The 52,595-nt window shown below is 61.8% G+C and carries 64 protein-coding genes and 1 tRNA gene (1 of these 65 running past the window's edge); 28 read left to right on the forward strand and 37 right to left on the reverse strand.

The features are described 5' to 3' along the window. Positions 1-150: 150 nt before the first annotated feature. Positions 151-858, reverse strand: coding sequence for an IS6 family transposase (locus tag ACX2DJ_RS00005; RefSeq protein WP_462570271.1), 708 nt, complete (start codon positions 856-858; stop codon positions 151-153). Between the two features lie 61 nt (positions 859-919). Here ACX2DJ_RS00005 and ACX2DJ_RS00010 point away from each other — a divergent pair, with 61 nt between their 5' ends. From ACX2DJ_RS00010 to terL, 3 genes are read left to right on the forward strand one after another with little or no spacing between them, the layout of a single operon-like run. After that, positions 920-1,378: a DNA-methyltransferase gene (locus ACX2DJ_RS00010; protein ID WP_462570272.1), complete on the forward strand. Its 459-nt coding sequence runs from the start codon at positions 920-922 to the stop codon at positions 1,376-1,378. Next, a complete protein-coding gene (locus ACX2DJ_RS00015; protein ID WP_462570273.1) occupies positions 1,371-1,793 on the forward strand; it encodes a DUF5681 domain-containing protein in 423 nt (140 codons plus the stop codon). Before ACX2DJ_RS00010 ends, ACX2DJ_RS00015 begins: the two co-directional genes overlap by 8 nt. Beyond that, positions 1,783-3,201 carry a phage terminase large subunit gene (terL, locus tag ACX2DJ_RS00020; RefSeq protein ID WP_462570274.1) on the forward strand — a complete coding sequence of 473 codons (1,419 nt, stop codon included), beginning with the start codon at positions 1,783-1,785 and terminating at the stop codon, positions 3,199-3,201. Before ACX2DJ_RS00015 ends, terL begins: the two co-directional genes overlap by 11 nt. A 579-nt stretch (positions 3,202-3,780) precedes the next feature. Here the strand turns inward: terL and ACX2DJ_RS00025 are convergent. Next, positions 3,781-3,871: transfer RNA gene (locus ACX2DJ_RS00025), tRNA-Ser, on the reverse strand. Between the two features lie 217 nt (positions 3,872-4,088). On the opposite strand from ACX2DJ_RS00025, the gene ACX2DJ_RS00030 reads away from it, so the two are divergent. Then, complete coding sequence (locus ACX2DJ_RS00030) at positions 4,089-5,078, forward strand: peptidylprolyl isomerase (RefSeq protein ID WP_462570276.1); 990 nt, start codon at positions 4,089-4,091, stop codon at positions 5,076-5,078. A 101-nt stretch (positions 5,079-5,179) separates the two neighbouring features. Further along, complete coding sequence (locus tag ACX2DJ_RS00035; protein WP_462570277.1) at positions 5,180-5,533, forward strand: DUF1905 domain-containing protein; 354 nt, start codon at positions 5,180-5,182, stop codon at positions 5,531-5,533. Here the strand turns inward: ACX2DJ_RS00035 and ACX2DJ_RS00040 are convergent. Both ACX2DJ_RS00040 and ACX2DJ_RS00045 read right to left on the reverse strand, forming a co-directional pair. Continuing rightward, positions 5,530-5,889, reverse strand: coding sequence for a VOC family protein (locus tag ACX2DJ_RS00040; RefSeq protein ID WP_462570278.1), 360 nt, complete (start codon positions 5,887-5,889; stop codon positions 5,530-5,532). The genes ACX2DJ_RS00035 and ACX2DJ_RS00040 overlap by 4 nt on opposite strands. Before the next feature lie 14 nt (positions 5,890-5,903). After that, the gene (locus tag ACX2DJ_RS00045; RefSeq protein WP_462570279.1) at positions 5,904-7,994 is read right to left on the reverse strand and encodes a RelA/SpoT family protein; all 2,091 of its coding nucleotides are present in this window, start codon (positions 7,992-7,994) and stop codon (positions 5,904-5,906) included. A gap of 141 nt (positions 7,995-8,135) precedes the next feature. Here ACX2DJ_RS00045 and ACX2DJ_RS00050 point away from each other — a divergent pair, with 141 nt between their 5' ends. Then, a complete protein-coding gene (locus ACX2DJ_RS00050; protein WP_462570280.1) occupies positions 8,136-9,029 on the forward strand; it encodes a glycoside hydrolase family 16 protein in 894 nt (297 codons plus the stop codon). A 31-nt stretch (positions 9,030-9,060) separates the two neighbouring features. Here the strand turns inward: ACX2DJ_RS00050 and ACX2DJ_RS00055 are convergent, their stop codons facing one another. Together ACX2DJ_RS00055 and hemF are read right to left on the reverse strand one after the other, a co-directional pair. Continuing rightward, a complete protein-coding gene (locus ACX2DJ_RS00055; RefSeq protein WP_462570281.1) occupies positions 9,061-10,959 on the reverse strand; it encodes a M1 family metallopeptidase in 1,899 nt (632 codons plus the stop codon). A gap of 32 nt (positions 10,960-10,991) precedes the next feature. Beyond that, entirely contained in the window at positions 10,992-11,849 is an 858-nt protein-coding gene (gene hemF, locus ACX2DJ_RS00060) for an oxygen-dependent coproporphyrinogen oxidase (protein WP_462570282.1), read from the reverse strand. Positions 11,850-11,893: 44 nt separating this feature from the next. On the opposite strand from hemF, the gene pdeM reads away from it, so the two are divergent. The 5 genes from pdeM to ACX2DJ_RS00085 all read left to right on the forward strand — a co-directional run bounded on the left by pdeM (position 11,894) and on the right by ACX2DJ_RS00085 (position 17,458). Continuing rightward, the gene (gene pdeM, locus ACX2DJ_RS00065) at positions 11,894-12,601 is read left to right on the forward strand and encodes a ligase-associated DNA damage response endonuclease PdeM (protein ID WP_462570283.1); all 708 of its coding nucleotides are present in this window, start codon (positions 11,894-11,896) and stop codon (positions 12,599-12,601) included. A 363-nt stretch (positions 12,602-12,964) separates the two neighbouring features. Continuing rightward, on the forward strand, positions 12,965-13,483 hold the full coding sequence (gene infC, locus ACX2DJ_RS00070; protein WP_462570284.1) for a translation initiation factor IF-3: 519 nt from the start codon (positions 12,965-12,967) through the stop codon (positions 13,481-13,483). Between the two features lie 35 nt (positions 13,484-13,518). Beyond that, positions 13,519-14,928 (forward strand): SLC13 family permease, encoded by a 1,410-nt coding sequence (locus tag ACX2DJ_RS00075; protein ID WP_462570285.1) that lies wholly within the window; start codon positions 13,519-13,521, stop codon positions 14,926-14,928. A gap of 344 nt (positions 14,929-15,272) precedes the next feature. Then, complete coding sequence (locus ACX2DJ_RS00080) at positions 15,273-16,592, forward strand: cystathionine gamma-synthase family protein (RefSeq protein WP_462570286.1); 1,320 nt, start codon at positions 15,273-15,275, stop codon at positions 16,590-16,592. A 44-nt stretch (positions 16,593-16,636) separates the two neighbouring features. After that, the gene (locus tag ACX2DJ_RS00085; RefSeq protein ID WP_462570288.1) at positions 16,637-17,458 is read left to right on the forward strand and encodes an SDR family NAD(P)-dependent oxidoreductase; all 822 of its coding nucleotides are present in this window, start codon (positions 16,637-16,639) and stop codon (positions 17,456-17,458) included. A gap of 66 nt (positions 17,459-17,524) precedes the next feature. Here ACX2DJ_RS00085 and ACX2DJ_RS00090 read toward each other — a convergent pair whose 3' ends face one another. Beyond that, positions 17,525-18,058 carry a J domain-containing protein gene (locus tag ACX2DJ_RS00090; protein WP_462570289.1) on the reverse strand — a complete coding sequence of 178 codons (534 nt, stop codon included), beginning with the start codon at positions 18,056-18,058 and terminating at the stop codon, positions 17,525-17,527. 160 nt (positions 18,059-18,218) lie between these two features. On the opposite strand from ACX2DJ_RS00090, the gene ACX2DJ_RS00095 reads away from it, so the two are divergent. After that, positions 18,219-18,389, forward strand: coding sequence for a hypothetical protein (locus tag ACX2DJ_RS00095; protein WP_462570290.1), 171 nt, complete (start codon positions 18,219-18,221; stop codon positions 18,387-18,389). On the opposite strand, the gene pal is transcribed toward ACX2DJ_RS00095, so the two are convergent. The 12 genes from pal to hisB form a co-directional block, all read right to left on the reverse strand. Next, positions 18,386-18,904, reverse strand: coding sequence for a peptidoglycan-associated lipoprotein Pal (gene pal / locus ACX2DJ_RS00100; protein ID WP_462570291.1), 519 nt, complete (start codon positions 18,902-18,904; stop codon positions 18,386-18,388). The two genes, ACX2DJ_RS00095 and pal, sit on opposite strands and share 4 nt — an antisense overlap. Positions 18,905-18,967: 63 nt before the next feature. After that, complete coding sequence (gene tolB, locus ACX2DJ_RS00105; protein ID WP_462570292.1) at positions 18,968-20,377, reverse strand: Tol-Pal system beta propeller repeat protein TolB; 1,410 nt, start codon at positions 20,375-20,377, stop codon at positions 18,968-18,970. After that, positions 20,374-21,141, reverse strand: coding sequence for a cell envelope integrity protein TolA (locus ACX2DJ_RS00110; protein ID WP_462570293.1), 768 nt, complete (start codon positions 21,139-21,141; stop codon positions 20,374-20,376). The genes tolB and ACX2DJ_RS00110 overlap by 4 nt, the downstream gene beginning before the upstream one ends. Before the next feature lie 14 nt (positions 21,142-21,155). Continuing rightward, positions 21,156-21,602 carry an ExbD/TolR family protein gene (locus tag ACX2DJ_RS00115; RefSeq protein WP_462570294.1) on the reverse strand — a complete coding sequence of 149 codons (447 nt, stop codon included), beginning with the start codon at positions 21,600-21,602 and terminating at the stop codon, positions 21,156-21,158. Then, a complete protein-coding gene (tolQ, locus tag ACX2DJ_RS00120) occupies positions 21,602-22,303 on the reverse strand; it encodes a protein TolQ (protein WP_462570295.1) in 702 nt (233 codons plus the stop codon). Before tolQ ends, ACX2DJ_RS00115 begins: the two co-directional genes overlap by 1 nt. Continuing rightward, positions 22,300-22,752, reverse strand: coding sequence for a YbgC/FadM family acyl-CoA thioesterase (locus ACX2DJ_RS00125; protein ID WP_462570296.1), 453 nt, complete (start codon positions 22,750-22,752; stop codon positions 22,300-22,302). The genes tolQ and ACX2DJ_RS00125 overlap by 4 nt, the downstream gene beginning before the upstream one ends. 74 nt (positions 22,753-22,826) lie before the next feature. Continuing rightward, complete coding sequence (locus ACX2DJ_RS00130; RefSeq protein WP_462570297.1) at positions 22,827-23,210, reverse strand: histidine triad nucleotide-binding protein; 384 nt, start codon at positions 23,208-23,210, stop codon at positions 22,827-22,829. 2 nt (positions 23,211-23,212) lie between these two features. Continuing rightward, entirely contained in the window at positions 23,213-23,530 is a 318-nt protein-coding gene (locus tag ACX2DJ_RS00135; RefSeq protein WP_462570298.1) for a phosphoribosyl-ATP diphosphatase, read from the reverse strand. A 108-nt stretch (positions 23,531-23,638) separates the two neighbouring features. Next, the gene (gene hisF / locus ACX2DJ_RS00140) at positions 23,639-24,403 is read right to left on the reverse strand and encodes an imidazole glycerol phosphate synthase subunit HisF (RefSeq protein WP_462570299.1); all 765 of its coding nucleotides are present in this window, start codon (positions 24,401-24,403) and stop codon (positions 23,639-23,641) included. Beyond that, positions 24,400-25,131, reverse strand: coding sequence for a 1-(5-phosphoribosyl)-5-[(5-phosphoribosylamino)methylideneamino]imidazole-4-carboxamide isomerase (hisA, locus tag ACX2DJ_RS00145; protein WP_462570300.1), 732 nt, complete (start codon positions 25,129-25,131; stop codon positions 24,400-24,402). Before hisA ends, hisF begins: the two co-directional genes overlap by 4 nt. A 112-nt stretch (positions 25,132-25,243) precedes the next feature. Beyond that, entirely contained in the window at positions 25,244-25,873 is a 630-nt protein-coding gene (gene hisH / locus ACX2DJ_RS00150; RefSeq protein WP_462570302.1) for an imidazole glycerol phosphate synthase subunit HisH, read from the reverse strand. 1 nt (position 25,874) lies between these two features. Next, positions 25,875-26,468, reverse strand: coding sequence for an imidazoleglycerol-phosphate dehydratase HisB (gene hisB, locus ACX2DJ_RS00155; protein WP_462570303.1), 594 nt, complete (start codon positions 26,466-26,468; stop codon positions 25,875-25,877). Between the two features lie 108 nt (positions 26,469-26,576). Between hisB and ACX2DJ_RS00160 the strand changes: the two genes are divergently transcribed. Then, entirely contained in the window at positions 26,577-27,080 is a 504-nt protein-coding gene (locus ACX2DJ_RS00160; protein WP_462570304.1) for an SspB family protein, read from the forward strand. Between the two features lie 58 nt (positions 27,081-27,138). Continuing rightward, a complete protein-coding gene (gene gmk / locus ACX2DJ_RS00165) occupies positions 27,139-27,774 on the forward strand; it encodes a guanylate kinase (protein WP_462570305.1) in 636 nt (211 codons plus the stop codon). 31 nt (positions 27,775-27,805) lie between these two features. Here gmk and ACX2DJ_RS00170 read toward each other — a convergent pair whose 3' ends face one another. Next, positions 27,806-28,114 carry an alkylphosphonate utilization protein gene (locus tag ACX2DJ_RS00170; protein WP_462570306.1) on the reverse strand — a complete coding sequence of 103 codons (309 nt, stop codon included), beginning with the start codon at positions 28,112-28,114 and terminating at the stop codon, positions 27,806-27,808. Positions 28,115-28,305: 191 nt separating this feature from the next. Between ACX2DJ_RS00170 and ACX2DJ_RS00175 the strand changes: the two genes are divergently transcribed. Together ACX2DJ_RS00175 and ACX2DJ_RS00180 are read left to right on the forward strand one after the other, a co-directional pair. Beyond that, positions 28,306-28,734: a COG3650 family protein gene (locus tag ACX2DJ_RS00175; protein WP_462570307.1), complete on the forward strand. Its 429-nt coding sequence runs from the start codon at positions 28,306-28,308 to the stop codon at positions 28,732-28,734. A 2-nt stretch (positions 28,735-28,736) separates the two neighbouring features. Beyond that, positions 28,737-29,102: a hypothetical protein gene (locus ACX2DJ_RS00180; RefSeq protein ID WP_462570308.1), complete on the forward strand. Its 366-nt coding sequence runs from the start codon at positions 28,737-28,739 to the stop codon at positions 29,100-29,102. 2 nt (positions 29,103-29,104) lie between these two features. On the opposite strand, the gene ACX2DJ_RS00185 is transcribed toward ACX2DJ_RS00180, so the two are convergent. After that, positions 29,105-30,538 carry a S41 family peptidase gene (locus ACX2DJ_RS00185; RefSeq protein WP_462570309.1) on the reverse strand — a complete coding sequence of 478 codons (1,434 nt, stop codon included), beginning with the start codon at positions 30,536-30,538 and terminating at the stop codon, positions 29,105-29,107. A gap of 245 nt (positions 30,539-30,783) precedes the next feature. Between ACX2DJ_RS00185 and ACX2DJ_RS00190 the strand changes: the two genes are divergently transcribed. The 3 genes from ACX2DJ_RS00190 (at position 30,784) to ACX2DJ_RS00200 (ending at position 33,138) form a co-directional block, all read left to right on the forward strand. Beyond that, positions 30,784-31,377, forward strand: coding sequence for a YbhB/YbcL family Raf kinase inhibitor-like protein (locus ACX2DJ_RS00190; protein WP_462570310.1), 594 nt, complete (start codon positions 30,784-30,786; stop codon positions 31,375-31,377). 27 nt (positions 31,378-31,404) lie between these two features. Beyond that, positions 31,405-31,650, forward strand: a complete 246-nt coding sequence (locus tag ACX2DJ_RS00195; RefSeq protein ID WP_462570311.1) for an SWIB/MDM2 domain-containing protein — start codon at positions 31,405-31,407, stop codon at positions 31,648-31,650. A gap of 225 nt (positions 31,651-31,875) precedes the next feature. Next, positions 31,876-33,138 carry a dipeptidase gene (locus tag ACX2DJ_RS00200; RefSeq protein WP_462570312.1) on the forward strand — a complete coding sequence of 421 codons (1,263 nt, stop codon included), beginning with the start codon at positions 31,876-31,878 and terminating at the stop codon, positions 33,136-33,138. Positions 33,139-33,141: 3 nt separating this feature from the next. On the opposite strand, the gene ACX2DJ_RS00205 is transcribed toward ACX2DJ_RS00200, so the two are convergent. Both ACX2DJ_RS00205 and dapD read right to left on the reverse strand, forming a co-directional pair. Then, positions 33,142-33,294 (reverse strand): hypothetical protein, encoded by a 153-nt coding sequence (locus ACX2DJ_RS00205; protein WP_462570313.1) that lies wholly within the window; start codon positions 33,292-33,294, stop codon positions 33,142-33,144. An 88-nt stretch (positions 33,295-33,382) separates the two neighbouring features. After that, positions 33,383-34,222 (reverse strand): 2,3,4,5-tetrahydropyridine-2,6-dicarboxylate N-succinyltransferase, encoded by an 840-nt coding sequence (gene dapD, locus ACX2DJ_RS00210; RefSeq protein ID WP_462570314.1) that lies wholly within the window; start codon positions 34,220-34,222, stop codon positions 33,383-33,385. A 155-nt stretch (positions 34,223-34,377) separates the two neighbouring features. On the opposite strand from dapD, the gene ACX2DJ_RS00215 reads away from it, so the two are divergent. Then, entirely contained in the window at positions 34,378-36,768 is a 2,391-nt protein-coding gene (locus ACX2DJ_RS00215) for a S8 family serine peptidase (RefSeq protein WP_462570315.1), read from the forward strand. A 16-nt stretch (positions 36,769-36,784) separates the two neighbouring features. On the opposite strand, the gene ACX2DJ_RS00220 is transcribed toward ACX2DJ_RS00215, so the two are convergent. The 5 genes from ACX2DJ_RS00220 to ACX2DJ_RS00240 form a co-directional block, all read right to left on the reverse strand. Continuing rightward, a complete protein-coding gene (locus ACX2DJ_RS00220; RefSeq protein WP_462570316.1) occupies positions 36,785-37,867 on the reverse strand; it encodes a phosphotransferase family protein in 1,083 nt (360 codons plus the stop codon). Next, complete coding sequence (locus tag ACX2DJ_RS00225) at positions 37,867-38,955, reverse strand: Zn-dependent alcohol dehydrogenase (protein ID WP_462570317.1); 1,089 nt, start codon at positions 38,953-38,955, stop codon at positions 37,867-37,869. The genes ACX2DJ_RS00220 and ACX2DJ_RS00225 overlap by 1 nt, the downstream gene beginning before the upstream one ends. Before the next feature lie 21 nt (positions 38,956-38,976). Further along, positions 38,977-40,314: an acyl-CoA dehydrogenase family protein gene (locus ACX2DJ_RS00230; RefSeq protein ID WP_462570319.1), complete on the reverse strand. Its 1,338-nt coding sequence runs from the start codon at positions 40,312-40,314 to the stop codon at positions 38,977-38,979. 98 nt (positions 40,315-40,412) lie between these two features. Continuing rightward, positions 40,413-41,843: an MFS transporter gene (locus ACX2DJ_RS00235; protein WP_462570321.1), complete on the reverse strand. Its 1,431-nt coding sequence runs from the start codon at positions 41,841-41,843 to the stop codon at positions 40,413-40,415. Further along, positions 41,840-42,697 (reverse strand): SDR family NAD(P)-dependent oxidoreductase, encoded by an 858-nt coding sequence (locus ACX2DJ_RS00240; RefSeq protein ID WP_462570322.1) that lies wholly within the window; start codon positions 42,695-42,697, stop codon positions 41,840-41,842. Before ACX2DJ_RS00240 ends, ACX2DJ_RS00235 begins: the two co-directional genes overlap by 4 nt. Positions 42,698-42,870: 173 nt before the next feature. On the opposite strand from ACX2DJ_RS00240, the gene ACX2DJ_RS00245 reads away from it, so the two are divergent. The 4 genes from ACX2DJ_RS00245 to ACX2DJ_RS00260 all read left to right on the forward strand — a co-directional run bounded on the left by ACX2DJ_RS00245 (position 42,871) and on the right by ACX2DJ_RS00260 (position 46,760). Then, positions 42,871-44,061 carry an acyl-CoA dehydrogenase family protein gene (locus tag ACX2DJ_RS00245; RefSeq protein WP_462570323.1) on the forward strand — a complete coding sequence of 397 codons (1,191 nt, stop codon included), beginning with the start codon at positions 42,871-42,873 and terminating at the stop codon, positions 44,059-44,061. Between the two features lie 3 nt (positions 44,062-44,064). Next, positions 44,065-45,204, forward strand: coding sequence for an acyl-CoA dehydrogenase family protein (locus ACX2DJ_RS00250; protein WP_462570325.1), 1,140 nt, complete (start codon positions 44,065-44,067; stop codon positions 45,202-45,204). A 14-nt stretch (positions 45,205-45,218) separates the two neighbouring features. Beyond that, on the forward strand, positions 45,219-46,025 hold the full coding sequence (locus ACX2DJ_RS00255) for an SDR family NAD(P)-dependent oxidoreductase (RefSeq protein ID WP_462570326.1): 807 nt from the start codon (positions 45,219-45,221) through the stop codon (positions 46,023-46,025). Between the two features lie 90 nt (positions 46,026-46,115). Then, positions 46,116-46,760: a hypothetical protein gene (locus ACX2DJ_RS00260; RefSeq protein ID WP_462570327.1), complete on the forward strand. Its 645-nt coding sequence runs from the start codon at positions 46,116-46,118 to the stop codon at positions 46,758-46,760. Between the two features lie 14 nt (positions 46,761-46,774). On the opposite strand, the gene ACX2DJ_RS00265 is transcribed toward ACX2DJ_RS00260, so the two are convergent. Then, positions 46,775-47,119 carry an HPF/RaiA family ribosome-associated protein gene (locus ACX2DJ_RS00265; RefSeq protein WP_462570328.1) on the reverse strand — a complete coding sequence of 115 codons (345 nt, stop codon included), beginning with the start codon at positions 47,117-47,119 and terminating at the stop codon, positions 46,775-46,777. Between the two features lie 278 nt (positions 47,120-47,397). Here ACX2DJ_RS00265 and ACX2DJ_RS00270 point away from each other — a divergent pair, with 278 nt between their 5' ends. Beyond that, on the forward strand, positions 47,398-47,856 hold the full coding sequence (locus ACX2DJ_RS00270; RefSeq protein WP_462570329.1) for a YaiI/YqxD family protein: 459 nt from the start codon (positions 47,398-47,400) through the stop codon (positions 47,854-47,856). A gap of 24 nt (positions 47,857-47,880) precedes the next feature. On the opposite strand, the gene ACX2DJ_RS00275 is transcribed toward ACX2DJ_RS00270, so the two are convergent. The 3 genes from ACX2DJ_RS00275 to ACX2DJ_RS00285 form a co-directional block, all read right to left on the reverse strand. Further along, positions 47,881-48,072 carry a hypothetical protein gene (locus ACX2DJ_RS00275; protein WP_462570330.1) on the reverse strand — a complete coding sequence of 64 codons (192 nt, stop codon included), beginning with the start codon at positions 48,070-48,072 and terminating at the stop codon, positions 47,881-47,883. Continuing rightward, entirely contained in the window at positions 48,069-48,275 is a 207-nt protein-coding gene (locus ACX2DJ_RS00280; protein WP_462570331.1) for a hypothetical protein, read from the reverse strand. Before ACX2DJ_RS00280 ends, ACX2DJ_RS00275 begins: the two co-directional genes overlap by 4 nt. An 88-nt stretch (positions 48,276-48,363) precedes the next feature. Beyond that, positions 48,364-48,606 (reverse strand): cold-shock protein, encoded by a 243-nt coding sequence (locus ACX2DJ_RS00285; protein WP_462570332.1) that lies wholly within the window; start codon positions 48,604-48,606, stop codon positions 48,364-48,366. Between the two features lie 262 nt (positions 48,607-48,868). Here ACX2DJ_RS00285 and ACX2DJ_RS00290 point away from each other — a divergent pair, with 262 nt between their 5' ends. Continuing rightward, positions 48,869-49,003, forward strand: coding sequence for a hypothetical protein (locus ACX2DJ_RS00290; protein WP_462570333.1), 135 nt, complete (start codon positions 48,869-48,871; stop codon positions 49,001-49,003). A gap of 99 nt (positions 49,004-49,102) precedes the next feature. After that, complete coding sequence (locus ACX2DJ_RS00295) at positions 49,103-49,528, forward strand: hypothetical protein (RefSeq protein WP_462570334.1); 426 nt, start codon at positions 49,103-49,105, stop codon at positions 49,526-49,528. Between the two features lie 90 nt (positions 49,529-49,618). Here ACX2DJ_RS00295 and ACX2DJ_RS00300 read toward each other — a convergent pair whose 3' ends face one another. Then, complete coding sequence (locus ACX2DJ_RS00300) at positions 49,619-49,984, reverse strand: hypothetical protein (protein ID WP_462570335.1); 366 nt, start codon at positions 49,982-49,984, stop codon at positions 49,619-49,621. 393 nt (positions 49,985-50,377) lie between these two features. Here ACX2DJ_RS00300 and ACX2DJ_RS00305 point away from each other — a divergent pair, with 393 nt between their 5' ends. Further along, complete coding sequence (locus ACX2DJ_RS00305) at positions 50,378-50,935, forward strand: DUF2726 domain-containing protein (protein WP_462572511.1); 558 nt, start codon at positions 50,378-50,380, stop codon at positions 50,933-50,935. Here the strand turns inward: ACX2DJ_RS00305 and ACX2DJ_RS00310 are convergent. The 4 genes from ACX2DJ_RS00310 to thiC all read right to left on the reverse strand — a co-directional run. Further along, the gene (locus tag ACX2DJ_RS00310) at positions 50,932-51,321 is read right to left on the reverse strand and encodes a type II toxin-antitoxin system death-on-curing family toxin (protein ID WP_462570336.1); all 390 of its coding nucleotides are present in this window, start codon (positions 51,319-51,321) and stop codon (positions 50,932-50,934) included. The genes ACX2DJ_RS00305 and ACX2DJ_RS00310 overlap by 4 nt on opposite strands. Positions 51,322-51,323: 2 nt before the next feature. Further along, entirely contained in the window at positions 51,324-51,551 is a 228-nt protein-coding gene (locus ACX2DJ_RS00315; protein ID WP_462572512.1) for an AbrB/MazE/SpoVT family DNA-binding domain-containing protein, read from the reverse strand. Positions 51,552-51,735: 184 nt separating this feature from the next. Continuing rightward, entirely contained in the window at positions 51,736-52,254 is a 519-nt protein-coding gene (locus tag ACX2DJ_RS00320; RefSeq protein WP_462570337.1) for a hypothetical protein, read from the reverse strand. Between the two features lie 48 nt (positions 52,255-52,302). Continuing rightward, positions 52,303-52,595 carry the final stretch of a phosphomethylpyrimidine synthase ThiC gene (gene thiC / locus ACX2DJ_RS00325; RefSeq protein WP_462570338.1) on the reverse strand. The gene runs 1,621 nt beyond the window's last position, so only the last 293 of its 1,914 coding nucleotides appear in the window; the start codon falls outside the window, past its right edge — the gene reads right to left on this strand; it ends in the stop codon at positions 52,303-52,305.

Genomic DNA, 52,595 nt, shown 5'->3' on the forward strand with positions numbered 1-52,595 from the left:
AATCTCCATTGTGGATGGTCCTTTCCGTGGGGTGCTTCGACAACAGCCCACAATACGACTCACCTATGTCGGGTACAGGGGCCATCCACATCATCAGTCCGACGCTGACTGCTCTCCACTTGGCAGAGCTTGCCCTTCTCCAGCACCTACTCAGGCCATAAGAGTTTGCCACTCAGCCAATGCGGCAGAGCGGCGGGTCTTGTAGGTTTGTCTATCGATAAGATGACGTTCTGCGTTGAAGTGGTTGTACACATTCGCGTGGACCGACGCGAACTTCTGGAGCGTTTTCATTTGTCGAAACCTCAGCATCACCCGCTCTCGTCGGCGCAGGGGCAGGTGTGAATTTTCAGCCCGATTATTCAGCCAGCGTCCCATTTCGCGTCGTTCAAGATTGCCAAGCTCTCGCATCGCCGCTGGGTAGGATCTCAAGCCATCGGTGACGATCGCTTCCGGCTTTCCGTACCGCTTCAGCGTCTTCTTGAAGAAGCGAAGTGCGGCCTTTTTATCCCGCTTTTTCGTGACATAGCTCTCCAGGATCTCACCTTCATGATCAACGGCTCGCCACAAGTAGTGGGTCTCGCCATTGATCTTCACGAAGACCTCGTCGACATGCCAGCGCCACTGGGTGAAGCCCTTCAATCGGTTGATCCGCTGCCGTTTGATGTCCGCTGCGAACATCGGACCGAACCTATTCCACCACAGCCGCACGGTTTCATGGCAAATGTCGATCCCGTGCTCGAAGAGCAGGTCTTCCACATTCCGCAGCGACAGCGGATACCTCACATAGAGCATCACAACCATGCGGATCACTTCGGGAGACGAATGGAAGTAGGCGAACGGACTCTTGGGCTTGCTCATCCGCTAGGATTAGCAAGCCGGCCGTTAGGTCGCCATCCCTTTGACAGCACCATCAGGAGGCATGGGTGGGCTCTACCGCAATGCACATGAACTGATTGCGGTGTTCTGTAATGGCCAGACGCCTGCCACCAACAACATCCAGCTAGGCAAACACGGGCGCGATCGCTGCAACATCTGGCACTATCCCGGCGCCAACAGACCAGGCTCCTCGTCAGCCAAGGCGCTGGCTGATCATCCCACGCCGAAGCCCGTACCGCTGGTCGAGGATGCCTTGCTCGACGTTACCAATCGCGGCGAAATCGTGCTCGATCCCTTCCTTGGGTCAGGAACGACCCTGATTGCTGCCGAGAACACCGGCCGCATCTGCTGCGGGATTGAGCTCGACCCCAAATATGTCGACCGGGCCATCCGCCGCTGGGAGCGCGAGACGGGTATACCAGCCATTCACATCGAGACCGGGCTGACCTTCGACGAGCTGGCAAGGGTTCGTCTCTTGGAAGGGGAGACAAGCCATGGCTAAGGATCCCAACAAGAAGCCCTCCAAATGGGCCAAGGGCAAGACCGACCCTGACACCTGGTGGAAGAAGGGGGAGCCATCCCCCAATCCCAAGGGACGCCCCAAGGGCTCGAAGAACCAGAAGACACTCTGGAAGGAAGCGGTCCAGAAAAAGATCACCGTCAATTTCGACGGCGAGACCCAGAAGATGACCAAGCAGGAGCTGACCTATCACCAGCTCGCACAGAAAGCCGCATCAGGCGACCTCAAGGCCATCGCCATGCTCTTGGGGCTTGATGAGAAGTTCGATCCCGGTGAGACCATCCCGCCAACCAAGCAGGAGTCCGCAGCCGACTTCGATACGCTCGAGGAATGGCTCAAGCTGAAAGAGACATTCAAGGTTTTCAAACAATCTGACGAGGAGGAGAATGATGGCTGATCCCTTCGAGCTACGCCACATCGTCGATGACATTTGCCGCAGGGACTTCTTTGCCTTTGCCATCCGTGCTTTCCCGATCCTTGAGCCGGGCAAGCTTATCATGGCGCCCCATATAGCGATCATCTGCTTCCTCTTGATGAAGGTTTTCAAGGGCGACGTCAGGCAAGCGCTCGTCTGCATCCCGCCGCGCTATCTCAAGACCTACCTGATCTCGATTGCCTATCCGGCCTGGCTGCTTGGCCAAGACCCCAAGATGCGGATCATCTGTGCTTCCTACGGTACCGACCTTGCTGAAAAGTTCAGTGGCTACTGCCTCAAACTGATGAAGTCACCATGGTACAGGCGCGTATTTCCAAACACCCATCTTGATCCCAAACAACAGAACAAGACCGAGATCGGCACGACCATCGGCGGCTACCGCTTTGCTACCTCAACGGGCGCGACGCTCACTGGGCTCGGTGCGGACGTGATCATCATCGATGACCCGCTCAAGGCGAATGAAGGACACTCGCCCACCGCTCGTGCCAAGAGCGTCGAGTGGTTCCGGTCAACCATCCACACACGGTTCAATCACCCCAAGAAGGGCCGGTTGGTCGTCGTTGCGCAAAGGCTGCACCAGGATGATCTTCCCGGCCACATCATTGAGACGGGCGGCTGGGAGGAGCTGATCCTCCCGGCGATCCAACCAACGACCAAGGAATTCGATATCGTCGAGGGCGGCCTCAAGGCGCAGTTCAAGGCCGGTCGCATTCTTCAGCCGGAACGCCATAATCTGAGCGATCTTGAGGAGCAGAAGAAGAAGATGGGCGAGTTCGATTTCGAAGCCCAGTTCAACCAGAGCCCGCTTCCGCCTGGCGGTGCGATTATCAAGGAACAATGGGTCAGGCGCTACGAGACGCCTCCCAAGCCATCCCGGATCAAGGCAATCGTCCAGAGCTGGGATACGGCGTACGAAGGCGATGAAGACAATGCCTGGACTGCCTGCTCAACCTGGGCGATGTGTACCGACGGGTTCTACCTGCTCGATGTCTGGCGCAAGCGCCCCAGCTTTCCTGACCTCGTCAAGGCGGTCTACAAACTCAAGGCAACACGCAAGGCGAAGCTGGTCATCGTCGAAAAGAAGGCCAGCGGCATCAGCCTGATCGAGACAATCCGCGAGCTCGATGGGCAACAATGGCTGGTCAGTCTCACGCCCTCTAAAGGCAAGGTCGAACGCACCGAACAGCAGGCCGTGAAGTTCGAGCAAGGCAAGGTCTGGCTACCTGAGGAGGCTCCCTGGCTACCAGCCTATGAAGCCGAACTGTTCAGCTTTCCATACTGCGAGTTCAAGGACCAGGTTGACTCAACCGTCCAGTTCCTTGCCGCGACCGATTATCACAAGTTCAAGATGCTGCTGAAGCACCTCTGACCATCGTCTGAACGACGATTACTCGCTAGCCCGGTCCGCACATGCAGGCTGGGCTTTTGCGTGTTCTGGCGCAAGCTGGCGCAAACCAACCTCCCGCCAACTAGTTGATCTCTCATGCGAACAGGATCCGCCGGCGCTCGTCTTCCGTATTGTTTTTGTGATTTTCCGTGTTTTTTGGCCCATAACACGGAAAACAGGCAATCCGGTACCACGCCAAAGGGCCACAGAGAAAACCGGCCGTTCGGGCCCGAATTTTCTCCTGATGTCGCTCTCCGTGGTACCGGATGACAGCCAGAAAGGCGCAGAACTGCGGGGTTCTACGCGCCAAACTCTCACATGTCAGAATTGGCCGAGACTAGGTGGCGGAGCGTCTAGTCTTTCGAACTCGAGATACGGGATTGGCGTAAGCGCCCATTATCTCGCCTCAAATTTCCCGATCCCGTACCAGGAGAATTCTAGGATCCCCATTCTGGCGAAAATCGCGAAAACGGTACCCGGAGAAAACACGGAACACCGAAACCGTAGTTCGAGTTCGCAACTTAGTCCGGACCGACTTTTCAATGAAAACAGGAGACTAGGTGGCGGAGCGGGTGGGATTCGAACCCACGATAGGGGGTTGCCCTATACACACTTTCCAGGCGTGCGCCTTCGACCACTCGGCCACCGCTCCGCATGCCTGATCGTACAAGCCCCGATCAGACAAGGCAGCGCCCCTAGCGGCTCGGGAAGTACTGCGCAAGGCGGGTTGATGTGGTATATGCCGACTCGCTGCGGTGCTGCGCGGATCGGCATTCCCTGCGAACACCGCTCGCGTAGCCCCTTTCCGCCCCCGAAAACGCGTGGAAAGGGGCTTTCGCTTGTCCGCGCCCGGTGGCAGGTTGCGCGCCATGAAAACCATTCTCACCGGCCTTGCCGCACTCGCCCTTGCTATTCCTGCCCATGCGCAGGAGCAGGCCGCCACCGCCCCCTCGCCGAACGAGATCGTTGCGCAGGCCGCAGCCGATGAATGGATCCGCATCCCGGCGGAAGACCTGCTGGTGATGACGCTTGCCCCAGATAGCGAAGGCAATGCACGGCAGGTGGTGATCCAGCTGATGCCCGCGCCGTTCAGCCAAGGCTGGGTGGACAACATCCGGCTGCTCGCGCGTAGTGGGTGGTATGACAATATCAGCGTCAACCGGGTGCAGGACAATTACGTCGTCCAATGGGGCGATCCGAACTACGACAATCCCGAAGCGACGGGTAAGCCGAAGCCCTTGCCTGAGGGGCTGAAGGTGATGGGGGAGTCGGATTATTCCAACGACTTAGACCTGACACCACCAAGTCGCGGTGAGATCTCACTTTGGCATCCCCGACCAACTGTCGATGATCTTTACTCAGACGGAGCGAAATTTTTTGATGGCTGGCCAACAGCATTTGAGTTGAACAAAGATGGTGCTGGGAATGAATGGCCCGTCCACTGTTACGGCATGGTCGGCGTGGGGCGAAACTATTCGCCGGACACCGGCAGCGGCGCGGAGCTTTACACCGTAATCGGCCATGCGCCGCGCCATCTTGACCGCAACATCGCGCTGGTCGGGCGGGTGATCGAGGGGATGGAGCACCTCTCCTCCCTGCCGCGCGGCAAAGGCGATCTGGGCTTCTACGCAGATTTCGAGGCGGACAAGCGCACGCCGATCCTGACCGTGCGGATTGCCGCCGACCTTCCTGCTGGCGAGCGGCCCGCTTTTGAATATCTCTCCACCGAAGGCGCTACTTTCGCCAAATATGCCGAGGCGCGCGCCAATCGCCGCGATGCCTTCTTCATTGCGCCGGCGGGCGGAGCGGATATCTGCAATATACCGGTGCCGGTGCGGCGGGTGGCGACCGGTGACTGACCCGCTCCCCTCCCTTGAGGGAGGGGTTGGGGGTGGGTGTCCGTCACCTGCGATAGGCCGAACCCCCACCCCTTGCCCCTCCCCAAGGGGAGGGGAATAGAATGACGGATATTCTCAGCCATGCCGCCCCGCTCACCCGCTGGCAGGGCGACCGCGGCACCTATCACCTACTTGTCATCACCGGCGAGGCGGCAGAGGCGATCGCGATGCACGCGCGGCTGCACCGGCTGGAATACGGGCGCCAGCGCGGCTTCGGATCGGTCAAGGTGATCGCGCAGATCGGCGAGACGCAATGGAAAACGTCAGTGTTTCCGCAGAACAAGTCCGCGCCCTCAAGTAGCGAAGCGGTAGGGCAACAAGAACGCGAGTGGGTGCTGCTGGTCAGCAAGAAAGTGATGCGCGCGGAAGACTTGGCGGCGGGCGATCCGGTGCCGGTGGAGCTGGAGCTGCTCTAATTCTTCTGCATCAGCTCGATCCGGTTGCCGAATGGGTCCTGCGTGAAGAAGCGCTCATAGCCTGCGACCGGCTTGTCATCACGGGTCTCTACGCCCGCTTCCTCGAGCCGTTGACGCAGCCCTGCCAGATCATCCACCAGCAGCGCGGGATGCGCCTTCCTTGCCGGGCGAAATTCCGGATCGACCCCGATATGCAAGTTCACTCCGCCGCTTTCGAACCAGCAGCCTTTGGGCGAAAGATTGGCGGGCTTGGGCACTTCGCGCATGCCGAGCAGTCCGGTGAAGAAGGCCCGCGCCTTATCCTCACCCCCGGCGGGGATGGCGAGTTGGACGTGGTCGACCCCGATTACAGCCATCAAATCCGCTCCGGTTATATTCTTTCGGCCTGTGCCACCGCGTCGCTGGCGCGCAATGCGCTGAGCACGCGGGTGAGATGCGCCAGGTCCTGCACCTCATTGTCGATGTCGTAAGTCGTGAACGGGTGATCGGTCTCGACCTGGTCGAGCCGTTTCACATTCACGTGGTTCTGCGCGAAAATTCCCGCCATTTCGGCCAGCGTGCCGGGCCGGTCATACAGCGTGACGCGCAGCCGCCCGACCGCCCCCTGCGAACGCTTGCCCCAGCTCAGATCGAGCCAGTCGGCATCGATGCCATTGGCAAGTTCGAAACAGCCGATCGCGTGGACTTCCACCGCTTCGCCCTTCTTTCGCAGGCCCACGATCCGATCACCCGGCACCGGGTGGCAACATTCTGCCAGATGGAAGCCGACGCCGGGAGTGAGCCCGCGGATCGAAATCGCATGTTCGCGCCGCGTCCAGTCAGCGTCATCCTCGAATTCGGCGGTGCAGCCCGGCACCAGCGCCTCCATCACCTCGCGATCGGTCAGCTTGGCCGCGCCAATCGCGAACATCAGGTCTTCCTCATCGATCAGGCCCAGCCGCTCGACTGCGTCGTGCCGCGCCTTCTTGCCGATCCGCGCTGGTACGCGGGTGGCGATTTCCTCGAACAGCTTGGAACCGATTTCCGCGATCTCGGCGCGTTCCTTGAGCCGCACCGCGCGGCGGATCGCGGCACGCGCCTTGCCGGTAACGACATATCCCAACCAGGAAAGCTGCGGTTCCGCATTCTTGCGCTTGATGATCTCTACCACGTCGCCATTGGCCAGCTGGGTGCGCAGCGGCATATGGCGCCCGTTGATCTTCGCGCCAACTGCCTGCGCGCCAAGATCGGTGTGCACGGCAAAGGCGAAATCGACCGGGGTTGCGCCCTTGGGCAGCTGGAACAGCGCCCCTTTGGGGGTGAAGGCGAAGATCCGGTCCTGGTAGATCGCCATCCTGGTGTGTTCGAGCAGTTCGTCGGCATCGTGGCTGGCATCGACGATCTCGATCAGATCGCGCAGCCAGCCGACCGCGCCATCGGGCCTGTCACCCTGCTTGTAGGCCCAGTGCGCTGCCAGCCCGAACTCATTGGTCATGTGCATGGCGCGGGTGCGGATCTGCACCTCCACCCGCATCGAATTCTCATACATCAGTGAGGTGTGGAGCGATTTGTAGCCGTTCGATTTGGGGGTGGAGATATAGTCCTTGAACTTGCCCGGCAGGAACTGCCAGGTGGTGTGGAGCACGCCCATCGCGGAATAGCAGTCAGCCTCGCTTTCGCAGATCACGCGGAAGGCCATGATGTCGGTCACCTGCTCGAAACTGACGTGCCGCTCCGCCATCTTCTTCCAGATCGAATAGGGGTGCTTCTCACGCCCGGAAACCTCGACATGCAGGCCCGCTTCGGCCAGCGCCTGCTTGATCTTGAGCGCGATTGCATCGACCTGCCCGCCATCCTGGCTGCGCAATTCCACCAGCCGGTTGGTGATGGTGGCATAGGCTTCGGGTTCAAGCTGCTCGAACGCAAGCAACTGCATCTCGCGCATATATTCATACATGCCCACCCGCTCTGCCAATGGGGCATAGATATCCATCGTTTCGCGCGCGATGCGCTGGCGCTTGTCAGGCGATTTGATGAAATGCAGCGTGCGCATATTGTGCAACCGGTCAGCCAGCTTGACCAGCAGCACGCGAATATCCTCGGACATGGCGAGCAGGAACTTGCGCAGGTTTTCCGCCGCGCGTTCGTTTTCCGCCATCTGCTCGATCTTGGAAAGCTTGGTCACCCCGTCGACCAGCCGCGCCACATCGGTGCCGAAATTGGCCTCGATATCCTCGATCGTCGCCAGCGTATCCTCGACCGTGTCGTGCAGCAGCGCGGTGATGATGGTCTGCACGTCAAGCTTGAGATCGGTCATCAGCCCGGCAACTTCGACCGGATGGCTGAAATAGGGATCGCCGCTGGCGCGCTTTTGCGTGCCGTGTTTCTGCACAGTATAGACATAGGCGCGGTTGAGCGCCGCCTCATCGGCGTCAGGGTCATAGCTCAGGACCCGTTCGACTAGTTCATACTGGCGCAGCATTGCCTTATAAATGTGCGGTGCAGCGCATATTATTGCAATGCAAAAACTTGCACATGGCGAATGGTTTGGCCGATATGGACAAATCGGCATCACATGTTAATTGTGAACGTTCTCACAAATAATGCGCAAAGAGAGGGCGCCATGCGGATCGACCAGACAATCTTACTCGCTGCCACGGCCGCCGCGCTGGCATTCAGCCCGTCGGTCGCGCTCGCGCAGGAAACGCCCGCGCAGCCCCGCCAGCTGATCTTTGCCGACGAATTTGATGACGCCGCGCTCGACCGGGGAAAGTGGAACGTGGTCGGCCCTCAATTCTGGGTCAATAACGAGCAGCAGGCCTATGTCGATGACCCCTCGGTGCTCAGCCTGGTCAACGGCATCTCGGGGGCGGACGGCGGTGTGCTGATGTTGCGCCCGCTTTACCGGCCCGGAGTGGACCCGCATCCCGATCGCAAGGCGGACTTCATCTCCGGCCGGGTGAACAGCCAGGGCAAGTTCGACTTTACCCATGGCCGCGCAGAAGCCCGCATCCGCATGCCCGATGCGGAAGGCGTGTGGCCCGCCTGGTGGCTGCTGGGCAATGGCAAGTGGCCTGACACGGGCGAAATCGACATCATGGAATATGTTGGCGAAAAGGACTGGATCGGCGTGGCCCTGCATGGCCCCGGCTATTCAGGCGAAACCCCGCTGGTGAACAAGTTCTTCTTCCCACACGGCGAGGACGTGACCGACTGGCATGTTTATGCGGTTGAATGGACCAGCGAGCAGATCACCTTCGAGGTCGACGGGCACGTGCTCTATCGCGCAACCCGCCCGATGGTGGAGCACTATGGCAAATGGCGGTTCGATACGCCCAAGCACCTGATCCTCAATTTTGCCGTCGGCGGCGCCTACCCATTCAAGACCAATGGCATCGACAAGCCATACAACGGCGTGCCCGAAGCCACGGTCGAAAAGATCAGGACCGGCGAGATAGCCATGCTGGTCGATTGGGTGCGGGTCTATGCACCGGCCGCTCCCACCGGGGCCGAATGACGAAGCTTTAGCGCGGGGCGCTCCAGGCCCATCAGGATGGCGGCGGGGCCTCCTGCATCACACGATCGACCGCGCGCTGCGTGACCGTGTGATAACCTGCCCGCGTTGCGGCATAGATGCGGCGGGCGATCGGCCTGCCCCAGTCGCCTTCACCGATCAGCGTCGCAAAAAGCGGGCGGACAAACTTGGTCCGGCCCACTTCGGCAAGAAACCGTTCGGCCAGCGGCACGGCAGGCTCATAACGGTTGGCGAGTGCCAGATCGAGCCACAGGAAAAGCTCCTCGTTATTTCCGCTGGCCGACAGGCCCAGCGCCGCGTCGAGCCGTGCCAGATCCTCAGCTGCAAGGGTCTGCGGCAGGTTCTGGAGGAAGCGCTGGCGCTCGGCCGAAACCCATCCGGCCCACCCGGCGGGTATCGTGCCATGCTGGGCGTAAGCCAGCGTTGCCGCATCGATCGCGGCAAAGGCGGCGGGATCCGGCTTGGCGACGTTTTCGGGCAGACCAGGGGCATAAATCCATTCGCGCAAGCGCAGCCGCTCGGCCTCTGCCTCGCTTCCGGCAAGGTTCAGCTTCAGGTCCTCGTAGATCATCGCCGAGGTTGCGGGCTGGAAGGCATGCTTGTCGAACCACTGGCGCAGCCAGGCATCGAACCGTTCGCGTCCGACCTGTTGCTCCAGCGTGCGCAGGAATGCCGCGCCCTTGTTGTAGATAATCGCGCTGCCAGCACTTTCGGTTCCATCGGGCTGGTGCAGCGCGGTGCCGGGGGCATCAGCGCCAACTTCGGCCAGGGTCTCCATAATCGCCATGTAATCGAGCGCGACTTCCTGCCGCGCCCGTTTTGCGCCGTAGATTTCCTCGACGATGCGGTTCTCGAAATAGGAGGTCACGCCTTCGTTGAGCCAGCTATCGCCCCACACCGCATTGGTAACGAGATTGCCCGACCAGCTGTGCGCCAGTTCATGCGCGACGAGGCCGGTCAGGCTGCGATCCCCCGCGATGAAGGTGGGCGTGAGGAAGGTCATCACCGGGTTTTCCATCCCGCCATAAGGGAAGGCCGGCGGCAGCACGATCATGTCATAGCGGCCCCAGCGATAGGGGCCGTAGAGCGCCTCGGCGGCTTCCACCATCGCCTCGGTCTCGATCACCTCGGCATGGGCCGCATCGAGCATGGCGGGTTCCGCCCACACGCCGGTGCGCGGGCCGATGGCGCGGAAATCGATGTCACCCGCTGCGATCGCGATCAGATAGGGCGCAACCGGCTTGTCCATCGCGAAGCGGAAGGCACGCCTGCCATCGCCCAGATCTTCCGGCTCGCCCTGCATGATGCCCGACATGACCACATCGAGCGGCTTGGGAGCGACGATCCGCGCCTCCCACGTCTGGCGGATGCCGGGGCTGTCCTGCGTCGGAATCCAGCTGCGATTGAGGATCGCCTGCCCCTGGCTGAACAGGAACTTGTGCTGCTTGCCCGCCGTCTGTTCGGGGCTGAGCCATTGCAGCGCGGAGGCTTGCGGATTGGCGGCATAGTGGATGATGACGCGCGGCGTATAGCCGATGTCCACGATCAGCGGCGCGCCTTTCTCTCCCTGCGCCTCGCCCAGCCGCCAAGCCAGCTTGCGCCCTGAGGCGTCGGTAATCCGATCGATCAGCAGCCCGTCGCTGTCGAGCACGAGTTCCCCGGCCTTGCCAGGGACAGAAAGGTCGAGCGTCGCCGTTCCGCGCACCGATTGCTGCGCGAAGTCGAGTTCCAGATCGAGCGCGACATGCGCTACCCGCGCTTCCTGCGGCTGCGCATAGCTCGACGTATCCACCGCATCGGGCGTGGTCAGCACCGGCGCAAACATGCGCGGCGGCGGGATCGTATCCGGCGGCACGCAGCCTGCCAGCAGCAACAGCGCCGGCAGCGCGGCCAGCTTCAAGATCGATCTCATATCATTTCCTTGGGCATGTTAGGGTGGCGGCTTCAGCTCCACACCGCTTCGGGCGGCAGGCTCATCAGGATGGCGTCAATATTGCCGCCGGTCTTGAGCCCGAACAGCGTGCCCCGGTCATAGACCAGGTTAAACTCGGCATAGCGCCCGCGCCATTCGAGCTGCTGGCGCTTTTCGGCTTCGCTGAATTCGCTCCCCATCCGGCGGCGCACCAGCTGCGGGAAGATATCGAGGAAGGCCTTGCCCACATCCTGGGTAAAGGCGAAATTGCGCTCGAACGCTGCGTCATCGGTGCATTCGAGGTGGTCGTAGAAAATCCCGCCCACGCCGCGATGCACTCCCCGGTGCGGAATGAAGAAATAATCGTCAGCCCATTTCCTGAAGCGTTCGTAATAGGTGGGATTGTGCGCCATGCAGGCGGCGCGGAATCGGGCGTGGAAATCCGCCGTATCCTCGTCATAGGGGATCGGCGGATTGAGGTCCGCCCCGCCCCCGAACCAGGCCGCCTGGGTGGTGAGGAAGCGCGTGTTCATGTGGACGGCGGGCACGTGCGGATTGGCCATATGCGCCACCAGGCTGATGCCGGTTGCGGTGAAGCCGGGGCTTTCAGGCGAAGCGCCATTGATCGAAGCGGCAAATTCTGGTGCGAAATTGCCGCGCACGGTCGAAACATTCACGCCGACCTTCTCGAACACCTTGCCCTTCATCAAACCCTGCACCCCGCCGCCGGGATCGGGATTGCCCTCTTCCTCGCGCTGCCACGGGGTATAGGTAAAGCTCGCATCCGAACCGGCCTCACGCTCGATTTCCTCGAAGGCGGCGCAAATCTGGTCACGCAGGCTTTCGAACCATTGCTGTGCGCGGGTGGTCTGGGCTGTCCAATCACTCATGCCTCCCCCTTGCCAAAGCCTGTGAGTCGCGGCAAGGGAGAGCAATGGTTCCCGTTTCGTTCGCACCGCTGGAATTGGCCGGGCAGGAAATGCTGCTGACCGAGGGGCGCGCGCTTTACTGGGTGCGCGAGCGGGCGCTGCTGGTGGCCGATCTGCATCTGGAAAAGGCGAGCTGGTATGCCGAGCGCGGATCGATGCTGCCGCCCTATGACAGCCGCGAAACGCTGGAGCGGGTGGCCGATGCCGTAAAGCAAACCGGCGCGCGGCGGGTGATCACGCTGGGCGACAATTTCCACGATGATGCCGGTGCGCAGCGGCTCGATCCTTACGCCTGCGGCATGCTTGAGGCGCTGACCCGCGCGCTAGACTGGGTGTGGATCACCGGCAATCATGATGAAAAGATGCAGCGCGACTTTGGCGGCGCGCTGGCCGAAGAGCTGGAAATCGGCGGGATCGTGCTGCGCCATATCGCACAGGCGGGCGAAACACGGCCCGAACTGTCGGGCCATTTCCACCCCAAGCTGCGACTGAAACTGCGCGAGCGGCATATCAGCCGGCCATGCGGGGTGCTGAGCCGGGGGGCGATGGGCGCTGACCGGATGATCCTGCCCGCCTTTGGTGCGCTCACTGGCGGCATGGATGCAGGCGCAGCGGAAATCCGCGCCGCGCTGAGCCCCGCAAGCCGGATCGACGCCGTGCTTTCCGCAAAAGGAAAGCTGGTGCAATTGCCGCTTTGGCGCGAGGCTGCCTAACCCCTAGGCCGTAAACTCACACACAGGACATTTGAGGTTTGAGGCAAAATGGTTTGCTGCAAGGAGGGGTGGAGCGGGAATATGTCAATATTTCAATTCAACCCGACGCAGCAGCGAGCCATTTTGACCAAATCCCTACGGGACGCCCAAATGGCTTTCATCTCAAGCCGAATGACGCTGAAAAAGACAATCAGCCTTCCAGGCGCGCCATTCGGCCCGATTTGTTTGCCATTTGGGTGCCTCATGCGTCCTGTGTGTGAGTTTACGGCCTAGCGTTCGCCAGCGTTTGTCCCTACATAGCCACCCACACAGAATCACGGCTACTACAGGAGAACCCACATAGCCCGTCCACCCCGGCGTTCGATGGCCCCGCCAGTAAAAAGCGGCCCTCGCTACGATGAATTCATCCAGTCCGACAAAGTGCGTGTAATCGATCACGAGGGAGAAAACCTCGGAGTCATGTACACGAAGGAAGCTATGGAGCAGGCCAACGAACTGGGCCTGAACCTGGTTGAAGTTTCCCCCAATGCGGACCCGCCGGTGGCCAAGTTCCTCGATGTCGGCAAATACCGCTACGAGGCGCAGAAGAAAGCCAACGCAGCGCGCAAGACCCAGAAGACGCAAGAGATCAAGGAGATCAAGATGCGTCCCAATATCGACACGCATGATTATGACGTGAAGATGCGCAATGTGACCAAGTTCCTCGAAAACGGCGACAAGGTGAAATTGACCTTGCGCTTCCGCGGGCGCGAAATGGCGCACCAGGAACTGGGCATGAACCTGCTCAAGCGCGTGCAGGACGATGTGGCAGAAATCGCCAAGGTCGAGGCATTCCCGCGGCTTGAAGGGCGCCAGATGCTGATGGTGCTGGCACCTAAGTAAAGCGCCGCCACTGGCGCAAGGGGGGCCGGCAGGACATGACAGCCCGCAAGATTGGCCTTGTTCTCGGCCCCTTGGCCTTTGCCCTCACCGCACTCATCACTCCACCCTCCGGCATGAGCGGCGAAGCCTGGCTGGTTGCCGGGCTGGTGGTGTGGATGGCCGCCTGGTGGATGACCGAGGCCGTCCCGCTCACCGTCACCGCGCTGCTACCCTTCGTGGTGCTGCCGTTCAGCGGAGTTGGCAGTGCCACCAAGGTCGCCTCGAGCTATTATTCGCCGATCCTGTTCCTGATCCTGGGCGGCGCATTTCTGGCGCTGGCGATCGAGCGGACGGGGCTGCACAAGCGGCTGAGCCTGGCCATCCTGCGCATGGTTGGCGCAGGCGGCGGGCAGGCGCGCCTGCTGCTGGCCTTCATGATCAGCGCCGCACTGCTTTCGATGCTGATTTCCAATACCTCGACCACATTGATCATGATGCCGATGGCCATGGCTGTGCTGGCCGGCGGCGGGCTGTCCGACGATGAACAGGAGGGCCTGGCCGGCGCGCTGCCGATGGGCATCGCCTTTGCCGCCAGCATCGGCGGGCTAGGCACGGTGGTCGGCTCCCCCACCAATGCCATCGCAGTGGGCCTGCTCGACACCATCACAGGGGTGCAGATCAGCTTTGCGCAATGGTCGCTTTACGGCGTGCCTGTGGTGATCCTGGGCATACCGATTGCCGCCTGGGTCGTGGCCCGGGTGCAGCAGGTCGCCAGCCATCCGTTCGACGTGGCCAAGGCGCGCGCGGCGATTGACACCCATGCGGCATGGTCCGCACCGGAAAAGCGGCTGGTACCGCTGGTGGCGCTGATATTCCTGGCCTGGATGACCCGCCCGCTGGTCAGCCCCTATCTTCCCGAAGATTCGTGGACCGACGGGACCATTGCAATCGTGGCCGGCCTGGCGCTGTTCCTGCTGCCTGACGGCACCGGACGTCCGCTGCTGGTGTGGAAGGAGGCCGACCGCGCGCCCTGGGGCGTAATCATGATGTTTGGCGGCGGGCTGGCGCTGGCGGCGGGTATGCAATCGTCGGGGCTCGCCGAATGGCTGGGCCAGGCGTTGCTGCCGCTTGAGGCCGTGCCGCTGCTGCTGGTGGCGCTGGCTGTCGTGGCGATGGTTATTCTGGTGACCGAGTTTGCCAGCAACGTTGCCACCGCCAGCGGGATCATTCCGGTGATTGCCAGCCTGATCGTGGCGCTGGGGGTCGATCCGGTGCTGCTGGCCATGCCCGCTGCGCTGGCCGCCAGTTGGGGATTCATCCTGCCCGCAGGCACCGGCCCCAATGCCATCGCCTGGTCGACCGGGCGCCTCAGGATCGAGCGGTTGGTGAAGGCCGGTGCATTGCTCGATCTGATTGGCATTTTCCTGATCGTGGGAATGGTGTGGGCAATTGCGGCGATTGCCTGACGCTGTCCTACATGGCCGATGCCGCGCTACAAGCGGGGCATGGTTTCACCCCGCGCCCTGATCGTCAAACCCGCTCACCGGCCGGTTTGCAAGCGGTTCGATTTCAATTCCTTTACTGTGTTCCATGTGTTCCAAGCGTGCCCCACATGCGACGAGCCGAGTGCTATCGCACAGCCAAAAAAGGCCTGGTTGCAACTGCAACTAGTCCGCGATAATCGAAGAATCATTCCGGGCCGAAGGCGGAGAAGCGTTCCTGCGGAGGTTAGGGACGGGCGCCCCGGCGGCTCAGTTTGCATATGCTCCTGCCTTCCTGGGGGCGCTCGAAGAGGAAGGATATTATCCCCATGACTGACGCCGTCGATGCTGTCGACCAGCCTACTCCGCGCCGCAAGCCCAAAGAGCCGATTGCCAAGATCGGCGGGCGACCGATGAAGCCCAGCACGCTGATGATGGGCTATGGCTATGATCCGGCGCTGTCCGAAGGTTCGCTCAAGCCGCCGATCTTCCTTACCAGCACCTTTGCCTTCGAAAGCGCTGCCGCGGGCAAGCGCCATTTCGAAGGGATCACGGGCAAGCGCCCGGGCGGCGCCGAAGGCCTGGTCTATTCGCGCTTCAACGGCCCCAACCAGGAAATCCTGGAAGACCGGCTGGCGATCTGGGACGGTGCGGAAGACGCGCTGACCTTTTCCAGCGGGATGACCGCGATCTGCATCCTGATGCTGGCCTATTGTTCACAGGGCGATGTGATCGTGCATTCCGGCCCGCTCTACGCCGCCAGCGAAGGCTTCGTCGCCAAGGTGCTGAGCAAGTTCGGCGTGACCTATGTCGACTTCCCTGCGGGCGCGACCCGCGAGGAGATCGATGCGGTGCTGGTGAAGGCGCGGGCGCAGGCCGATGCCAATGGCGGCAAGGTGGCGATGGTCTATCTCGAAAGCCCGGGCAATCCCACCAATGCGCTGGTCGATGTAGAGGCAGTCAAGGCCGCGCGGGACGAATTGCTCGATCCCGAAATCACCCCGATCGCGATCGATAACACCTTCCTTGGGCCGCTATGGCAGCGCCCGCTGGATAATGGTGCGGACATCGTGTGCTATTCGCTGACCAAATATGTTGGCGGCCATTCCGATCTTGTCGCGGGCAGCGTAGCTGGCGCGAAGAAATGGATGGACCCTGTGCGGGCGCTCAGGAACACGATGGGGGGCATCGCCGATCCCAATACTGCCTGGATGCTGCTGCGCAGCCTTGAGACGGTAGAACTGCGGATGCAGCGCGCGGGCGAGAACGCGGCCAAGGTGTGCGAATTCCTGCGCGCCCATCCCAAGGTGGAGGGGCTCGGCTATCTTGGCTTCATCAAGGATGCGCGCCAGCAGGACATCTACAACCGCCATTGCAGCGGCGCGGGTTCGACCTTCTCGGTGTTCATCAAGGGCGGCGAGGCAGAATGCTTTGCTTTCCTGGATGCGTTGAAAGTGGCCAAGCTGGCGGTGAGCCTGGGCGGCACTGAGACGCTCGCCAGCCATCCCGCCTCGATGACGCATCTTTCGGTGCCCGATGAGCGCAAGGCAGCGCTGGGCATTACCGACAATCTCGTGCGCATCAGCATCGGAATCGAAGATGCTGACGATCTGATCGCCGACTTCGATCAGGCACTGGCGAAGGTGTAAACCGGCGCATAGTCTGACGGCCTTGAACCTGGGGAGTTTGCGACATGGCAAGTGACAAGCCGGTGTTTCTCGTCATCGGCGCAGGCGCGGGGATTGGCGGACACGCCGCCGCGCGCTTTGCCGCCGGGGGATATCACGCGGTGCTGGCGCGCCGCAGCGACGAGGAAGGGCTGGCGCGGCTGGTGAGCCAGATCGAGCAGGCCGGCGGATCGGCCAGCGGAACGCTGCTCAACGCGGCAGAGGACGGCACGATCGAGGAACTGGTCGAGCGGGTCGAACGCGACATCGGCCCGATCGACTGCGCGCTCTACAACCTTGGCGCCCAGATCGGCACCCGCAGCCTAGAAGATACACCGCACCGTGTCTTTGAGCTGGGCTGGCGGCTGGCAACGTTTGGCCTGTTCCGCCTAGCCCATGCTATGTTCCCGGCGATGGCCGCGCGCGGCAAGGGCACGCTGCTGGTGACTTCAGCCACCGCCGCCATGCGCGGCAATGCCGGGCAACACAGCCACGCTGCCGCGATGGGCGGGCGGCGGATGCTGTGCCAGACGCTCAATGCCGAATTCGCGCCCAAGGGCATCCATGTTGCGCATGTAGTGGTGGATGGCGCGGTCGATGCGCCCGACACTTTGGGCAAGATGTTGGGCGACAGATTCGACGCCTTCAAATCAGCCAAGGGAGAGGGCGGGGTGGTAGCCCCTGCTGCGCTTGCGGAAACCTATTGGCACCTGGCGCACCAGCCGAAAAACTGCTGGACGCATGAGCTTGATGTCAGGCCATGGAAAGACGTTGCCTGGTGGAACGACAATCCTGACACGGCGATCAATGCAACCGCCAGGGGATTGGCAGGGCCCAAAACCGAATGAAAACTGTGCGCTTTCCTACTCGCTGCGTCACTCGCTAAGGACAGAAAGGTTCTTTCTTTCGGTTGATCACCCCTTCCATTCGCGGCGTTCCTCCGCCGCCTTGAGCACTTCATAAGCGAGCTGAAATTTCTGGAACTCGGCGGCGGCGCCCTTGTCGCCGGGTTTCACGTCGGGATGGACGGTCTTGGCCTTCTCGCGCCAGGCTTTCTTGATCGTCACGAAATCGGCATCGATCTCAAGCTCGAGCACATCAAGCGCACGTATTTCATCGGCGCTGCGCGAACCGTCACCCGCCCCGCCCCAGCTATAATGCGCAGCCTCGGCATAGCCCGCATTGTCGCGCCGTTCGGCCTTGGCGCGAGCTTCCGTCTCGGCCTTGTCGAGCCCCTCGAAATAATCCCACTTCGAATTGTATTCGGCAGCGTGCGCCTGGCAGAAATACCATCGCTCGGGGCTATTGGGTGATTTGGGTGCGGGGCAATTGCCGGGCTCATCGCAACCATGCCGGTCGCAAATGCGCACATTGGTTGCCTCACGCGAGCTGCCATACCCGCGCCAGCGCGGGAAACCCCAGTCGTTGGATCGGCGGGCTTTAGGCATTTGTGCCCGTTTCGGTTGCAGTTGGTCTGGCCATAATCGCGGCTAGTCTAGGGCTGGTTGCAATCCAAGGGAAGATGCGGGAACCAGTTTCAGCGTGAAATGTTGCATTGCAATAGGTCCGTAACCATTTGACCCTAGGGACACCGTCCAAGACAAACCGATGAGCAAACAACTCGCCATTTCCAGCAGCTTTGCAACCTTCGCCATGGCGGCGATGGCGCTGTTCCTGACCCCTGACCAGCGCGGGCTGGATGGCGGCAGTGGCATGTTGGCGGTGCAGGCCGAAGCATCAGCCCCTGACCTGCCCCGCCCGTCGTTTTTCCTCGATTAGTTGATCACCACACTCACGGCGCGGCGGTTCTTCGCCCAGGATTGTTCGTCCGAACCCAGTGCCACCGGACGTTCCTTGCCGTAACTGACTGTCGCGACGCGGCCGGCGTCAACGCCCAGCCCGACGAGATAGTTTTTCGCGGCATTGGCCCGGCGTTCGCCCAGCGCAAGGTTGTATTCGCGCGTGCCGCGTTCGTCGGCATGGCCTTCCACGGTGACCAGGACCTGCGGATAGCGCGCGAGATATTGCGCCTGTGTCTGCAGCGCTGCAGCATCCTGGCTATCGATATTGAAACGGTCAGTGTCGAAATAGATCACGTTCTGCCCGTTCACCGCACTCACGAAATGCTCCTGGCTGCCAACCTGTGGGCCGGTGGGCGTTGGCGCGGGGGTTGTCGTGGACGGAGCAGTGGTGCTCGGCGGCGGCGGCGGCAGTTGCTCGGGTGCCTTCTTTGAGCAGGCACCCAATGCGGTTGCCGAAGCAAGCAGCAAAACAGTTGCAAATCGCGTGTTCATGATTCGGTATCCTCTCGAAAATGGGCCATTACAGGCAGGGGGTTGTATCACAAACGAAGATAATCAGGGGAGTATCGGTCCCCAGGCCGGATCCGACGCGTCTACCGGCGTCGGCAGCCTTCTTTCATTCCGGCCCGTCAGATCGACTTGCCACAGCGACGAACGGCCCGAATTTCGTTCGGTCCGGAAGAACTGGATGATGCGGCCGTTGGGCGCCCATGTGGGTGCCTCATCCTGCCATCCGCCCGTCAGAACGCGCAGGTTGCGCCCATTGGGGCTCATCACTGCAATGTTGAAATCGCCCGCAATGCGGGTGAAGGCGATCTGGTCGCCTCGCGGGCTCCATTCCGGCGTCGCACAACGCCCGCCGCCAAAGCTGATCCGGCGCTGGTTCGTGCCGTCAGCGTTCATGATATAACACTGCTGGCTGCCCGAACGATCGCTTTCGAACACGATCTGCTTGCCGTCAGGCGAATAGGACCCGCCAATGTCGATCCCGGGCGCATCGGTCAGCCGCACACTGCGCCCGCCGCTTGCAGGAACACGGTAGATATCGGTGTTTCCGGCAACCGCCATCGAATAGAGGATGGTCTGCCCGTCGGGGCTCCAGCGCGGGGCAAAGGTAGGGTTGGTGCTTTGCGTTACCAGCGTCTGGCGCCCCGTGCCGATGTCATAGACATAGAGGCGCGGATTGCCATCGACATAGGAGAGGTAGAGCAGCTTCGAATAGTCGGGGGAGTAACGCGGGGTGAGAGCGGTGGCGCTGCCCAGCGTCAGGAAGCGGTGATTCGCGCCATCCGAATCCATGATTGCCAGCCGCTTGACCCGTTTGTCCTTGGGGCCAGTTTCCGCGATGTAAGCGATGCGGCTGTCGAAGAACGGGCTTTCACCGGTCAGCCTGGCATAGATGATGTCCGAACATTTATGTGCTGCGCGCCGCCAGTCAGCTGGTGGAACCACCCAGCCTTCGCGCACCAGCTCATCCTGCAGCGCCACATCGTAGAGATAGCAGCCGATCACCAGTTTGCCGTCGCCGCGTGCACGGACATAGCCGTGCACCAGCATTTCCGCCCCACGCCCGCGCCAGTTGCCCCAGGCGGGCGCAGTGATCTCGGCAAAGCCGGGTTGCGGCAGCCCGTTGGGGCCGATCGGCTGGAACAGCCCGTTGTTCTGCAGATTGGCGGTGATGACACGTGCGATCTCGCGCCCCAGCGCGCCGGTGCCATCGGCATTGGCAGGCGTGGCCACATCGCGGTCAGCGGCAAAGCCGGGGATGGCAATGCTGAGATCGGCCCAGTCGCTTTCATCGGTGACAGTGAAAGTCAGCCCGGCGTCGGCATCTTCTCCCGATGCTTCAACGCCGGTGGTTTCTACCTGCCCACCTTCGGGCACTGGTTGCCCCAGATCCTGGCTCTGCGCCGCGAGCGGACCGGTGAACAACAGGGCGACAAAGGCGAGTGCAAGAGTTTTCATTGAGAGAGATTCCTATCGAAACGTGCGCCCCGGATCGACTTCCAGGCGTTGTAATACTCGGCAGGCAGGTCAAACGGCGCGGCGAGTTGAACCGCGCGGATCGCACGTTCGGCATGCAGTGCCTTTTGCGGGCGATTGGCGGCGGTCTCGCCCGTCTGGCGCAGCACTCGCGGCCGGCCCTTCAGGCTGCCATCCTCATTAAGCTCAAAGGCTAGCTCGGTCACCAGCAATTCAGCATCCACGCCCGAGGGCGCGTTCCAGTGCGGCTTGATCTGGCGCGAGATTGCCTGGACCAGGCTGGCGCGTGCGCTGCGGCCGATCTCTTCGGCAGGGATGCGGGTGTCATCAGAGGCCCGGTTGGAGCCCACGCCTTCAAGGAAGTTCTCGCCCACTTGCGTTCCGGTCGCCTGGCGCGGCGGGGTTTGGGCAGCCTGGCGCACGGGTTGGGAAACCGCAGCGCGCGAATTGTTCGTGGGCGGTGGCGGCCTGTCTGGCCGCTTCGCTGCATCGGGCGCTGCCTCGACCGGGGCCTGGGCTTCGTCAGCCACTGTAGGCGCCAGCGCCGCTCGGCTATCGGCCGCGATCTGCGGCGCGGTGGAGCGCAGCGCAACGTCGGTAGTGAGGCTGACCGTCATGCGTTCGGGCACTTCGAGCCCTTCGCCTGGCCCTGGCTGGAACAGCAGCACTCCGGCCAGCGCCAGGTGCAAGCCCAGCGCAATTGCCAGGCCTACCTTCTCATCCTGCCTCAGAGCGGTTGTTTCCATCGCAGTCACACCGACTATGGCGGTGAAACTGAACTGTTGGTGACCAGCGAGATCGAATTGAAGCCTGCACGGTTGAGCTCGCCCATCACCGCCATCACCCGGCCATATTGCAGGCTGCGATCTCCGCGCAGCACGATCACCGGGCCTTTGCCGTCGGCGCCGCGATCAATCGCCGCCAGTGCACCCGGCAAGCTGCCTGCCTCGACCCGTTCGTCCCCCACATAGATCGTGCCAGTGGGATCGATGCTGATCGTCACCTGGTCGGGAGTCTGGTCGATCGGGTTGGCGCGGCTGTCAGGCAGCTCGACCGGCACGCCTGAGGCGAGCAGCGGTGCGGTGACCATGAAGATGATGAGCAGCACCAACATCACATCGACGAAGGGGGTGACGTTGATTTCGGCCATCGGCGCGCGGCGCGAACGGCGCGCGCGCGAACCGGAAGAGGCCAGACCCATAGCCATCAGGCCTTATCCAGTTCGCGGCTCAGCGCGGAGTGGAACTTGTCCGCAAAGCGTTGCAGGCGCGACTCATAACGGTTCACGCGGTGGCTGAAGCGGTTGTACGCAATTACCGCAGGAATGGCGGCGAACAGGCCGATTGCGGTGGCAAACAGCGCCTCGGCAATGCCGGGGGCGACCACGGCAAGCGAAGAGCTTTCCTGCATCCCGATCTGGAAAAAGCTGTTCATGATGCCCCACACCGTACCGAACAGGCCCACGAAGGGCGCGACAGAGCCGACCGTGGCGAGGAAGTTGAGCCGTTCGGATAGATCGTCAGCCTCCTTCGCCACCTGGCTTTCCATCGCGCTGGCCAGCCGCTGGCGCGTGCCGTCGCGATCAACCGGTGGATGCTGTGTCGAACGTTTCCATTCGCTCAGCCCCGCTGCCGCGACCCGGGCAGAGGGCAGATCCTTGCGCGCACGCCCGGTGGTGAGGCTGTCAAATTCCTCGGCGTCCCAGAAATCGCCTTCGAATTCGCGGCTTCCGCGTTCGAGCTTGCCCATCCGCAGACTGAAGGAAACGATGATCGTCCACACCCATACGCTGGCGAGGAGCAAGCCGACCATCACCGCCTGCACTACGATATCTGCATCCAGGAACAGCTCGAGCGGATCAATTCGCGTGGGCGTGGCGGCAAGTAGGGAAAGCAGGCTGGCAGTCATGCGAGAGTATCTTCCATGAAATGCTTGAAGGCTGTGCGCCATTCATCGGGCTGGCGGCGCGGGCGGCCATCGGGCGAGATAAAGCCGACGCGCAATGTCGCTTCGCACAGCAGCTCATCGCCGCGAAAGGCGCGCTGCTGCATGCGGCAGCTTGCCGCGCGCAGTTCGGTACAGGTGGTCTCGATCAGCACATCATCATCGAGCTTTGCCGGGCGCAGGTATTTGAGGCTGATCTCCGACACGGCATAGGCGCCCTCTCCCGCCTCGATCGCGGCGCGCTGGTCAATGTGGAGCATGCGCAGCAGGTCGCTGCGCGCACGTTCGAACCAGCGCAGGTAATTGGCGTGATAGGTGATGCCCGAAAGATCGGTGTCCTCATAATAAACCCGTACGGCATAAAGGTGCCGCGCGCCGTCCAAACAGCCGCCGGGAGGATTGGGCCTGATCATCTGAAAAGCGCTCTAGCTGAGGCACGACTCACCCCGCAAGGCAAACCGACGAAACGAGTCTGAATTGCGGTGAATTACGACCTTCTCGCCAGCATCGGCCCCAGCGGGTGCCCGCCGAAGATATGCACGTGCAGATGCGCCACTTCCTGATGTCCATGCCCGCCGATATTGGCGAGCAGGCGGTATCCGGGCTCGACCAGCCCCTTCATCCGCGCCACTTCGCCCACCGCGCGCACGAAACCGGCGATTTCCTCATCCGGTGCCTTGGCGGAAAAATCGTCCCAGCTGACATAGCGCCCCTTGGGGATCACCAGCGTATGGATCTCGGCCTGCGGGTTGATGTCTTCAAAGGCATAGGCCCACTCGTCTTCATAGACCTTGTTCGAAGGGATTTCGCCGCGCAGGATCCTGGCGAAGATATTATTGTCATCATAGGGCTGGGTCGCGTCGATCGGCATGACTATTCGCTCCTGTTCGCTTTCTCCTCAAGGCCCGAAGTGCCCTCGCGCCGGTCAAGCTCGGCCAGCACATCGGCCAGCGCAATGTCCTTTGCGCCGAGCAGCACCAGCAGGTGGAACAGCACATCGGCCGCTTCGCCCACCAGATCTTCCCGAGTTCCGGCAAGGCTCGCAATCACCGCCTCGGTCGCCTCCTCGCCCAGCTTCTGCGCGATCTTGGGCAAACCGGCAGCGTTGAGCCGCGCGACATAGCTTGAATCGGGCGAGGCGGCGCGCCGGGCGGCGATAGTCTGTTCAAGTCGGGTGAGGATGTCTGACACGGTTCAACTCTCGTCATTGCGAGGAGCGAAGCGACGCGACAATCGAAAGCCGCATCGCGTGACGCTCTGGATTGCTTCGCTACGCTCGCGATGACGACAATTCAACGGCTAGATGCCGCGCGCGGGCAAGCCTGCAGCGCGGAGTGCCGCATGTACATCCGAAATCGAGTAGGTGCCGAAGTGAAAGATCGACGCCGCCAGCACCGCGCTGGCGTGGCCCTTGGTCACGCCTTCCACGAGGTGCTCGAGCGTGCCGACACCGCCGCTGGCGACCACCGGCACATTGACCGCGTCTGCAATCGTGCGGGTCAGCTCGAGATCGTAACCCGCCTGCGTGCCGTCGCCATCCATCGATGTAACGAGCAGTTCCCCCGCACCCAGCTGTGCCAAACGCACCGCATGTTCCACCGCGTCCACCCCGGTCGGCTTGCGTCCGCCGTGGGTGAAGATTTCCCACCTGCGCTCACCGGTGCGCCGGGCATCGACGCTGGCGACCATGCACTGGCTGCCGAATTTCGCCGCAATGTCCGCTACCACCTCCGGCCGGGCGACCGCGGCGGAATTGACCGCCACCTTGTCGGCGCCCGCCAGCAAAAGCGCGCGTGCATCCTCAGGCGAGCGCACCCCGCCGCCCACGGTCAGCGGCATGAAGCACACTTCTGCCGTGCGCCGCACGATATCGAGCAACGTGCCGCGCCCTTCGTGGCTGGCGGAGATATCCAGAAAACACAGTTCGTCCGCGCCCGCCTCGTCATAAGCCTTGGCCTGTTCGACCGGATCACCGGCATCCTTGAGGTCGACGAAATTCACGCCCTTGACCACGCGCCCATCGGCAACGTCGAGACATGGTATGACCCGAATGCGGACTGTCATGATGCCCGCGCGCCCATCGCGATCGCAGCGGCGAGGTCCAGCCGTCCCTCGTAAAGCGCGCGCCCGGTAATCACGCCTTCAATGCCCTCATGCGCGTGGAGCGAAAGGACGTGAATGTCGTCCAGTCCCTTGACCCCGCCGCTGGCGATCACCGGAATATCGACCCGGCGCGCAAGGTCCACAGTGGCGTCGATATTGCAGCCCTTGAGCATTCCGTCGCGGCCAATGTCCGTGAAGAGAAGCGACGCGACGCCTGCATCCTCGAACCTGCGCGCCAGATCAACCACCGGCACGTCGGAGACTTCGGCCCAGCCTTCGGTCGCGACCATGCCGTCTTTCGCGTCGACCGCGACCACGATCCCGCCTTCGAACTCGCGTGCCATGTCCTTCACGAATTCAGGGTCTTTCAAGGCCGCGGAGCCCATCACCACCCGCGCCACGCCAAGGTCGAACCAGCCCTCCACCGCTTCGCGTGTGCGGATGCCGCCGCCCAGCTGGACATAGCCGGGGAAAGCCTCGACAATCGCCTCCACCGCCTCGCGGTTCTCGGCCCGGCCGGCGAAGCTGCCATCAAGATCGACCACATGCAGGTGCTGCGCCCCCGCCTCGGCAAAGATCAGCGCTTGGGCGGCAGGGTTGTCGCCATAGACGGTGGCGCGATCCATATCGCCTTCGGCCAGCCGCACGACTTCGCCGCCCTTGAGATCGATGGCCGGAAAGACGATCATGAATTTCTCTCGCGCTCGGTGCCAGCCCACTCCCCCGCCCAGCCACCCGATATGGTGACAGTCAAGCTATCGGGTGGCTGGGCGGGGGAGTGGGCCGGTGCCGCGGTCACAATCATGGCCGCCACTCCAGAAAACGTTGCAGCGTCGCCAGCCCATAGGCCTGGCTCTTTTCGGGGTGGAACTGCACCCCAATGATATTGTCGCGCGCAACCGCTGCAACCAGCCCCTCGCCGTGATCGGTCATCGCCGCCACGTCATGCCCCTCGCTCACCGCGAAGTGATAGGAATGGAGAAAATAGGCTTCGCCTTCCTCCAGCACCGGATGATTGCGCGCATGGGGCAGCAGGGCGACATCGTTCCAGCCCATATGCGGCACCTTGATCGATGGATCGGCAGGCTCGATCAGTTCAACATCGCCGCCGATCCAGCCGAGCCCGCGCGTGCTGCCGTGCTCAAGCCCCCGGGTGGCAAGCAGCTGCATCCCGACACAGATGCCCAGGAACGGCACGCCGTGCTGCAACACCCGCTCTTCCAGCGCCTCGACCATGCCGGGAATGGAGCGCAGCCCCTTGGCGCAGGCCTTGAAGCTGCCCACGCCAGGCAGCACGATCCGGCGCGCGCCGCGCACCAGATCGGGATCGTCGGTGACGGCGACATGCTCGGCTCCCGCAGCCATCAGTGCGTTGTGCACCGAGTGGAGATTGCCCGCGCCGTAATCGATCAGGGCCAGAGCCTCGGCCATTCTACCCGCCCAGTTGGCCCTTCGTTGACGGAATCGCTCCACCCTTGCGTGGGTCAAGCTCAACTGCGCTGCGCATCGCGCGGGCGAAGCCCTTGTAGATGCTTTCGCAGATATGGTGGTTGTTGGTGCCGTAAAGCAGCTCGATATGCAGCGTCAGCCCTGCAGTCTGCGCCACCGAATGAAACCAGTGCTCGATCAGCTCGGTGTCCCATTCGCCGAGGCGTTCCTGGGTGAAGCCGGCTTTCCATACGAAATAGGGGCGCCCGGAAATGTCGAGCGCGACCCGGCTAAGCGTTTCGTCCATTGGCGAATAGGCGGTGCCGTAACGCCCGATACCTGCCTTGTCGCCCAGCGCCTGGGTGATCGCCTGGCCCAGCGCCAGCGCACTGTCTTCAGTGGTGTGATGCTGGTCGACGTGCAGATCGCCCGTCACCTTCATTGTGACATCGATCAGCGAGTGCTTGGAGAATTGTTCGACCATGTGATCGAGAAAGCCGATCCCGGTGGCAACGTCATAATTGCCTGTCCCGTCGAGGTTGACCTCGACAAGGATCCTGGTTTCGGCGGTATTGCGTTCGATCCTGCCAGTGCGCATGGGGGCGCTATAGGCGCTCTGCCGCCGCGTGCAAGCATTCGCGATCCACAACAAGTGTGTCGATTGCCGCTTGACCAGCGGCGCGCACAGCGCCACGATTCACGCGATATGAGTGAAGAAACGCCTGATAGCCTGATCCCTTACGACGAAATCGTGCAGGAAGCCCTGCGCGCGGTGGTGGGCCGCGTTCTGGGTGAAATCGTGCAATCGGGCAGCGAATTGCCGGGCAATCACCATTTCTACATTACCTTCAAGACCGGCGCCGCCGGCGTTTCCATACCGCCGCAGCTGAGCGAACGTTTTCCCGATGAAATGACGATCGTGCTGCAGAACAAGTTCTGGGATCTCGAAGTTCGCGAAGACGGATTCTCCGTCGGGCTCAGCTTCAACCAGATTCCGGCCAAGCTCAACGTTCCGTTCAGCGCGATCACCGCTTTCGTCGATCCGGCAGTCGATTTCGGTCTGCAGTTTCAGGCCACAGCGCCCGACCTTGAGCCTGAAGCGCATGACAATGCCCAAAATGACGGGTCCGTTGACGGCGATGATGACAGCCCGCCCAGCGGCGATGACGGCTCAAACGTCGTGACGGTCGATTTCGGACGCAAGAAATAGGTCGATTGCGCGCTGCAGTGCACTTGATTCCACCCCCCGCTTTGCGCCAACAGCACACATGGCCAACCAAGATGCTCTCCAACGCCGCGGACTGATGTTCATTCTTTCCTCGCCTTCGGGCGCGGGCAAGACCACGATCTCGCACATGCTGCTGATGGCAGATGAAGAGGTCAAGCTATCGGTTTCAGCCACCACGCGCCCGCGCCGCCCGGGCGAAGTCGACGGGATCGACTATCATTTCGTAAGTGACGAAAAGTTCGACCGGATGATCGCCGAAGACGAATTCTACGAATGGGCGACGGTGTTCGGCTACCGGTACGGAACGCCCAAGGGCTATATCCGCAAGGGGCTGAAAGAAGGGCAGGATTTCCTGTTCGATATCGACTGGCAGGGCACCCAGCAGCTCTACCAGAAAGACCAGCAAGACGTTGTGAGCGTGTTCATCCTGCCGCCCAGCCTGGCCGAACTGCGCCGCCGCCTCGAAAGCCGCGGGCAGGATAGCGGTGAAGTGATCGACACCCGGATGGAGCGCGCCCGCGGCGAGATCAGCCACTGGGCGGAATATGACTATGTCGTGGTCAATGACGATGTAGACCAATGCTTCGTCAAGGTGCGGGAAATCCTGCACGCCGAAAGGATGCGCCGCACCCGCCAGACCGGCCTGATCCCGTTCGTGCGCACACTGATGGAGTAGCGGCGACGCTGCAAATAGCCAGTCGGCGGCCCTAGCGTTTCTTGACGAACTCCGCGCGCAGCACCAGCCCCTTGATCCCGGGATACTTGCAGTCGATCTCCTGCGCATCACCGGTGAGCCGGATGCTCTTGATCAGCGTGCCTTGCTTCAGCGTCTGACCCGCGCCCTTGACCTCGAGATCCTTGATCAACGTCACCTGATCGCCATCGGCCAGCAGATTGCCCACCGCGTCACGCACCTCAACGGCATCGGCTGCGGCCTGCGCGGCGGCGAATTCGGACGCAGGCATCCATTCACCGCTTACCTCGTCGTAGACATAGTCTTCGTTGCTATCGGCCATCCTTGAGCTCCTTTGCGGGGCGCCTTGGCACTTGCAGGCAGATCTTTCCAGTATCTTGCGCGAAAACAACCCTGGCAATTCAGCCAAAACACACACCGCCGAAAACTCTACCCGTTAGCAACAGGGGGGGTGACGCAACAGGCGCAATGGCTTAACTGCCACCTTAGAGACGGGGTAGGGGAATCGCTTCAATGGCAGGCACGAAGCCAATCACAGCTGCGGCTTTGTTGCTGCTGGCAGGGTGTTCGCAAGGGGCCGACCCGGCACCGGGCGATGTGCCGCAGTTTGATGGCATAGGCGAAAACGAGACGATCAAGGCGCTGGGCAACGAGCCGTTCTGGAGCGCCAAAGTTGCCGGTTCGGCCATGACCTATTCGACGCCTGAGAACATCGAGGGGACAATCATCGAAGTCTCCCGGTTTGCCGGCAATGGCGGGCTGGGTTTCAGCGGCACGCTGGATGGTGCGCCACTGCTGATGGCGGTCACGCCAGGCGAATGCTCCGACCATATGAGCGACCGCAGCTATCCCTACACGGTCACGATCACCATCGACGAAACGCAGCTCAATGGCTGCGCCTATACTGACCAACAACCTTTCACGGGCGAAGGAGCACCTTGAACATGAATGCACATGGAGATGCGGGGCGCGGCTGGCGGATGTTCTTCTGGATTGCCGCCGCATACAATTTTGCGATCGGGCTGGCGGGCATGCTGGTTCCCGAATCGACGATCGACGGCCGGACCATCGGCCTGCTCGTCTTTTCCTTCGGGCTGGTCTACCTGATCGTGGCGACCGATCCGCTGCGTTATGGCCGCGTGCTGTGGGCGGGCGTGCTGGGGAAAGTTGGCGTGGTTGCGCTGCTTGGCCCGCGCGAATTTGCCGGTGAAGGCGGCTCGCTGATCGCGGCGGTACTGGCGGGCGATGCGCTGTTCGCCTTCGGTTTCCTGGTGTTCCTGTTCACGCGCACCGATGCGAACGCGGATTAGCGTCAGAACAATCCTGGGACCTGATATTGCGCGGCATTTGGGCGCCGGGGTTGTAGCAAGAGCCGTTCTGCGCCCGCAGCCTGCGTGGTGCGCACACCCTCGGCCGCGATGGCGGTGCAGCTGCGACCGGCAAGAAAATCGAGCGCGGTGGCGATTGACGCCTCGGTCGGCTCGCCCAGCTGAGTGAAGATATCGTCATTGGCGCGGCAGGTGTTGGGCACGACATCGGCCAGCCCGCCGAAATAGTCGCCTGCATCATCCGCATTCACGGTTTTGAAAGTGACTGCGCGCAAGCGGTCATCGCACTCGTCGCGGTCGAAGCCGAACTGGCCAACCGGCTTGCCGAATGTATTGGCGCCTACCAGCGCAACGTTGTTGCCAAGGTAAGGCAGCATGGAATTGATCACCAGCTCGCTGGCCGATGCGGTGCCGCCGCGCCCGATGAAGGCGACCTTGGTGGGCGTGATCGATTGCGGTTGTACAGCGATATTGGTTGTTTCGTTGAATTGTGCCGCCTTCGAATCGCGCACAATGGTCTTCGACCAGACTTGCCCGATCCTGCCGGCATTCATCAGATCACCCATCAGATCGGCGATCCGCACCAAACCGCCGCCATTATAGCGGAAGTCAATGATCAGTTCGGTGACGCCCTGATCCTTGAACTGCTGGAACGCGGCCCGCAGATCAGCATCCGCACTGTCTACGATGAAGGTGCGCAGGTTGAGATAGCCAACCTTCTTGCCTGCATCGTCTATGATCCGCACACCATAACGGTCAGACACCGGGTCAAGCGAGAAGTTGGTCTTGGCGATGCTTCGCTCAAGCGTTGCCCCGGCTGCGGTGCGGAACTGGATGACGCGCGTCACCCCTGGATCGGATGGCCCCAAAGCATCGATCACAGCTTGCGGGCCACCCGCGGCCATCAGCGAGGAGACCGATTGCAGATTGCTGCTGCTGGTGCCGATGGCGAGCAGTTCCGTGCCCCGGTCGAGCCCCGCAGCCAAGCCGGGCGCATTCTCGAAAGCCTCGATCACGAATACCCGGTTGTTGGCCGTGTCATAACCCAACCGCACACCAAAGCCCGCGCTGGCACCCGAATTTATCAGTGCCTCTTCCTCGCTTTTCGAGGTTATGAAGGTGAAGAAGCGGTCACGCCCCTGATCACGCGCCGGCGCAACCAACGCATCAATATAATCCTGCACTGTGGCAAAACTTGCCGGATTGGCATTGCGGTTGAGCAGGGTCGGGAACAGATACCATTCATCGATGACGGCAAAGCTCCAGTCCTGGCGATCGCGCACCGAGCAAGCCGTGGGTGTGGGCGTAGGCGTGGGTGTTGGCGTAGCGCCGCCGCCAGAAGGGCTGCTTCCGCCACCGCCGCAGGCTACGAGCGAAAAAGCCAGCGTGGCGGTTAGGGTTGTGCGACCGATACCCATTTTGTCCCTCTTCGATTGACCGGATCCGGCGACTGGAGGCTTGGATCGCGCACAGAATGCCGACATGTCGACAAGCGGGCAATCCCCGCACAAATGGCCCTCAAGGGGGGAATTCGCCGTTTCAGGCCGAATTACCCACAGATTCGGGCCCAAAACCGGTGTAAATTTGCCTTAATCACCTCGTCACGCCGGATGGAAACCCCTAGTTTTGGGTTCAAATATTGCGTGAGAGGGACTTCAGTAACGTGACCGACCTGCCTCAATGGCTCCAATCCGCCTTGCCGCCCGCCGCCCGCCACGGCGGGCTGGCCATTGCGCGCGTCGGGAATGAGCGTTCGCTGGGGCGCGGCGGGTTCGAACTGACCAGCCCCGCCTTTCGCGCGGGCGCCGAACTCGATCCCTGCTTTACCGCAGACGAGGAAGATGCGGTTGCCCCACCGCTCGAATGGACGGCCCCGCCGCCAGCCGCGCAGGAACTGGTCGTAATAGTCGAAGATGCGACCACCGGTGCTGCAGAGCCCCGCTGCCATTGGCTGGTGTGGGGTCTTGCGGGCCAGCGCGGCAAGCTGCTCGAAGGCGAAGTTCCGCCGCGCACCGGCAAGAACTCGCTTGGCAATTCAGAATGGCTGCTGCCGGATCTGCCGGACGGTGAGACCCATTATTTCGTATTCCAGTTGTTTGCGCTCGAACTGCCGCTGACCCTCATGCCGGGGGCATCGCGGGAAGACCTGCTCGCAACGATGGAAGGGCAGGTTGTCGCCAGCGCGTTGCTGGTTGCCCAATACACCCGGTCGCAGGATGACGAGGAAGACCGGGAAGATGACGACGCCGAATTGTAACGGCCATAACAAGGAAAGGAATTGAACATGGCTGGAAACGCGCTGCAAAAGCCCGTGACCCTGTCGCCCGCTCTGGAGGCAGTGATTGGCAAGGGTCCTTTGACCCGCGCCCAAGTCACTTCGAAAGTGTGGGAATACATCAAGGCCAATGGCCTGCAGGACAAGACGGATAAGCGTCAGATCAATCCCGATGCCAAGCTTGGCGCGGTGATCGGCAACGCTCAGATCTCGATGTTCAAGATGACGGCTGCGGTTTCAAAGCACCTTAGCTGATAAGTTGATCGGGCGGTGCCTGCCTCATCAGGGAGGCACCGTCCCTTCACCCCGTGTTGGCATGCCGCGCGTGCGGCAAGCGCCATTTCTGGCGCGCAGGGTCGTGTCTTCGCTGTTGAAGCAATCTGCAGTCATCCGCGCTTTGCGCCTGAATTCCAGCGTGCCAGCATGCGTAATGGCGCGCCGGACATACTTGTTTCGAAACATCATCTGCGGGAGTCCTTGATGAAACCGTTCACGCTATGCGTTGCCGCCGCCATGGTGGTCATCCCCACAGTCGCTGCCGCGCAAACTGCCGAGGAAGTGGCCTCGGCCGCGCTGGACGCGGCGCCGGTATGGGATGGGCACAATGACGTACCGATGCAGCTTCGTTCGCGTTTCGGTAATGTCATCAACCAGTTTGACTTCCACGATACCGGCGAAACCGGCTCCACTCATCCGCAAGGAGCCACAATGCACACCGATCTTGCACGCCTGCGCCGTGGCAAGGTGGGTGCGCAATATTGGTCGGTTTATGTGCCAGCCTCACTCAAAGAACCCGAGGCGGTCCAGATGACGATCGAACAGATCGACGTCGCCAAGCGGCTGGTTGCAGGCAACCCCGATGATATGCAACTGGCTTTGACGGCAGATGATGTCGAAGCGGCGCTGGCAGCGGGCAAGATCGCTTCGTTGCTGGGTATGGAAGGCGGGCATTCGATCGGTTCCAGCCTTGCCGTGCTGCGCCAGATGTATGATCTGGGCGCGCGCTACATGACGCTGACCCACTCGATGAACACGCCCTGGGCCGACAGCGCCACCGACACGCCCGAGCATGATGGCTTGACCGATTTTGGACGCAATGTCGTGCGCGAGATGAACCGCATCGGCATGCAGGTCGATTTGAGCCATGTGAGCGAGAAGACCATGCACGATGTGCTCGATGTTGCGCAGGCTCCGGTGATCTTCAGCCATTCCGGCGCGCGGGCGGTGAACGGCCATGCCCGCAATGTGCCCGACAGCGTGCTGGCCCGCCTGCCTGAAAACGGCGGGGTGGTGATGGTGGTCGCCCTGCCATGGTTCATCACCGAGGAATTGCGCCAGCATCAGGCGGCGCAGAAGGCTGAAAACGCCCGGCTTGCGGCTCTGTTCCAGGGCCAGCCTGATCGTGTCGCTGCGGGAATGGAGGCCTGGGACAATGCCAATCCGGCGCCACAATCGACCATTGCCGACATGGCCGACCATATAGATCACATTCGCGGCGTAGCCGGGATCGACCATATCGGGATCGGGGGTGATTATGACGGGATGCCGACCGGCCCCGTGGGCATGGAAGATGTCTCAGGCTATCCGGCGCTGTTCGAAGAACTGGCCCGGCGCGGTTACAGCCAGGCCGATCTGGAAAAAATCTCGCTGCGCAATGCGCTCAAGGCGCTGCGTGGAGCCGAAGAATTTGCCGCCAGTCAGCAAAATGCGCCGGTTATCGAAACTCCCGCCAACGCCGGATAGCGATCAGGCAGTGAGCGCCGGAATTACCCATACCAGCGTCATGGCGATGATTGCCAAAGTCAGGCCGATGCCCAGAACCCAGCGCAAACCGGTATTGCCCACGGCAGCGCGGGCCTCGTCATCCTCAATGTGGACTTTACCGTCTCTGTTTTCCATGGTCTTCTCCCACTTCCCGTAATTCGTACAAATGGCACGTTTGGTTACGGATGGTGAGCGGGATTGTTCCTGAAATCTATCGTCTGGTTCAATCCCGCAGCAGTTCGTTGATCCCTGTTTTGGCGCGGGTTTGCGCGTCCACGGTCTTAACAATCACCGCACAATAAAGCGAGGGGCCGGGGCTGCCATCGGCCAGCGGCTTGCCCGGCAGCGCGCCAGGCACGACCACGGCATAGGGGGGTACTTCGCCGCGGTAGATCTTGCCGCTTTCACGATCGATGATCTTGGTTGATGCGCCGAGGTAAACCCCCATCGAAAGCACCGCGCCTTCGCCCACGCGCACGCCTTCGGCCACTTCCGCACGCGCACCTATGAAGGCGCCGTCGCCGATCACCACCGGGCCTGCCTGCAAAGGTTCGAGCACGCCGCCGATCCCGGCACCACCCGAAATATGCACGTTCTTGCCGATTTGCGCGCAGGAACCGACCGTGGCCCAGGTATCGACCATGGTGCCTTCATCGACATAGGCGCCGATATTGACGAAGCTGGGCATCAGCACCACGCCCTTGCCGATGAAACTGCCGCGCCGCACCACCGCACCTGGCACAACCCGGAAACCGGCTTCGCTGAAGCGATTATCGCCCCAACCGGCAAATTTGTTCGGCACCTTGTCATAGGCGGCCTCGCCGGCAGAGCCGCCTTCCATGATGCGGTTGTGGCTGAGCCGAAATGACAGCAGCACTGCCTGCTTGAGCCACTGATTTACTTTCCACCCGCCCTCGCCGTCAGGTTCGGCCACCCGGGCTGCACCGCTGTCAAGCATGCCGATCGCCTCTTCAACCAGGACGCGGAGATCCTGGTCCGCCGGGGTGATTTCGCTGCGGCGTTCCCAAGCTTCTTCGATGGCATTGACGAGTTCGCTGGACATACTGGGCACTCCACGGGCAGAATTAGGTTCGTCTCGCGCTGCTAGCGGGGGGCTCAAGTGGCGGCAAGTGCCGAGGCGCGTAGAAAATCTTGCTCTTACGATAACCCAAGGCCTAAACTTGGCATTTGCAGGGGCAGGGTTAGGAAGGTCGCACAATGCCTGTGCTCGCTTCGTTTTGCCGTTTCGGTCCGCACCAATTGGGGGCAATTTCTGCTGCCGCGCTGCTGGCCGCGTGCGGTGGTGGCAGCAGCCCTGGCTCCATAAGCACACCTCCGCCCCTCACCCCCACTCCGGCGCCCGCTCCGACACCCACGCCAACTCCCACGCCATCGCCAACGCCAACCAGCTTCAACACCCAGGAATTGCGCGATTCCGACGGGCCAGCCTTTCACAATGCCATTACGGCATGGGAAGGCGGGATCACCGGCCAAGGGTCGATAATCGCAATCGTTGACAGCGGGATTGACAGTGACAGCCCCGAATTCGCCGGGCGCATTCACCCCGCCTCCACCGATGTAGCGGGCAATCGCGGCGTTGACGGTATCGACGATCACGGCACCAATGTTGCCATGGTCGCGGCCGCCGCGCGTGATAATACAGGCATATTGGGCATCGCCTTCGATGCACAGGTACTGGCCCTTAGGGCCGACGAGCCGGGCAGCTGCACCGCCGACACGCCGCAGGACCCATCGCTGGGATGCCAGTTTGTCGACAGCGCGATTGCAGCGGGTGTCGACCTGGCAGTGAGCAATGGCGCCGCAGTGGTAAACCTCAGCCTTGGCGGCGGGGCCGCATCGCAAATCCTGCTCGATGCTATAGCGCGCGCCGCCAGTGCGGGAGTGGTGATCGTGGTTTCGGCGGGCAATTCCGGCGACGGGAGCGACCCCGCGATCGATCCTGACCAGCCAGATCCCTTTGCCGCCAGCCTGCTCCAGGCAGGTGGAGGGAATGTCATTATCGTCGGCTCGATTGACGCCAATGGCCAATTGTCCGATTTCAGCAATCGCGCGGGGATTGCGCAGGCCTCTTTCCTGACAGCGCGCGGAGAACGGATTTGCTGCGTCTACCAGGACGGGCAGCTATTCGTCGAAAACATCAACGGCCAGCAATTCGTGACCCTGTTTTCAGGCACCAGCTTTTCCGCCCCGCAAGTAGCGGGCGCGGTTGCCCTGCTGGCGCAGGCATTCCCCAATCTTACCGGCGCCGAGATTGTGGAGATACTGCTCGATAGCGCGGTGGATGCCGGGGCGACCGGCACCGATGCGCTGTTCGGGCGGGGAATCCTGGATATTGCGCGCGCGATTGCCCCGGCTGGCACAACCACGCTGGCGGGCCAACAGACCGCCATGGGACTGAGCGACCGGATCGCGATTGCCTCACCCGCGATGGGGGATGCGCTAGGCGGACAAAGCCTGGCAACGATCGTCACCGACAAATATGATCGGGCCTATGGCTTCGATCTGGCCACAGGCATTGCCGGGTCGAGCGTGGTCCCGCGGCTTGGGGGAGCCGTAGAACGGCAGGGAAGGCATATCGCGGCAGGCAGCGGGGAAACTGTGCTGGCGTTCCATATCGGTGACGGTCCGCGTGCCGCCGGGCTCGAATGGTCCGGGCCGTTGCAATTGACGGCTGACGATGCCGAGCGCGCCAAGGTTCTGGCGGCGCGCGTGGCGACGCGCATCGCACCGGGCACCCAGCTGGGAATTGCCTTTGCCCGGGGTGCAGATGGACTGGTGGCGCAGATACAGGGACGATCGACAGCCGCGTTTCGCATCGCACCCGGCACCCGCAGCGATGCGGGCTTCTTTCAGGCCGCAACGGCGGCGCTGGCGCTGCGTCATGAACTGGGCCCATGGGGGGTGACTTTCCATGCCGAGAGCGGAGACGCGCGCCTTGGTTACGCGCCGAGGTTCGAGGAAGCGATCTACCGCCCGCGCGAGCGTTTCCCGACGCAAAACTTCGGGCTCGCGCTCGACCGTGATTTCGGTGCGCTGACCGCGACCCTGGGGATGAGCTGGCTTCGCGAAGAGCGCAGCGTGCTGGGCGCTAGGTTTCATCCAGCAGTGGCGCAAGGCGGGGCAGACACGATTTTCATCGATAGTGGCGGACGCTGGCAAGTGGGCCGCGGCTGGACATTGGGCGGCGAAACGAGGTTTGGCTTCACCCGGCCGCAGCATGGCGACGTAATTGCCCACGGCTCTGGCTTTGCCAGCCGGGCCTGGGCGTTCGACCTAACGCGCAGCGGTGCGATCGCGCGCGGCGACACGCTGGGGCTGCGAGTCAGCCAGCCGTTGCGGGTGGAAAGCGGCGGACTCAGCCTCTACCTGCCCGCCAGCTACGATTATGCCACTGAAACCGCCAGCTTTGCCGTGCAACGCCTGTCGCTAGCGCCGCAAGGCCGCGAAATAGTGAGCGAGCTCGCCTGGCAAGGCCCATTGCTATCGGGCCGGGGCGCGGCCAGCCTGTTCTATCGCCACGAACCGGGGCACTATGCCGATCAACCTGCCGATCTGGGCGCCATGATCAGCTTCAGCGCCGATTTCTGACGCCGAATTGCCGGGTTTATTCAGGCATGCCCGCTGCCAGCGCGAACTCGTATGCGCGCTCGATCAGCGGGGTCACCCGTTCGCTCATTTGCCTGGCATGGGCAGATGAGGCGGTGCCATCGATCACGCGTTTCTTGATCCCTTGCATGATCCCGGCCAGCCGGAACAGATTGTAGGCGAAATACCAGTCCATCGGCGGCACAGGGTAGCCGGTGCGCGCCACATAACGTTCGACCGCCTCATCCTGCGAGGGGATGCCGAGTTCGTCGAGATCGAGGCCCAGCAGGCCCGCACGGCCATCGGCCGGGTTGTGCCAGTTGAGCATGAGATAGCTGAAATCGGCGATCGGATCGCCCAGCGTCGATAGCTCCCAGTCGAGCACCGCAATGACGCGGTTCTCTGTCTTGTGGAAGATCACATTGTCGAGCCGGTAATCGCCATGCACGACGCTGGAATTGTGCTGCGGCGGAATGGTTTCGGGCAACCATTCGATCAGCCGTTCCATCTTGGGTTGATGCTCGGTTTCGGAAAGCTTGTATTGCTTGGTCCAGCGGTTGATCTGGCGCGCGCAATAATCGGTCGGTTTGCCGTAATCGCCAAGACCGATCGCCTCAGGGTCCTTGAGGTGAAGGTCGGCAATGGTGTCGATCAGCGAATGGTAGATCTCGCGGCGATCGTCCCGCGTGCAACTCGGCAGCGCACCGTTCCAGAGGCTTCGTCCATCGGCCATGCTCATCACGAAGAACTTGGAGCCGATCACATCCGGATCCTCGCACAGGCCGAAGGTGCGCGGCACCGGGAAACCCGTGGGATAAAGCCCGGTCATTGCCGCGTATTCGCGGTCTACGGCGTGAGCGGACGGCAGCAGCTTGCCGAACGGCTGGCGTCGCAACACGTAAGATGCTCCCGGCGTGTCGATCCGGTAGGTCGGGTTGGATTGCCCGCCCTTGAACTTGGTGTAACTCATCGGCCCTGCAAAGCCATCGACATTGGCTTCGAACCAAGCGGTCAAACGCTCAAGATCAAGCTGATCCTGCTCCGGCACCTCGATGGTACCGACCATTTCCTTGTCAAAATCAATTGGCTGCTCGTCGGCCATCAGTCGAACACCACCACGCTACGCGCCGAATGGCCGCCCTTCATCTTTTCAAATCCTTCGTTGATGCGTTCCAGCGGAATTCGTTCAGCGATAATCGTGTCGAGGTCGAGCAGCCCGCGCAGATAGAAATCGACCAGGCGAGGAAGATCAACCGGGAAATGGTTCATCCCCATGATCGCGCCCTGCAGTTTCTTGCCCGAAAGCAGGTCAAGCGCGCCAAGGCCCACCTTGCAGTCGAGCGGCATCATGCCGAGGATCGTGGCCGTGCCACCACGCCGCAGGCTCGCCACCGATAGATCCGCAGAGGCCTGCCGTCCGACGGCTTCGATGGCATGGTGCACCCCGCCCTTCGAGATCGCGATGATTTGCTGCGCCGCATCGCTGGCCATGGCATCGACGGTGTGGGTTGCACCCAGCACCATGGCAAGTTCGCGCTTTTCCGGCATTGGATCGACTGCAATGACCTGCCCTGCCCCGGCGATCTTGGCGGCATTGATTGCTGCAAGGCCGACGCCGCCACAACCGATTACCGCCACGCTTTCACCCGGAACCACCGAACAGGCATTGAAGATCGTGCCCGCACCAGTCGTCACCGCGCAGCCGAGAATGGCGGCGCGATCCAGCGGCATATCCTTGTCGATTGAAACGCAGGCGTGCTCGTGGATCAGCATCTGTTCGCTGAAGGCCGAGAGGTTGAGCATCTGGTTGACGGGTGAGCCATCGGCGCGGGTAATGCGCGGTGCCCCATCGGCGCTGCGCCGCGTATCCGCGCCCAGGCACAATGCCATGCGCCCGGTCACGCAGAACTCGCAGTGACCGCAAAATGCGGAAAGGCAGGAAACGACATGGTCGCCCGGCTTCACCGTTTTCACTTCGCTGCCCACCGCACGCACCACGCCCGCCGCCTCATGGCCGGGAATGGCCGGAAGCGGGTGCGGATAAGTGCCTTCGATAAAGTGCAGGTCCGAATGGCACAGGCCGCAGGCCTTGGTGTCAATCAGCACTTCATGCGGCCCCGGATCGGCGATCTTGACTTCGCCGATGACCAGGCCCTGTCGGGGCGCTTCGAGAATGGCTGCCTTTGTCAAAGTCTCTCTCCCTGCCTGGCCTTAGCGCGCTACGCCCATGTCACCCGAGCTGAGGCGATCGTCGCCACCCATGCTCGGCCCCTTGCCATCGCGCAGGGCGTTGGCGGTTGGCCCTGGCTGGGGCATATGCTTGGCGAATTCCATCCGCGCGATCGAACGCGAGTGGACCTCGTCCGGGCCATCAGCCAGGCGCAGGGTGCGCTGGTGGGCATAGGCATTGGCAAGGCCATAGTCGTCCGACACGCCGCCGCCGCCATGGGCCTGGATTGCATCGTCGATGATCTTCAATGCCATGTTCGGGGCCTGCACCTTGATCATGGCGATTTCCTGCTTGGCGCTCTTGTTGCCGACCTTGTCCATCATGTCGGCAGCCTTGAGGCAGAGCAGGCGAGTCATGTCGATATCGATGCGTGCGCGGGCGACCCGCTCTTCCCACACCGAATGCTTGTAGATCGGCTTGCCGAACGCCTCGCGTTCCTGCAGGCGGCGGCACATCTTGGCGAGTGCTTCCTCTGCCACGCCGATAGTGCGCATGCAGTGATGGATGCGGCCCGGGCCAAGCCGGCCCTGCGCGATCTCGAAGCCGCGCCCTTCGCCCAGCAGCATGTTGGTGACCGGCACCCGCACGTCCTTCAGCTCGACTTCCATGTGCCCATGCGGCGCATCGTCATAGCCGAACACCGGCAAATGGCGCAGGATGTTCACGCCCGGAGTGTCGATCGGCATCAGCAGCATCGATTGCGCGGCATGGCGGCCGGCGCTGAAATCGGTCTTGCCCATCACGATCGCGATCTTGCAGCGCGGATCGCCGAGGCCGGACGACCACCACTTGCGGCCGTTGATTACATATTCGTCACCATCACGCTCGATCCGGGTTTCGATATTGGTCGCGTCGGATGAAGCGGTGAAGGGTTCGGTCATGAGGAAGGCCGAACGGATTTCGCCGTTCATGATCGGCCCCAGCCATTCTTCCTTCTGTTCGCGCGTGCCATAGCGGTGGAACACTTCCATGTTGCCGGTGTCGGGCGCGGAGCAGTTGAACACTTCGCTGGCAAACCCGATACGGCCCATTTCCTCGGCACAAAGGGCATATTCAAGGTTGGTCAGGCCCGGGCCTTCGAATTCGAAAGTATCATCGACGTGGTGGTGGCTGTCATTGCGCGGCGGCATGAACAGGTTCCAGATGCCGTCGGCCTTCGCTTTGGCCTTGAGCTCCTCCAGCACCGGGATCACCTTCCAGCGATCGCCTTCTGCATCCTGCGCCTTGTAGGTCGGAACTGCGGGGCGCACGTGGCTTTCAATGAAGTCGCGCACCCGGTCGCGCCAATATTGCTGCCGTTCGGTGGGTTCGAAATCCATGGGTGCGTTCTCCTGTGTGTCAGATGATTCAGTGATCGAATCTTGTGGTTGATCGTGGCACGCCCTCGGGACCGCGCCAAGCTCTCATTTATGGCGGCTCATGGCATCAGGGCATGGGCATCGGGGTCTGCACGCGCAGCCGAATCCAGTGCGGCAAGCCTGGCCTCGTGATCCTCTCTGGCAATCGGGAAACGTGCCAACCAGAAGGCCGATATCAGCCCGGCGATAGTAACCACCAAGCAGTATTGTACAATCAGGCTATCGATAATGGGGTCCGCGACCGCACCCGGTTGTGCGTTGCTTGGCAGGCCGGAAAGCGAAACGATCAGCCCGGCCGCCAGAATTCCCAGTCCGGTCGCACATTTCTGCATAAACCAGTTGCCCGAGTAGAATGACCCTTCGGCGCGCCGTCCAGTCTTCTCCTCGAAGGCCTCGACGATTTCGGCGACCATCGACGATGCGGACACCATCACCATCACGCCAAAGGTGTTACTGACCAGCACGAATGCGAACAGCAAAGCGGTGGAAATATCGCTGCCGACTTCCGGCCAAAGCCCCAGCAAGCGCAGCCCGTAGGGGGTTAGCCAGGAGGCCATTGAAAGCATCGTGGTGACAGTGGCGACTTTTGCCTTGCCGAAGCGGCGGTGCAATCCGCTGAGCGTGAGGAATACAATTACCACGCTGGCGAACAGGATGAAGGGATAGATCGCCAGGGCGGATTCGTCGAATTCCCAGACGAAATAATAGAGATAGTTCGACAGGGCGAAGGTCATCCCCTGGCTGACATAGGCTGCCACGGCGCCGGCCGAGAGGATCAGGAAGGCGCGCTCGGCAAAGGCCTCCTTGATCTCGGCAAATGCGCTGCGCCATGAAAACGGGGGCGGTCGGCTGTCCGGGTAATGCGCCACGCGGCTGTGCTGCCCAGCTGCGGAAACCAGCGTCGTGATGACGATCATGACAGCGCCTGCCGCGCCGTAAACCACATAGCCGTCACGGTTGAGCAGTCCGTCGCGCAGGAACACATTGTAGGCCAGGAACAGGATCGCCAGCCCGCCGGTCCAGCCGAACAGATAGCGATAGCGAAACAGCGTTGTGCGCTCGTCATAGTCGCGCGTCAGCTCTGGCACGAGCGCGACCGACGGCACTTCGCAGGCTGACAGCAACAGCCGGATCAAGATTGCCATGCCGAGCAGGAGCCAGAAACTGGGCGGTCCGTCGACCGGCGGGGACCATAGAAAATACCAGGCAATGCCCAGCGGGATAGGTGCGATGTAAAGCCACGGCAGGCGCCGTCCCCAACGCGTGTAGGTCCGGTCGGACAGATTGCCCAGCAAGGGATCAACGAAGGCATCGACCAGCAAGGCGGTGACCAGCGCGACGCTGACCAGCCACGCCTCCATCCCCAGGACCAGATTGTAGAAGGTGAGCAGGAATACGGAAAAACCGTTGTCCTTGACCCCGAAGGCGACCGAGCCGAACCCGTTGGCCAGCTTGATCCGCATGGGGAGTGGTTGGGCTGCCTTGTTCATACCGCGCCGTTCTGCCGGGCCTGCTCTTCCATGCTTTCGAGCGGGTCATAGACGCCCGGTTCCTCCGGGTCCCAGCTGTAGCGCGGGCCGAGCGTCAAACCGCCGTCAACCAGAAGCGAGGTGCCGTTCAGGAAGCTCCCTGCCTCGCTGGCGAGATAGGCGCATGCCTCGGCAATGTCGCGCGCCTCGCCGCTGCGCGCAACCGGCTGCGCGTTCGAACTCATCTGCCGCAACGCATCCTTGGCCAGTACTTTCTGCTCCTCAGACACTTCGAGATTGCGGGTGAAGATATTGGTCATGATGAAACCGGGCTGGATCGCGTTCACGCGAATCCCGAATTGCGCCAGATCGGCAGCGGCCATCTTGGTCAGGTGAAGCACGCCCGCCTTGGCCACCGAATAGGCGGTTGGGGCATAGCCCGGCCCAACTGCAGCAACGCTGGATACGTTGACGATCGAGGAACCCGGCCGCCCCTTCATATGCGGCACGGCATAGCGGATGCCCATTGCGACTGAGCGCAACAGCAGGTCCATGGTGCTGTCCCATTCGTCGGGCTCGATCTCGTTGATCGGCGGACGGGCCCCGCCTGCGCCAGCATTGTTGAACAGTACGTCGATCCCGCCAGTCTCGGCGGCGGCATCATCCATCAGCGCCTTGATCTCCGCAGGTTTGCACACATCACAGCGCCTGAAGCGCACGTCACCTTGAGCTGCATCTGCCACCCGCTGCCCGTTCGCTTCATCGATGTCGCTGGCGATCACGATAGCGCCTTCCCGCGCGAAAAGCCTGGCCGCTTCCTCGCCAATGCCCGAGGCCGCGCCGGTAATCACCACGGTCTTGTTAGAGAATCGCATGCCACATCTCTCCCATTTCATTTTGAAACCAGCTTAGGCGCGGGCAAGCGCGCGTCAACGGCTCGCTTGCTGACGCTACGGCATGGCTGGCTATCATAAGTGTGCTTGCGACCCCGACCCGAATCACCCTAACGTAAGCGTCAACCAATAGAGGTGAGAGGAGAGTCGGCCCCATGTCTGAAACCCCCGATCTGGAAGCTTTCCGCGCGGAAACCCGCGCCTGGCTTGAAGCGAATTGCCCCCCTGAAATGCGCCAGCCCGTGCGCGGCGATGAGGACATTTTCTGGGGCGGCCGGGGCGCCACTTTCAAGTGCGATGCGCAAAAGGCATGGTTCGAGGCCTGCCGTGACAAGGGCTATACCGTACCGGCCTGGCCCAAGGCATACGGCGGAGCCGGGCTCAATGCTGCCGAAGCCAAAATTCTGCGCGAGGAAATGAACCGCATCAATGCGCGTCCGCCGCTCTCCAGCTTCGGCATATGGATGCTTGGCCCGGCGCTGCTTCACTTCGGCACCGAAGGTCAGAAGCAGCGTTTCCTGAACGAAATCGCCCGCGGCGAAATCCGCTGGTGCCAGGGCTATTCCGAGCCCGGCAGCGGGTCAGACCTCGTCTCGATGCAGACCTTCGGCGAGGATAAGGGCGACCATTGGGTCGTTAACGGCCAGAAGATATGGACCTCCTATGCCGACAAGGCTGACTGGATTTTCTGCCTCGTCCGCACCGACAAGGAGAACAAGTATCAGGGTATCACCTTCATGCTGTTCGATATGGCAAGCCAGGGTGTCACCACCAAACCGATCCTGCTGATCAGCGGCAATAGCCCGTTCTGCGAAACCTTCTTTGACGATGTCAGCGTGCCCAAGAGCTATGGCGAGGATTGCCCCGGCTACGTGGGCGAAATCAACCGCGGCTGGGACGTGGCGAAATATCTGCTCGGACACGAGCGCGAGATGATCTCGGGCGCGGGCGGCGATGATCGCAGCGCTGCGATTGGCGCGGCGATGAAGCGTCATGCGGGTGAGCTCGATCCGATGCTGCGGGCAGAGCTGGCAATGTTCGATGTCGACGCCCTGGCCTATACTTGCATGGGCGAGAAGTTTCTTGACGAGATCAAGGTCGGCAAGGCGCATCCGGCGCAGCCTAACATGATGAAATATGCCGGGACCGAGCTCAACAAGCGCCGCCACGAACTGATGATGAGCGCGGGCGGATCGCGCAGCCTTGAATGGGACAGCGAGGAAACGGGTGGCGGGAAGCCTTCACGCAACTGGCTGAGAACCAAGGCCAATTCGATCGAGGGCGGCACCAGCGAAGTCATGCTGAACGTCATTTCCAAACGCATTCTTGACCTTCCGGGAGCCTGAGCCATGCCGCTTTATCATGACGAAGATCAGGCGATGCTGGCCGAAACCGCCAGCCAGTTCATGGCCGAGGAAGGCGCGATTCCCAAGCAGCTGCGTCACTGGCGCGACAAGGCCTGCAAGGACGGCTTCGGCCACGAATTGTGGAAGCAGATGGCCGAGCTCGGCTTCACCGGAATTCTCGTTGGCGAGGAGGATGGCGGGCTGGGCATGGGCCATGTCGAAGCCGGCATCGTGCTGGAAGAAATCGGCCGCAATCTCACTCCGTCGCCTTTCCTGACCAGCTCCGTTCTGGCGGCAACCGCACTCAGCGAAGCGAGCGCGGATCTGCGCGGGCGTTACCTGCCCGGACTTATCTCTGGCGATAGCGTGTTTGCCGTCGCGATCGACGAGGGCGCCAAGCACCGGCCAGAGCGGGTTGCCTGCAAGGCGGAAAAATCGGGCAACGGTTTCAAGCTGTCGGGCAAGAAGGACTTCGTGATCCACGGGGCGAGCGCCGACATGATCGTGGTCGCCGCGCGCACATCGGGCAGCGATGCTGACGCCGATGGCATTACCCTGTTCGCGGTTCCCAGGGACGCGGCAGGCATGAGCCATGATGCCGTGCGGCTGGTCGACAGCTCGATGGCGACGCACACCACATTCGACAATGTCGATCTCGATGGCGATGCCGTGATCGGCGAAGTCGACGGCGGACGCGCGGTACTCGATAAGCTGCTGATGGCGGGCCGCGTTGGCGCGGCAGCCGAAGGTGTTGGCGTTGCTCGCGGCGCGATGGACATGACCATCGATTATCTCAAGCAACGCAAGCAATTCGGCAGGCTGATCGGCGAATTCCAGGCGTTGCAGCACCGCGCTGCGCATCTCTATTCCGAAGTCGAGATCGCGCGGGCCGCGGTGATCAAGGCGCAGCAATTGCTCGATGCGGGCAGCGAGCGGGCCGATCTGATGGCGTCGGTTGCCAAGGCCAAGGTGGCCAAGGCGGCCGGCCTGGCGGTGCGTGAAGGCGTGCAGATGCACGGCGGCATCGGCATGACCGACGAATATGACATCGGCCTGTACATGAAGCGCGACCGCGCGCTGCAGGAATTCCTGGGCGATGCCTATTACCACGCCAATCGCGTAGCGGAACTGAGCGGATACTGAAAAGGACACAAGACATGGATCTGAAATCGCTTTTTGGCCTTGATGGCCGCATCGCCCTGGTCACGGGCGGATCGCGCGGGATCGGCAAGATGATCGTCGAAGGCCTGCTCGCGGCAGGCTGTGCGCGGGTCTATATCGTCGCGCGCAAGAAAGAGCAGGTTGACGCGACTTCTGCGGAACTGGGCGACAAGGTGATCGGCCTGGTCGGCGACCTGTCGCAAATGGACGGGATCCAGCAGCTCGCCGACGAAATCGCCGCGCGCGAGGACAAGCTCGACATACTTGTCAACAATGCCGGTGCGGCATGGGGTGAACCCTTCGATGACTTCAGCGAGGCAGGCTGGCACCGCACGGTCGATCTCAATCTCAAGACACCGTTCTTCCTGACCCAGAAGCTGCACGGGCTGCTCAAGGCGGCGGCCACGCCCGAGCGACCGGCGAAGGTGCTGATGATCGCCTCGATCGACGGGATGAAGACCAACCCCTGGCCGACCTATCCCTATCAGGCGTCGAAGGCCGGGCTGATCCACCTCACCCGGCGCATGGCGGCAGAGCTCGCCAGGGAGAACATCATCGTCAACGGCATCGGCCCTGGGGCTTTTCCGTCGGATATGAACCGCGCCGCGCGCGACAACGCCGATCTGGTGGAGAAGGGCATTCCTTCGGGCCGCATCGGTGTGACCGAGGATATGGCCGCTGGCGCAATCTACCTCCTCAGCCGCGCGGGCGATTATGTGGTGGGCACCACCATCCCGATCGACGGCGGCGTGGTCAATGCCAATATCGGCGCAGGCAATTTCGTTGACCCATCGGGCCAATAGGCTGGCCGGTCCGATCGGCACGTAACAATTCCCTCCGTTCCGGCGAACCAGCCCCTGGTGCCCGGCACCATGTAGCATGGGGGATTGATCATGGTGTGTCGTAAATCACTGGCTTTTGCCGCCTGCCTTGCATTGCTGGCGTCGGCGGCGCCCGCATTGAGCCAGGACAATGCGCCAGCGCAAGACAGCGGCCCGCTCGATGACTTTTCGGACCTGGCATCCGACCAGAGCGAAGAGACAGCGCCCCAGGCCCCGGCTGACATCGAGCCCGCGCGGCGCGCGGCGCTGGATCGGATCGCCGAGGTGATCGAAGCGCTCGATCCCGATGCGCAGCGCCAGGCCAACAACTGGCAATTTGCGATCGATGAGGTGCAGATCCTGGTGGTGACCGATCCGGTCAACGATCGCATGCGCATTCTCACCCCCGTCTCGCTGGCCGAAGCCCTGCCCGAAGAGGCACTGCTGCGCCTGCTCCAGGCCAATTTCGATACCGCGCTCGATGCCCGCTATGCCGTGGCGCAAGAGCTGGTGTGGGGCACCTTCATTCACCCGCTCGAATCGCTCACCACGCGCGAGTTCGCTTCTGGTGTGTTGCAGACCAAATCGCTGGCCGACACGTTCGGCACCACTTTCTCCAGCGGGCTGCTGAGTTATGGCGGCGGCGACAGTTCGGCCATTATCGAGCAGCAGGTCGAAGATCTGCTCGATCAGCTCGAGCAAAGCAACAAGATCTAGACTACCCCAGCGCGCTACATCACCTTGTCGGGCGAGGGATCGTGCTTGTGCCGTTCAGCCTTGCCAAAATGCCGCTCAAGCCGCTGGGCCAGCGTGCCCGCAGCCTGCCGCGCTGCAGTGTCGACATCGGCAGCATGTGCAGTAACGCCGATCGGCTTGCTGCCGCGCGGGCGCGCCTCGATGGTGCACGCCTTGTCATCCCCCCCGCCCTTGCGCCCGTTCTCGTCGCTGACATGGACTTCGAGCCGGGTCAGGCGATCCTCGAACCGCTCTAGACGGTGGCGAACCGACGCCTCGATCCTTTCGGCGACATTTTCTGTGCCCATCACGCTGGAATCGGAATTGAACTGGAACTGCATGGGGGATGCTCCTCTCTTATCGTTTCTTCCTTGATTCAAGATGGGGATTGGCGCCGCCAAATCCAGCGAAATCGGACGCGGCGCAGCCAGATAACCCTACAGGATGGAACACATGGAACACGCTCCAAAGGAAAGAAAAGCCACGTGGCCAAACGCGCATGGAAAGGGCGCGGATAATGGGAGCACGTTGCGAACATTCCATGCCGCAGGTTAGGCCAGATTCCGCGCGCGTAGGAAAGCTTGGGTATCGGCCCCCACAAGGCTAAAGCCCTACTGCCATGCCCGCGCCTGTCACCATTCTCGTCGACGCCGATGCCTGTCCGGTAAAGGAAGAAATCTACCGCGTGGCCACTCGCCACAGGGTGGAAGTGCGGATCGTCAGCAACAGCCCGTTCCGGATTCCTGATAACGAGCGGGTCAAACGCGTGGTGGTGGATGGCAGCTTCGATGCTGCGGACAACTGGATCGCCGAACAGGCCGACGCGCGCAGTGTGGTGATCACCGCCGATATCCTGCTGGCCGAACGGTGCCTGAAGGCGGGCGCAAAGGTGCTTGCGCACAACGGCAAACCGTTCGACGCCGCCAGCATTGGCGGCGCGATTGCGACGCGCGCGATCATGGAAGATTTGCGCGCCGGAATGGATGGTGCCGGTGGCGGTCCGCCGCCGTTCAGCAAAGCCGACCGGTCACGATTCCTGCAGGAACTGGACAAGGTGCTGGTAAAGTTGGGCCGCTGATGGAAATGGTTGTTCGAAATCCGTTCAGCCAGCTATTGATTGCGCCTGGCGGTTTCGTTCGGATATCGCGTGGGACAGATCGGTATAGCGGTACGGCCCGACCGTGTATTCACGGACAAGCTTCGTGGTGATTCCTTCCGGCAGGGCACCCGCAAAGGCGCTCAACGCGCCTCCCTCGTCTTCCCAATCAGCGATGCTGGCGGCCTTGATGGTCATGGGGCAAGTTCCGATCGCGGCGTTTCGCCATCGAGAAAGGGGATGCTGGTATCGGGAACGCCGTTAGCCATACGGTGTTCGCGGATACGCTCCGCATAGCTTGCAATAATGTCAAACTGCGTCTGGCGCTCTCCCGCCTCAACTGCCTCGCTCGCCCGCATGGCGGCGACCTGGTGGGCATGAAGCAGTTCGTTAAGGTCCATGATGCTGGCTCCGGTGGTGGCGCATGAAGGAGGATTCACAGCGCAAGCCGGGGACACTGGTCACAGCGGCCCCGGCCAGCGTTGAACATTAGGCCTGCGGCGAGCTGGCCTGTTCCTTCTGACCCTGCTCCATCTGGAGGCTCACAGCATGCCTTGCGCCGCCATCGACCTGCTTGGTTTCATAACCATAGCGCTGATCGATCTTGGGTTCCTGGCCCTGCTGCTGCAGGTCGGACTTGTTGAACGGCAGTGCATCGCCGCCCTTTTCAGGGGTAATCAGGCCCGCACCCTTGCCGCTGTCATATGATTTGATCTTGCCAAAATAGGCCATGATAAAGTTCCTTTTGTCACATGCAGGCGGCCAAAAACGGCCGTTTGTGCACGGTGCTAAGAGGCGGAAAATAAAGAAGGTAATACATTTCAGTATTAAAAACCGTCGTTCACGACTGGTAGCACTTTAATATATAATCATTTATTTCTGATTTTCAACCAATTACTATTTATTATTTCTTTTCGTCTAAGTTTTGTTTGGACACAATTCTACACTGCATATATAGATCGAATGGGGCATTCCGCCCTGATTGGAAAACGTGATGGCCAAGGGTCAACGCAAGAAAAGCCGAGAAATCCGAAAACCCAAAGCGGACAAGGGGCCTAAGCAGAATGCCAGCCAGCCCAGCCTGAAACCCGGCGGGATCAAGGGCCTGGAAAATATGAAGAACGGTTAGGTTCGGCACCCAGATCGCCGATTGACCTGCTTCGTGCGGCGGATAAGGTGCCGCCTTCAATCGCGCGCGTAGTCGCGCCCAACCGAAAGCGGTCGCACCATGAATGATAGCACCACCCTCGCCCCCACCCTCGCTGAGGCGATGATGCAGCAGCCACTGTGGCTGCAGGCATGGATCGGCCTGTTGGTGGCCGTCAATCTGGCGGCGGTGTTTTTCGTCGCCCGCCGTGGCGATAGCGGCGCGTGGAAGATCTGCTGGCCCGCGCTGGCCATTCTGGGTGCCTTTTTCGGCGCGGCGATGCTGATGAACTGGCTCTACGATCAATATGGCTATGTCCGCCTGCTGGGCCTGGCGCATCTGGTGTTCTGGACCCCGGTCTATGGCTGGATCCTGATGAAGCGCAGGGAAATCGCCGATCCGGCATCGACCTTCGGCAAATATCTGATCGCCTATCTGGTGGTGGACGGCATTTCGCTGGCAGTCGATGCGCTCGACGTGGTGCGATACGTCACCGGCACCGCGTAGCTGTGCGGGGCGCAGCCCTGCAAGATGGAACACATGGAACACGGTCCAAAGGTAAATAGCGGCATTGTGTAACTCTAGGGTCTGTGGGTGTCATTCCGTGCGCATCCTGTGTGACCTTGGCGGGGTAAAGCGTGACGCATGGCGGGCCGAAGTGTCATCGTGGCGGGCGGGAGGTGTCACCTCGCGGGCGAGCACCGGCCCCTTGTCGAGCAAAGGATGCACCGGCCTGCGTCCACCCGCGCCCGACTGGGCCAATTGCTGCTGCCGCGCCGCTTCCATCGCGGTCAGCCACAGCGCGGCGAACTTTGGCGCCCGCGCGCGCAGGCGATAGGCGGCCTGGCGCGACATGCCCACCGCGCGAGCGGCGGGCGCGACCTTGCCGGTGCGGGCAAGCGCCTTGAGGAACATCGCGGCCTTCTCGCCGGTCCAGCGGGTGTTGTTGGGGCGATTGGTCATCCGTGAGGGTTACACGGAGACCTGCCATGTAGGAAATGCCCCGGTCGCTTCAGCGACCGCAAGGCCGGCCGGCCGTCCGAGCCTATGCGAGGAAAGCCAAGTGAGCGGATGCGAACGCCGGCGCTTGAGGCCAAAAAACAAAACGCTCATCGGTGAGGATAAGCCATGGATGGGGGCGTGTAGGAAAGCCTATCCTGCCGGTCGGCAAGTCGGACCTGGTCCGGGGACCAGCATTCCAGGGCTGAACTCATAGAACGGGTGCATGTCCAAGCAATGCCAATTCCAATTTAAGCTTGTTCTAATCAAATGATGTAATAGCCTGGCAAAATGGAGTTTCTTCAAGATCATCCATTTGCATTTGTAATCGTCCTTATCATGGGCGCGGTTATTGGAATGGCCGTGGAGCGATTCGTAGAAACGCAGGATCGCGAGAAGCGCAAGGCCTATTGGCGGGGCCGAAAGGCTTCGAACGGCGGCCTGACTCTGAAGAAACTAAGAGCGCAAGAGAAAGCCGCGAAATACGGCTTCCCTTTGGCCACTGATCAGCTTCAAACCGTCATGAACGCCGCTTTCACGCAGCGCGCCTTGCTCAACCGGCCCGAAGCAAAGGTGTTCGTGGCGCTCGACCAGGCGGTGATCGCGCGCAATCCGAAATGGCAGGTGATGGCGCAGGTTTCACTGGGTGAATTCCTCGCCAGCCCAGACAAGGACGCCTACCTCGCAGTCAACTCAAAGCGCGTCGATTTCGCGCTGATGGATGAGCATTGCTGCGTGCGCCACGCGCTTGAGTATCAGGGCAACGGCCATCATCAGGGCACCGCCGCCGCGCGCGATGCAGTGAAGAAGGAAGCCCTGCGCAAGGCCGGGATCGGCTATCACGAGATAGTAGCGGGGCACACGACCCCAAGCGAACTGCGGGCGCTGGTGGAGAAGCTGGTTCCGGGGGGTTAACATGCGTCGAGGTGCTGGCGAAACCAATCAGCCAATTCATCCTCGCTCAGCTCACCGGCGGCGAGGGCAACAAATGCAACCACAACTTCGGCATCATTGGCTTCCAGAGAATAGCCATTGAGCGCCAAGAAAGTTTCGCTGACTACTGCCGCAGTCCGCTTGTTCCCATCGACGAATGGATGGTTACGGGCAATTCCGAAGGCGTAGGCGGCAGCTAGCGCCGCAATGTCCGGTTCGCCGTAATCCGCCAGATTGCGCGGTCGCGCCATGGCGCTTTCGAGCGCACCCGAGTCACGTGTCCCTTCACCCCCGCCGTGCTCAGCCAGTTGTTCGGCATGTGCAGCTATGGCAGCTTCCGTGGCGACCCAACGCCAACTCTGAGCCATGACTACTTCGCCAGCTCACGCAGCGCGCGCTTACGCCGGGCCATCACCTCGCGTGCAGCGACCATCTGCTCCTCGAAATCGGGATCGCCGCCATGAATCTCGATACCCTTGGGCGTCATCACGACCGAGACGGTATCACCCACCGCGCGCCCGAGATGGGCGAGCAGGTCCTTGGGCAAGACAATTCCGGCAGAATTGCCGATCTTGGTAATCTTGAGCGGCTTGTTCATACAGGCGTTATAACGGAAGGTGGCGAGAGGAGCAAGCGTGGCGACTTGTACGCCGCTCGCATTCATTGTGACTCGCCTTCACATACAAATCCCCGCCGTCGCGGTATTTCTCCGCCATCTCTGCCATGCCCTTCAGCGGCAGCATCGGCCCCGCCCTGCATGCTGGCGATGGAGCATTCCATCTCTAGCCGCAGGCGGCGATGAAGGCGCGGGCAAGCTCTGGTGGCGGTGCCGGGTGCGGGCCGCTGTTCTGCGCGCCATAGTTGACCGAGATCGGCCCGCCGATCAGCGCACCAAGATTGCCCGGCACTGCGCCGGTGCCGCTCACGCCGCCGCGCTGGCTGTCACCGCGCGTATCGGCGACCAGTGCCTCGACGTTCCCGCCGCTGCCAAAGCTCAGCCGCTCCTCGCTGCCGATCGGGCGGAGAGCCGGGACGTTGACGAGAATCTCGCCTTTGCGGGCGGGACAGAACAGCCTGATCACCGCATCGCCCGTGGCCGGGAACAGCAGCACCGTGCCTTCATCGCTCGCGGCGAGATCCCAGGCGGCGGGTTGTTCCGGGGGCAATGGCTGGTCCGCCTGCGGTGGAGCGGGCGTGGTGGTGGCAGAACCGCCATCTGCGGCGGGATCAGCTTCGCTGGATGGCTGCGAATCGCAGGCCGCCAGCAGGGCGATTGGCACAAGGATGAGAATTTGCTTCATATGGTCGATGTCCCTTTGGCGGGCGCGGGGTGAACGGATGGGGGAAGGTTAGTCCCCCGCTTTCACATACAGATCCCCGCCGTCGCGGTATTTCTCCGCCATCTCCGCCATTCCCTTAAGCGCGGCCTCGCGGCTCGCAGCGGCGGCTTCGGCCCCGCTCTGCATGCTGGCGATGAAGCCGTCCGCGCCCTGGTTCTGCCGCGAAGCAAAATCGCGCACGTCCTGGCTGATCTTCATGCTGCAGAATTTCGGCCCGCACATGCTGCAGAAATGCGCCGTCTTGGCGCCTTCTGCCGGCAGGGTCTGGTCATGATATTGCTCGGCGGTATCCGGGTCCAATG

The organism is Altererythrobacter chaiwopuensis (assembly GCF_054957755.1).

Coding starts and splice junctions, on each gene's coding strand:
- ACX2DJ_RS00005 (WP_462570271.1), bottom strand. CDS start 858: ATGAGCAAGCCCAAGAGTCCGTTCGCCTACTTCCATTCGTCTCCCGAA.
- ACX2DJ_RS00010 (WP_462570272.1), top strand. CDS start 920: ATGGGTGGGCTCTACCGCAATGCACATGAACTGATTGCGGTGTTCTGT.
- ACX2DJ_RS00015 (WP_462570273.1), top strand. CDS start 1,371: ATGGCTAAGGATCCCAACAAGAAGCCCTCCAAATGGGCCAAGGGCAAG.
- terL (WP_462570274.1), top strand. CDS start 1,783: ATGATGGCTGATCCCTTCGAGCTACGCCACATCGTCGATGACATTTGC.
- ACX2DJ_RS00030 (WP_462570276.1), top strand. CDS start 4,089: ATGAAAACCATTCTCACCGGCCTTGCCGCACTCGCCCTTGCTATTCCT.
- ACX2DJ_RS00035 (WP_462570277.1), top strand. CDS start 5,180: ATGACGGATATTCTCAGCCATGCCGCCCCGCTCACCCGCTGGCAGGGC.
- ACX2DJ_RS00040 (WP_462570278.1), bottom strand. CDS start 5,889: ATGGCTGTAATCGGGGTCGACCACGTCCAACTCGCCATCCCCGCCGGG.
- ACX2DJ_RS00045 (WP_462570279.1), bottom strand. CDS start 7,994: ATGCTGCGCCAGTATGAACTAGTCGAACGGGTCCTGAGCTATGACCCT.
- ACX2DJ_RS00050 (WP_462570280.1), top strand. CDS start 8,136: ATGCGGATCGACCAGACAATCTTACTCGCTGCCACGGCCGCCGCGCTG.
- ACX2DJ_RS00055 (WP_462570281.1), bottom strand. CDS start 10,959: ATGAGATCGATCTTGAAGCTGGCCGCGCTGCCGGCGCTGTTGCTGCTG.
- hemF (WP_462570282.1), bottom strand. CDS start 11,849: ATGAGTGATTGGACAGCCCAGACCACCCGCGCACAGCAATGGTTCGAA.
- pdeM (WP_462570283.1), top strand. CDS start 11,894: ATGGTTCCCGTTTCGTTCGCACCGCTGGAATTGGCCGGGCAGGAAATG.
- infC (WP_462570284.1), top strand. CDS start 12,965: ATGGCCCCGCCAGTAAAAAGCGGCCCTCGCTACGATGAATTCATCCAG.
- ACX2DJ_RS00075 (WP_462570285.1), top strand. CDS start 13,519: ATGACAGCCCGCAAGATTGGCCTTGTTCTCGGCCCCTTGGCCTTTGCC.
- ACX2DJ_RS00080 (WP_462570286.1), top strand. CDS start 15,273: ATGACTGACGCCGTCGATGCTGTCGACCAGCCTACTCCGCGCCGCAAG.
- ACX2DJ_RS00085 (WP_462570288.1), top strand. CDS start 16,637: ATGGCAAGTGACAAGCCGGTGTTTCTCGTCATCGGCGCAGGCGCGGGG.
- ACX2DJ_RS00090 (WP_462570289.1), bottom strand. CDS start 18,058: ATGCCTAAAGCCCGCCGATCCAACGACTGGGGTTTCCCGCGCTGGCGC.
- ACX2DJ_RS00095 (WP_462570290.1), top strand. CDS start 18,219: ATGAGCAAACAACTCGCCATTTCCAGCAGCTTTGCAACCTTCGCCATG.
- pal (WP_462570291.1), bottom strand. CDS start 18,904: ATGAACACGCGATTTGCAACTGTTTTGCTGCTTGCTTCGGCAACCGCA.
- tolB (WP_462570292.1), bottom strand. CDS start 20,377: ATGAAAACTCTTGCACTCGCCTTTGTCGCCCTGTTGTTCACCGGTCCG.
- ACX2DJ_RS00110 (WP_462570293.1), bottom strand. CDS start 21,141: ATGGAAACAACCGCTCTGAGGCAGGATGAGAAGGTAGGCCTGGCAATT.
- ACX2DJ_RS00115 (WP_462570294.1), bottom strand. CDS start 21,602: ATGGCTATGGGTCTGGCCTCTTCCGGTTCGCGCGCGCGCCGTTCGCGC.
- tolQ (WP_462570295.1), bottom strand. CDS start 22,303: ATGACTGCCAGCCTGCTTTCCCTACTTGCCGCCACGCCCACGCGAATT.
- ACX2DJ_RS00125 (WP_462570296.1), bottom strand. CDS start 22,752: ATGATCAGGCCCAATCCTCCCGGCGGCTGTTTGGACGGCGCGCGGCAC.
- ACX2DJ_RS00130 (WP_462570297.1), bottom strand. CDS start 23,210: ATGCCGATCGACGCGACCCAGCCCTATGATGACAATAATATCTTCGCC.
- hisF (WP_462570299.1), bottom strand. CDS start 24,403: ATGACAGTCCGCATTCGGGTCATACCATGTCTCGACGTTGCCGATGGG.
- hisA (WP_462570300.1), bottom strand. CDS start 25,131: ATGATCGTCTTTCCGGCCATCGATCTCAAGGGCGGCGAAGTCGTGCGG.
- hisH (WP_462570302.1), bottom strand. CDS start 25,873: ATGGCCGAGGCTCTGGCCCTGATCGATTACGGCGCGGGCAATCTCCAC.
- hisB (WP_462570303.1), bottom strand. CDS start 26,468: ATGCGCACTGGCAGGATCGAACGCAATACCGCCGAAACCAGGATCCTT.
- ACX2DJ_RS00160 (WP_462570304.1), top strand. CDS start 26,577: ATGAGTGAAGAAACGCCTGATAGCCTGATCCCTTACGACGAAATCGTG.
- gmk (WP_462570305.1), top strand. CDS start 27,139: ATGGCCAACCAAGATGCTCTCCAACGCCGCGGACTGATGTTCATTCTT.
- ACX2DJ_RS00170 (WP_462570306.1), bottom strand. CDS start 28,114: ATGGCCGATAGCAACGAAGACTATGTCTACGACGAGGTAAGCGGTGAA.
- ACX2DJ_RS00175 (WP_462570307.1), top strand. CDS start 28,306: ATGGCAGGCACGAAGCCAATCACAGCTGCGGCTTTGTTGCTGCTGGCA.
- ACX2DJ_RS00180 (WP_462570308.1), top strand. CDS start 28,737: ATGAATGCACATGGAGATGCGGGGCGCGGCTGGCGGATGTTCTTCTGG.
- ACX2DJ_RS00185 (WP_462570309.1), bottom strand. CDS start 30,538: ATGGGTATCGGTCGCACAACCCTAACCGCCACGCTGGCTTTTTCGCTC.
- ACX2DJ_RS00195 (WP_462570311.1), top strand. CDS start 31,405: ATGGCTGGAAACGCGCTGCAAAAGCCCGTGACCCTGTCGCCCGCTCTG.
- ACX2DJ_RS00200 (WP_462570312.1), top strand. CDS start 31,876: ATGAAACCGTTCACGCTATGCGTTGCCGCCGCCATGGTGGTCATCCCC.
- ACX2DJ_RS00205 (WP_462570313.1), bottom strand. CDS start 33,294: ATGGAAAACAGAGACGGTAAAGTCCACATTGAGGATGACGAGGCCCGC.
- dapD (WP_462570314.1), bottom strand. CDS start 34,222: ATGTCCAGCGAACTCGTCAATGCCATCGAAGAAGCTTGGGAACGCCGC.
- ACX2DJ_RS00215 (WP_462570315.1), top strand. CDS start 34,378: ATGCCTGTGCTCGCTTCGTTTTGCCGTTTCGGTCCGCACCAATTGGGG.
- ACX2DJ_RS00220 (WP_462570316.1), bottom strand. CDS start 37,867: ATGGCCGACGAGCAGCCAATTGATTTTGACAAGGAAATGGTCGGTACC.
- ACX2DJ_RS00230 (WP_462570319.1), bottom strand. CDS start 40,314: ATGGATTTCGAACCCACCGAACGGCAGCAATATTGGCGCGACCGGGTG.
- ACX2DJ_RS00235 (WP_462570321.1), bottom strand. CDS start 41,843: ATGAACAAGGCAGCCCAACCACTCCCCATGCGGATCAAGCTGGCCAAC.
- ACX2DJ_RS00240 (WP_462570322.1), bottom strand. CDS start 42,697: ATGCGATTCTCTAACAAGACCGTGGTGATTACCGGCGCGGCCTCGGGC.
- ACX2DJ_RS00245 (WP_462570323.1), top strand. CDS start 42,871: ATGTCTGAAACCCCCGATCTGGAAGCTTTCCGCGCGGAAACCCGCGCC.
- ACX2DJ_RS00250 (WP_462570325.1), top strand. CDS start 44,065: ATGCCGCTTTATCATGACGAAGATCAGGCGATGCTGGCCGAAACCGCC.
- ACX2DJ_RS00255 (WP_462570326.1), top strand. CDS start 45,219: ATGGATCTGAAATCGCTTTTTGGCCTTGATGGCCGCATCGCCCTGGTC.
- ACX2DJ_RS00260 (WP_462570327.1), top strand. CDS start 46,116: ATGGTGTGTCGTAAATCACTGGCTTTTGCCGCCTGCCTTGCATTGCTG.
- ACX2DJ_RS00265 (WP_462570328.1), bottom strand. CDS start 47,119: ATGCAGTTCCAGTTCAATTCCGATTCCAGCGTGATGGGCACAGAAAAT.
- ACX2DJ_RS00270 (WP_462570329.1), top strand. CDS start 47,398: ATGCCCGCGCCTGTCACCATTCTCGTCGACGCCGATGCCTGTCCGGTA.
- ACX2DJ_RS00275 (WP_462570330.1), bottom strand. CDS start 48,072: ATGACCATCAAGGCCGCCAGCATCGCTGATTGGGAAGACGAGGGAGGC.
- ACX2DJ_RS00280 (WP_462570331.1), bottom strand. CDS start 48,275: ATGGACCTTAACGAACTGCTTCATGCCCACCAGGTCGCCGCCATGCGG.
- ACX2DJ_RS00285 (WP_462570332.1), bottom strand. CDS start 48,606: ATGGCCTATTTTGGCAAGATCAAATCATATGACAGCGGCAAGGGTGCG.
- ACX2DJ_RS00290 (WP_462570333.1), top strand. CDS start 48,869: ATGGCCAAGGGTCAACGCAAGAAAAGCCGAGAAATCCGAAAACCCAAA.
- ACX2DJ_RS00295 (WP_462570334.1), top strand. CDS start 49,103: ATGAATGATAGCACCACCCTCGCCCCCACCCTCGCTGAGGCGATGATG.
- ACX2DJ_RS00300 (WP_462570335.1), bottom strand. CDS start 49,984: ATGACCAATCGCCCCAACAACACCCGCTGGACCGGCGAGAAGGCCGCG.
- ACX2DJ_RS00305 (WP_462572511.1), top strand. CDS start 50,378: ATGGCCGTGGAGCGATTCGTAGAAACGCAGGATCGCGAGAAGCGCAAG.
- ACX2DJ_RS00310 (WP_462570336.1), bottom strand. CDS start 51,321: ATGGCTCAGAGTTGGCGTTGGGTCGCCACGGAAGCTGCCATAGCTGCA.
- ACX2DJ_RS00315 (WP_462572512.1), bottom strand. CDS start 51,551: ATGAACAAGCCGCTCAAGATTACCAAGATCGGCAATTCTGCCGGAATT.
- ACX2DJ_RS00320 (WP_462570337.1), bottom strand. CDS start 52,254: ATGAAGCAAATTCTCATCCTTGTGCCAATCGCCCTGCTGGCGGCCTGC.